General features: G+C 71.5%; 51 protein-coding genes, 1 tRNA gene and 1 pseudogene (1 of these 53 cut by a window edge). 32 read left to right on the plus strand and 21 right to left on the minus strand.

What is annotated here, in order from left to right:
* The first annotated feature begins 120 nt into the window (after window positions 1-120).
* The 3 genes from AB0B14_RS23195 (at window position 121) to AB0B14_RS23205 (ending at window position 1,551) form a co-directional block, all read left to right on the plus strand.
* The gene (locus AB0B14_RS23195) at window positions 121-657 is read left to right on the plus strand and encodes a hypothetical protein (RefSeq protein ID WP_357524123.1); all 537 of its coding nucleotides are present in this window, start codon (window positions 121-123) and stop codon (window positions 655-657) included.
* A 141-nt stretch (window positions 658-798) separates the two neighbouring features.
* Window positions 799-1,005: a GntR family transcriptional regulator gene (locus AB0B14_RS23200; protein ID WP_357069657.1), complete on the plus strand. Its 207-nt coding sequence runs from the start codon at window positions 799-801 to the stop codon at window positions 1,003-1,005.
* A gap of 282 nt (window positions 1,006-1,287) precedes the next feature.
* Window positions 1,288-1,551 carry a DUF6244 family protein gene (locus tag AB0B14_RS23205; protein WP_357069660.1) on the plus strand — a complete coding sequence of 88 codons (264 nt, stop codon included), beginning with the start codon at window positions 1,288-1,290 and terminating at the stop codon, window positions 1,549-1,551.
* Window positions 1,552-1,623: 72 nt separating this feature from the next.
* Here the strand turns inward: AB0B14_RS23205 and AB0B14_RS23210 are convergent, their stop codons facing one another.
* Both AB0B14_RS23210 and map read right to left on the minus strand, forming a co-directional pair.
* Window positions 1,624-2,082 (minus strand): nitroreductase family deazaflavin-dependent oxidoreductase, encoded by a 459-nt coding sequence (locus tag AB0B14_RS23210; protein WP_357524125.1) that lies wholly within the window; start codon window positions 2,080-2,082, stop codon window positions 1,624-1,626.
* A 196-nt stretch (window positions 2,083-2,278) separates the two neighbouring features.
* Window positions 2,279-3,097, minus strand: a complete 819-nt coding sequence (gene map, locus AB0B14_RS23215; RefSeq protein WP_357069664.1) for a type I methionyl aminopeptidase — start codon at window positions 3,095-3,097, stop codon at window positions 2,279-2,281.
* A gap of 100 nt (window positions 3,098-3,197) precedes the next feature.
* Here map and AB0B14_RS23220 point away from each other — a divergent pair, with 100 nt between their 5' ends.
* Window positions 3,198-3,464, plus strand: a complete 267-nt coding sequence (locus AB0B14_RS23220; RefSeq protein ID WP_357524127.1) for a helix-turn-helix transcriptional regulator — start codon at window positions 3,198-3,200, stop codon at window positions 3,462-3,464.
* A 59-nt stretch (window positions 3,465-3,523) separates the two neighbouring features.
* Here the strand turns inward: AB0B14_RS23220 and AB0B14_RS23225 are convergent, their stop codons facing one another.
* Together AB0B14_RS23225 and AB0B14_RS23230 are read right to left on the minus strand one after the other, a co-directional pair.
* The gene (locus AB0B14_RS23225; protein WP_357524128.1) at window positions 3,524-4,510 is read right to left on the minus strand and encodes an SEC-C domain-containing protein; all 987 of its coding nucleotides are present in this window, start codon (window positions 4,508-4,510) and stop codon (window positions 3,524-3,526) included.
* Window positions 4,511-4,616: 106 nt separating this feature from the next.
* Window positions 4,617-6,083, minus strand: a complete 1,467-nt coding sequence (locus AB0B14_RS23230; RefSeq protein WP_357069671.1) for an MFS transporter — start codon at window positions 6,081-6,083, stop codon at window positions 4,617-4,619.
* 204 nt (window positions 6,084-6,287) lie between these two features.
* Between AB0B14_RS23230 and AB0B14_RS23235 the strand changes: the two genes are divergently transcribed.
* The gene (locus AB0B14_RS23235; protein WP_357069673.1) at window positions 6,288-6,863 is read left to right on the plus strand and encodes a helix-turn-helix domain-containing protein; all 576 of its coding nucleotides are present in this window, start codon (window positions 6,288-6,290) and stop codon (window positions 6,861-6,863) included.
* Window positions 6,864-6,869: 6 nt separating this feature from the next.
* On the opposite strand, the gene AB0B14_RS23240 is transcribed toward AB0B14_RS23235, so the two are convergent.
* Window positions 6,870-8,228: a pentapeptide repeat-containing protein gene (locus AB0B14_RS23240; RefSeq protein ID WP_357069675.1), complete on the minus strand. Its 1,359-nt coding sequence runs from the start codon at window positions 8,226-8,228 to the stop codon at window positions 6,870-6,872.
* Window positions 8,229-8,542: 314 nt separating this feature from the next.
* Between AB0B14_RS23240 and AB0B14_RS23245 the strand changes: the two genes are divergently transcribed.
* Together AB0B14_RS23245 and AB0B14_RS23250 are read left to right on the plus strand one after the other, a co-directional pair.
* Entirely contained in the window at window positions 8,543-10,747 is a 2,205-nt protein-coding gene (locus tag AB0B14_RS23245) for a M48 family metalloprotease (protein WP_357524129.1), read from the plus strand.
* 12 nt (window positions 10,748-10,759) lie between these two features.
* Entirely contained in the window at window positions 10,760-11,149 is a 390-nt protein-coding gene (locus tag AB0B14_RS23250) for a hypothetical protein (protein WP_357524130.1), read from the plus strand.
* Between the two features lie 13 nt (window positions 11,150-11,162).
* On the opposite strand, the gene AB0B14_RS23255 is transcribed toward AB0B14_RS23250, so the two are convergent.
* Window positions 11,163-12,035, minus strand: coding sequence for an aldo/keto reductase (locus AB0B14_RS23255; RefSeq protein WP_357069681.1), 873 nt, complete (start codon window positions 12,033-12,035; stop codon window positions 11,163-11,165).
* Between the two features lie 172 nt (window positions 12,036-12,207).
* Between AB0B14_RS23255 and AB0B14_RS23260 the strand changes: the two genes are divergently transcribed.
* From AB0B14_RS23260 to AB0B14_RS23275, 4 genes are all read left to right on the plus strand, one after another.
* Entirely contained in the window at window positions 12,208-12,570 is a 363-nt protein-coding gene (locus AB0B14_RS23260; protein WP_357069683.1) for a YciI family protein, read from the plus strand.
* Between the two features lie 133 nt (window positions 12,571-12,703).
* Window positions 12,704-14,086 (plus strand): FAD-binding oxidoreductase, encoded by a 1,383-nt coding sequence (locus AB0B14_RS23265; protein WP_357069685.1) that lies wholly within the window; start codon window positions 12,704-12,706, stop codon window positions 14,084-14,086.
* A gap of 199 nt (window positions 14,087-14,285) precedes the next feature.
* A complete protein-coding gene (pyk, locus tag AB0B14_RS23270; RefSeq protein ID WP_357069687.1) occupies window positions 14,286-15,734 on the plus strand; it encodes a pyruvate kinase in 1,449 nt (482 codons plus the stop codon).
* A complete protein-coding gene (locus tag AB0B14_RS23275) occupies window positions 15,731-16,615 on the plus strand; it encodes an acyl-CoA thioesterase II (protein WP_357069689.1) in 885 nt (294 codons plus the stop codon). Before pyk ends, AB0B14_RS23275 begins: the two co-directional genes overlap by 4 nt.
* A 45-nt stretch (window positions 16,616-16,660) precedes the next feature.
* Here the strand turns inward: AB0B14_RS23275 and AB0B14_RS23280 are convergent, their stop codons facing one another.
* Window positions 16,661-17,329 (minus strand): YceI family protein, encoded by a 669-nt coding sequence (locus AB0B14_RS23280; RefSeq protein ID WP_357524131.1) that lies wholly within the window; start codon window positions 17,327-17,329, stop codon window positions 16,661-16,663.
* Between the two features lie 255 nt (window positions 17,330-17,584).
* Between AB0B14_RS23280 and AB0B14_RS23285 the strand changes: the two genes are divergently transcribed.
* Together AB0B14_RS23285 and AB0B14_RS23290 are read left to right on the plus strand one after the other, a co-directional pair.
* Window positions 17,585-18,049 carry an Rrf2 family transcriptional regulator gene (locus AB0B14_RS23285; protein WP_357011130.1) on the plus strand — a complete coding sequence of 155 codons (465 nt, stop codon included), beginning with the start codon at window positions 17,585-17,587 and terminating at the stop codon, window positions 18,047-18,049.
* A 324-nt stretch (window positions 18,050-18,373) separates the two neighbouring features.
* Window positions 18,374-19,354, plus strand: a complete 981-nt coding sequence (locus AB0B14_RS23290; protein WP_357069693.1) for a sulfite exporter TauE/SafE family protein — start codon at window positions 18,374-18,376, stop codon at window positions 19,352-19,354.
* Between the two features lie 557 nt (window positions 19,355-19,911).
* On the opposite strand, the gene AB0B14_RS23295 is transcribed toward AB0B14_RS23290, so the two are convergent.
* Window positions 19,912-21,351: a pyridoxal-dependent decarboxylase gene (locus AB0B14_RS23295; RefSeq protein WP_357524133.1), complete on the minus strand. Its 1,440-nt coding sequence runs from the start codon at window positions 21,349-21,351 to the stop codon at window positions 19,912-19,914.
* Window positions 21,352-21,588: 237 nt separating this feature from the next.
* On the opposite strand from AB0B14_RS23295, the gene AB0B14_RS23300 reads away from it, so the two are divergent.
* On the plus strand, window positions 21,589-23,874 hold the full coding sequence (locus AB0B14_RS23300; protein WP_357524135.1) for a cellulose binding domain-containing protein: 2,286 nt from the start codon (window positions 21,589-21,591) through the stop codon (window positions 23,872-23,874).
* A gap of 200 nt (window positions 23,875-24,074) precedes the next feature.
* On the opposite strand, the gene AB0B14_RS23305 is transcribed toward AB0B14_RS23300, so the two are convergent.
* On the minus strand, window positions 24,075-25,070 hold the full coding sequence (locus AB0B14_RS23305) for an LLM class flavin-dependent oxidoreductase (protein ID WP_357069699.1): 996 nt from the start codon (window positions 25,068-25,070) through the stop codon (window positions 24,075-24,077).
* Window positions 25,071-25,129: 59 nt separating this feature from the next.
* Window positions 25,130-25,609, minus strand: coding sequence for an Lrp/AsnC family transcriptional regulator (locus AB0B14_RS23310; RefSeq protein ID WP_357524137.1), 480 nt, complete (start codon window positions 25,607-25,609; stop codon window positions 25,130-25,132).
* Window positions 25,610-25,720: 111 nt separating this feature from the next.
* Here AB0B14_RS23310 and AB0B14_RS23315 point away from each other — a divergent pair, with 111 nt between their 5' ends.
* Window positions 25,721-26,872, plus strand: a complete 1,152-nt coding sequence (locus AB0B14_RS23315) for a PLP-dependent aspartate aminotransferase family protein (protein ID WP_357524239.1) — start codon at window positions 25,721-25,723, stop codon at window positions 26,870-26,872.
* On the opposite strand, the gene AB0B14_RS23320 is transcribed toward AB0B14_RS23315, so the two are convergent.
* The 3 genes from AB0B14_RS23320 to AB0B14_RS23330 all read right to left on the minus strand — a co-directional run bounded on the left by AB0B14_RS23320 (window position 26,873) and on the right by AB0B14_RS23330 (window position 28,476).
* Window positions 26,873-27,523, minus strand: a complete 651-nt coding sequence (locus tag AB0B14_RS23320) for an NAD-dependent epimerase/dehydratase family protein (protein ID WP_357524139.1) — start codon at window positions 27,521-27,523, stop codon at window positions 26,873-26,875.
* 92 nt (window positions 27,524-27,615) lie between these two features.
* A complete protein-coding gene (locus AB0B14_RS23325) occupies window positions 27,616-28,119 on the minus strand; it encodes a hypothetical protein (protein ID WP_357069705.1) in 504 nt (167 codons plus the stop codon).
* 279 nt (window positions 28,120-28,398) lie between these two features.
* Window positions 28,399-28,476 (minus strand) — tRNA-Leu (locus AB0B14_RS23330).
* A 97-nt stretch (window positions 28,477-28,573) separates the two neighbouring features.
* Between AB0B14_RS23330 and AB0B14_RS23335 the strand changes: the two genes are divergently transcribed.
* The 8 genes from AB0B14_RS23335 to polA all read left to right on the plus strand — a co-directional run bounded on the left by AB0B14_RS23335 (window position 28,574) and on the right by polA (window position 38,633).
* Window positions 28,574-29,197, plus strand: a complete 624-nt coding sequence (locus AB0B14_RS23335) for a response regulator (RefSeq protein WP_357069930.1) — start codon at window positions 28,574-28,576, stop codon at window positions 29,195-29,197.
* Between the two features lie 71 nt (window positions 29,198-29,268).
* A complete protein-coding gene (locus AB0B14_RS23340) occupies window positions 29,269-30,456 on the plus strand; it encodes a hypothetical protein (protein ID WP_357069707.1) in 1,188 nt (395 codons plus the stop codon).
* 353 nt (window positions 30,457-30,809) lie between these two features.
* Window positions 30,810-31,961 (plus strand): branched-chain amino acid ABC transporter substrate-binding protein, encoded by a 1,152-nt coding sequence (locus AB0B14_RS23345; protein WP_357069709.1) that lies wholly within the window; start codon window positions 30,810-30,812, stop codon window positions 31,959-31,961.
* 66 nt (window positions 31,962-32,027) lie between these two features.
* Window positions 32,028-33,011 (plus strand): branched-chain amino acid ABC transporter permease, encoded by a 984-nt coding sequence (locus tag AB0B14_RS23350; RefSeq protein ID WP_357069711.1) that lies wholly within the window; start codon window positions 32,028-32,030, stop codon window positions 33,009-33,011.
* Window positions 33,008-34,165, plus strand: coding sequence for a branched-chain amino acid ABC transporter permease (locus tag AB0B14_RS23355; protein ID WP_357069713.1), 1,158 nt, complete (start codon window positions 33,008-33,010; stop codon window positions 34,163-34,165). Before AB0B14_RS23350 ends, AB0B14_RS23355 begins: the two co-directional genes overlap by 4 nt.
* On the plus strand, window positions 34,158-35,099 hold the full coding sequence (locus tag AB0B14_RS23360) for an ABC transporter ATP-binding protein (protein WP_357524141.1): 942 nt from the start codon (window positions 34,158-34,160) through the stop codon (window positions 35,097-35,099). Before AB0B14_RS23355 ends, AB0B14_RS23360 begins: the two co-directional genes overlap by 8 nt.
* Complete coding sequence (locus AB0B14_RS23365) at window positions 35,086-35,799, plus strand: ABC transporter ATP-binding protein (protein ID WP_357069718.1); 714 nt, start codon at window positions 35,086-35,088, stop codon at window positions 35,797-35,799. Before AB0B14_RS23360 ends, AB0B14_RS23365 begins: the two co-directional genes overlap by 14 nt.
* Before the next feature lie 134 nt (window positions 35,800-35,933).
* Window positions 35,934-38,633: a DNA polymerase I gene (polA, locus tag AB0B14_RS23370; RefSeq protein ID WP_357524143.1), complete on the plus strand. Its 2,700-nt coding sequence runs from the start codon at window positions 35,934-35,936 to the stop codon at window positions 38,631-38,633.
* Between the two features lie 368 nt (window positions 38,634-39,001).
* On the opposite strand, the pseudogene AB0B14_RS23375 reads toward polA, so the two are convergent.
* The 4 genes and pseudogenes from AB0B14_RS23375 to AB0B14_RS23390 all read right to left on the minus strand — a co-directional run.
* Window positions 39,002-39,349, minus strand: a pseudogene (locus tag AB0B14_RS23375) (DUF3140 domain-containing protein); the annotation flags it as partial.
* Window positions 39,336-39,554 (minus strand): DUF2945 domain-containing protein, encoded by a 219-nt coding sequence (locus tag AB0B14_RS23380; RefSeq protein ID WP_357524144.1) that lies wholly within the window; start codon window positions 39,552-39,554, stop codon window positions 39,336-39,338. The pseudogene AB0B14_RS23375 and the gene AB0B14_RS23380, both read right to left, overlap by 14 nt.
* A gap of 52 nt (window positions 39,555-39,606) precedes the next feature.
* Window positions 39,607-40,209: a Uma2 family endonuclease gene (locus tag AB0B14_RS23385; RefSeq protein ID WP_357069724.1), complete on the minus strand. Its 603-nt coding sequence runs from the start codon at window positions 40,207-40,209 to the stop codon at window positions 39,607-39,609.
* Between the two features lie 56 nt (window positions 40,210-40,265).
* On the minus strand, window positions 40,266-41,072 hold the full coding sequence (locus tag AB0B14_RS23390; protein WP_357524146.1) for a class I SAM-dependent methyltransferase: 807 nt from the start codon (window positions 41,070-41,072) through the stop codon (window positions 40,266-40,268).
* A 479-nt stretch (window positions 41,073-41,551) separates the two neighbouring features.
* Here AB0B14_RS23390 and rpsA point away from each other — a divergent pair, with 479 nt between their 5' ends.
* Together rpsA and coaE are read left to right on the plus strand one after the other, a co-directional pair.
* On the plus strand, window positions 41,552-43,063 hold the full coding sequence (gene rpsA, locus AB0B14_RS23395) for a 30S ribosomal protein S1 (protein WP_357069728.1): 1,512 nt from the start codon (window positions 41,552-41,554) through the stop codon (window positions 43,061-43,063).
* 325 nt (window positions 43,064-43,388) lie between these two features.
* Window positions 43,389-44,570 carry a dephospho-CoA kinase gene (gene coaE / locus AB0B14_RS23400; RefSeq protein WP_357524149.1) on the plus strand — a complete coding sequence of 394 codons (1,182 nt, stop codon included), beginning with the start codon at window positions 43,389-43,391 and terminating at the stop codon, window positions 44,568-44,570.
* A gap of 10 nt (window positions 44,571-44,580) precedes the next feature.
* On the opposite strand, the gene AB0B14_RS23405 is transcribed toward coaE, so the two are convergent.
* Entirely contained in the window at window positions 44,581-46,761 is a 2,181-nt protein-coding gene (locus AB0B14_RS23405) for a hypothetical protein (RefSeq protein WP_357524151.1), read from the minus strand.
* A 299-nt stretch (window positions 46,762-47,060) separates the two neighbouring features.
* Here AB0B14_RS23405 and uvrB point away from each other — a divergent pair, with 299 nt between their 5' ends.
* The 4 genes from uvrB (at window position 47,061) to AB0B14_RS23425 (ending at window position 51,617) form a co-directional block, all read left to right on the plus strand.
* Window positions 47,061-49,169: an excinuclease ABC subunit UvrB gene (uvrB, locus tag AB0B14_RS23410; RefSeq protein WP_357524153.1), complete on the plus strand. Its 2,109-nt coding sequence runs from the start codon at window positions 47,061-47,063 to the stop codon at window positions 49,167-49,169.
* A 66-nt stretch (window positions 49,170-49,235) separates the two neighbouring features.
* Window positions 49,236-50,207 carry a helix-turn-helix domain-containing protein gene (locus tag AB0B14_RS23415; protein ID WP_357524155.1) on the plus strand — a complete coding sequence of 324 codons (972 nt, stop codon included), beginning with the start codon at window positions 49,236-49,238 and terminating at the stop codon, window positions 50,205-50,207.
* 77 nt (window positions 50,208-50,284) lie between these two features.
* Window positions 50,285-50,653 carry a VOC family protein gene (locus AB0B14_RS23420; RefSeq protein ID WP_357524157.1) on the plus strand — a complete coding sequence of 123 codons (369 nt, stop codon included), beginning with the start codon at window positions 50,285-50,287 and terminating at the stop codon, window positions 50,651-50,653.
* Between the two features lie 106 nt (window positions 50,654-50,759).
* Entirely contained in the window at window positions 50,760-51,617 is an 858-nt protein-coding gene (locus AB0B14_RS23425; RefSeq protein ID WP_357524159.1) for a helix-turn-helix transcriptional regulator, read from the plus strand.
* 173 nt (window positions 51,618-51,790) lie between these two features.
* On the opposite strand, the gene AB0B14_RS23430 is transcribed toward AB0B14_RS23425, so the two are convergent.
* Window positions 51,791-52,084 carry an antibiotic biosynthesis monooxygenase family protein gene (locus AB0B14_RS23430; protein WP_357069740.1) on the minus strand — a complete coding sequence of 98 codons (294 nt, stop codon included), beginning with the start codon at window positions 52,082-52,084 and terminating at the stop codon, window positions 51,791-51,793.
* A gap of 83 nt (window positions 52,085-52,167) precedes the next feature.
* Between AB0B14_RS23430 and pnuC the strand changes: the two genes are divergently transcribed.
* From pnuC to AB0B14_RS23445, 3 genes are all read left to right on the plus strand, one after another.
* Complete coding sequence (gene pnuC / locus AB0B14_RS23435; RefSeq protein ID WP_357524161.1) at window positions 52,168-52,824, plus strand: nicotinamide riboside transporter PnuC; 657 nt, start codon at window positions 52,168-52,170, stop codon at window positions 52,822-52,824.
* A gap of 137 nt (window positions 52,825-52,961) precedes the next feature.
* Entirely contained in the window at window positions 52,962-54,002 is a 1,041-nt protein-coding gene (locus tag AB0B14_RS23440; protein WP_357524163.1) for an AAA family ATPase, read from the plus strand.
* Window positions 54,003-54,385: 383 nt separating this feature from the next.
* Entirely contained in the window at window positions 54,386-55,384 is a 999-nt protein-coding gene (locus tag AB0B14_RS23445) for a TerC family protein (RefSeq protein WP_357069746.1), read from the plus strand.
* Between the two features lie 110 nt (window positions 55,385-55,494).
* Here AB0B14_RS23445 and AB0B14_RS23450 read toward each other — a convergent pair whose 3' ends face one another.
* Entirely contained in the window at window positions 55,495-56,475 is a 981-nt protein-coding gene (locus tag AB0B14_RS23450) for an NlpC/P60 family protein (protein ID WP_357069748.1), read from the minus strand.
* Window positions 56,475-57,064 carry the 3' portion of a dipeptide epimerase gene (locus tag AB0B14_RS23455; protein WP_357069750.1) on the minus strand. It continues 508 nt past the right edge of the window, so 590 of the gene's 1,098 nt are visible here — the last part of the coding sequence; its start codon lies beyond the right edge, outside the window — the gene reads right to left on this strand; the stop codon is at window positions 56,475-56,477. Before AB0B14_RS23455 ends, AB0B14_RS23450 begins: the two co-directional genes overlap by 1 nt.

Here is a 57,064-nt window from a genome sequence, read left to right on the forward strand (position 1 = left end):
GGTCCGGCCTCCGCTGGCGGGCCCGCCCGTTCCAGCGCGGCTGGCTCTGGCTCGGCCTCCGCTACCGGGGCTTCGACGGCACCCGGAACCGGGGACGGGGGGCCCGACGGCGCAGCCGGCGTGTCGGGGCGGGCGGGGGTCGGGGCGTACCCCGAGGTGCCGGCGGGGGAGGCGCGGCTGGCGCTGCCGACGGCGGTGAGCCCGGCGGGCGCCGGGGTGCCGGCGCAGCGGGCGGCGGCGGTCGACCCGGTGGTGGAGTTGGAGTTGGCCCGGCGGATGGCCGACGAGGCCGACCGGCACGGGCAGCAGGCGGAGTTGTTGGCCCAGCGGCCGGCACTGCTGCCGACGTGGTCGCCGCTGGCGCGGGCGGTCGCCGTCTACGCCGGCTGCGGGGCCGCGGCCGGGGTGGTCGTGCTGGCCCTGGTGCTCGCCTCCGGGGTGGGCCTGGTGGACGGGTTCACCCTCGGCGCGTGGATCTGCGCGGGGTTGCCGGCGGTGGCGTTCTTCGGGGGGTACCTGGTGCTGGGTCGGTGGGGTCGGCCCGCCATGGTCGCCGGCACCCCGCCGCGTTACCTGCCGCTCGGGTTCCTGATCTGTTTCCTGCTGGTGCCGATGGCCTACTGCGCCTACCTGCTGCTGGTCCGCGGCCTGCGCTGAGCCCCGCCGCGGTCCGCGCCCGGCTGGCCCGCGCCCGGCCTGCGCCCGGCCTCTCGCCCTGTTGCGCTCACTGCCGGTCGGACTGGGCTGGGGCGCCTACCTGTTTGCGATCCGTGCCCTGCGGCGAGTCGTCGGCGGCGTGTGCGGCGGCAACCAGGATTTCGTCGAGTTCGCGGTCAGATCAAGTCTGGCGAACTTGCGCCGGGAGACAAGCTGCCCTCGACCTCCGAGCTGTGCCGTCAGCATGACGTCTCGGCCATCGTCGTTCGTCAGGCCATCAAGCGGCTCAAGATCGAGGGCCTGGTGGAAGGTGTTGGTGGTGTTGGCGTGTTCGTCGCCGACCGCTGAACGTCCGACCGCCCCGACGCTTTCTCGGTCGCCGCGTTGCTCCAATCTTGGACAGTTTCCGTTAGCTCGTAACGGAAACTGTCCAAGATCTGGGTCGTCAACCGGACCCGATCGAGGTCCGTGGTAAAACTCCGTCAGAGCCGCTCGTTTGCGCGCATCCACTGTGCACGAGGTGACGCGGGAGGTAGCGGCCGGTCGCGCTGGGTGCGCGGATCTCGTACGCTCCCAGGTGGTCTCCGCCGGTGCGGTGGTGGAGGCGATGGTTGATACGGGGAGGTGCGCGTGAGCGCAGCACAGATCATCGCGAGGTTGGCGGCGGCGTCGCAGAAGCTGGACGAGGCGAAGGCCAAGACCGCAGCGGCAGCCCAGGACGCGTCCGAGGCGCGAGCACTCGTCGCCGGTGCGCTGGAGGGTGTGGCCGCCGGTCCGCTGGTCGGCATGATCGATTCTTACCGCCAGGCGCTCGCGCAGGCGTCCCAGGGCGGTGACCCGGCCAAGCAGCACGTGCAGGAGACGATCGCCAAGGTCCGAGCGCTGGGAAACTGACCACGGGTGGTGGCAGCAGAACCCACCAACCACCGTGGGATGGAGTGACCTTCCGGTCATCCGCTTTTCTGGCTAGAGCGCCCGACCGGGTGCGCGTTCGATGACGACGACGGGGATCTCGCGGTCGGTGCCCTTCTGGTAGCGGGCGTACGTCGGGAAGACCTTCGTCATCACCGGCCACAGCCGGACCCGCTCCTCGGCCGTCGCCGTCCGGGCCTGCCCGGTGAACCGCTCCGCGCCGACCTGCACCTCGACCGTCGGGTCGGCGCTGAGGTTCAGATACCAGGCGGGGTGCTTGCTGGCGCCCCCGTTGGAGGCCACCAGCAGGTGGTTGTCGCCGTCGCGGCCGTACATCAGGGCGGTGCGGCGCAGCTTGCCCGACCGGCGTCCGCGCGTGGTGAGCAGCAGCGACGGTACGCCGTAGAAGGTGTCGCCGTCGGCGCCGTCGGTCTGCACGTAGCGCCGGACGTGCTCGGCGACCCACCCGACCGGGCTGTCCTCGATCGTCTCGTCCTGCTCCTGTGCCGTCACGGCATCGTCTCCTCTCGGGCCTGCCCAGAGGCGGGGGACCGGTAGCGGGCCGGGTCGGCGGCCGTGGCGACCGCCGGCGGGCCGGGAACAGGGTCCGGCCCGTTCCGGACTCCGGACTGCCGGGCCCTGTTCGAAGCATTGTGCCGGACCGCCGGTCGCCTCGCCGACCGTGCGTTCGCCGCCGAAGCCGGGCCGGTCAGGACGTGGCGGTGGACTGTCCACTGCGGTCGGCCGGTCGGGTGCCCTGCCCGGGGCGGGTGGTCAGCACCTGCGGGCCGGCCTCGGTGATCGCGACGGTGTGCTCGGAGTGGGCGGTGCGTGAGCCGTCGGCGGATCGGATCGTCCACCCGTCCTTGTCAAACTTAATCTTGTCGGTGCTGCGGCAGAACCACGGCTCGATCGCGATCGTCAGGCCGGGCTTGAGCTTCATGCCTCGGCCGGACCGGCCGCTGTTGGCGACGTGCGGGGCCTCGTGCATGGTGCGGCCGATGCCGTGCCCGCCGAACTCGTTGTTGACCTGGTAGCCGTAGCGGTGGGCGACCTCGCCGATGGCGGCGGAGACGTCGCCGAGCTGGTTGCCCGGCTGCGCGGCGTCGATTGCGGCGGTCAGCGCGACCTCGGTGGCCTCGATCAGCTTCAGGTCTTCCGGGGCGGGGGTGCCGACGATGACCGACAGCGCGGAGTCGGCGACCCAGCCGTCGATCCCGACCGCCATGTCGATGCTCAGCAGGTCGCCGTCGCGCAGGACGTAGTCGTGCGGCAGGCCGTGCAGCACGGCGTCGTTGACCGAGAGGCACAGGACGTTGCGGAACGGGCCGCGGCCGAACGACGGCGCGTAGTCCCAGTAGCACGACTCGGCGCCACGCTCCTTGATCCGACCGCGGGCGTGGTGTTCGAGGTCCATCAGGTTGACCCCGACGGCGGCGACCTCCCGCAGCTCCGCCAGCAGCTCGCCGACGAACTGGCCGGTCACGGCCATCCGTTGGATTTCCTCGGGGGACTTAAGCTCGATCACGACCAACCCTCCCTGTCCGTAGCGGTATATTTATACCACGCCTCGGCGCGTCCGCCCGGATGGCGTTGCTGCTCCGCCGAGGCAGATCTATCCTGCTCACATGGTTCGCCCACCGCTCACACCCGCGCAGATCGCCGCGGGTCAACGTCTCGGTGCGGCGCTTCGGGTCGCGCGAGGTGGCCGCCCCCTCGTCGAGGTGGCCCTGGCGGCCGGCATCTCGCCGGAGACCCTCCGCAAGATCGAGGTGGGCCGGCTCCCGGCACCCGCGTTCGGCACGGTGGTCTGCCTCAGTGAGGTCCTCGGCGTCGCGCTCAGCGACCTGGCCGAGGTGTGGCTGGCCGACCTGCGCGTCCGCGAAGCGTCCTGAGGACCAACCGCGCGAGCGGCGAAGCACACCGGCCAGCCGCGCGAGCGGCGAGCACACCGTCAGCCGCGCGAGCGCGGCAGGCAGCATTTCTTGTACTTCGTACCCGATTCGCACCAGCAGGCGTCGTTGCGGCCGGGCGGCCAGGCCCGCAGGTCGGGCCCAGTGAGGGAGTCGGCGTAGTCGTCCTGGGTCTCCTCGTCGGTGGGGTCGCTGCCCTCGCGTTCGGCGAAGGCCGCCAGCCCGGCGACGGAGCCGACGACCACGCCCAGGTCGGCGCCGCCCAGCCCGGACGCCTCGACGAGGGCTCGTTCGATCTGGGCGCGGTGTTCGTCCCAGGTCGCGGGGTAGCTGTCGGCGAGTGCGGGCCAGCGCAGCAGCAGCGCGGTGAACTCCGCCTGCGGCCAGAACAGCAGCGTCGCCGGGCCGTCGTCGAGGGCGTCGAGCGCGTGGTCGCTCGCGGCGCGCAGCCGGTCGGCGAGGTTGTCGTACTCGTCGTGGGGTAGGCCCATCTCCTCGCGCAGGTTGTGCCGCCGCTGGGTCAGGCCGTAGATCATGGCCGCGGCCTCGTCCTGGGCGTCCTCGGAGTCGTGCTGCTGGGTGCGGGTGCGTTCCAGGATCGCGTCCAGCGCGGTGGTGAGCCATTCCAGCGCCAGGTCGGTGTGGCCCGCGTCGGCCAGCTCGTCGACCACGTACGTGGCGTTGGGGTTGGTCTCCAGCAGTGGGCGCAGGGCGGTCAGCTCGGCGATGCCCTCGTCGGAGCGGCCGAGGCGCAGCAGCAGGCCGGCGCGCACCGACCGGGCGTACACGTCCTCGTCGGGTTGCTCGGCGATGGCGCGGGTGGCCAGCGCGAGTGCGTCGGCCAGGTCGCCCGCCTGTTCCAGGATGTCCGCGGCCACCAGCAGGGCGTAGCCGGTGTCGTCGGGGTCGGCGACCCGCCCCTCGTCGACGGCGCTCACCAGCTCGGCGACGAGCGCGGCCGGGTCCGGGCTCTTGGGGCCCAGTGCGCCGATCTCTTCAATGCGGTCGGCGGTCAGCAACTCGGACATGGGCGCATCCTGAAAAGACGACGAGCGGTGGGTGGGGGAGCGGCCAGCGTACTCCCGGACCTGGCGCAGCCCGGGCGGCGAACCGCCCGGGCTGCGCGACCTTCCCTCAGCGGGTCGCGGGCATGGTGGCGAACTCGCCGGCTAGCTCCGACTCGACGATCGTCGCGGTGGACGGCCGGCGACCGGTCGCCTTCCGCCGGGCGGACGGGACGGCGAGGGCCGCGAGCGCGGCGGCCAGGGCGATCGCCGTGAGGACGAGAAACCCGGTCGTGAAGCCGGCCTCCCGAGGCAGGCCGTTGGCCTGCGGGTGGGCGGTGATCACGCCGCTGACCACGGCGGCGCCGATCGCGCCTCCGATGGTGCGGATGTTGGCGTTCATGCCGGTCGCCACGCCGGTCTGGCTGGCCGGCACGCTGGCGACGATCAGGTTGGCCATCGCCGCGAAGGCCAGGCCGATGCCGAGGCCGACCAGGCCGCCGGCGATGCCGACCTCCCAGCGGGTGTCGTGGGCGGCGGTGAGCATCGCGGAGGCGGCCACGTTGAACGCGGCGCCGGTGGCGAGCTGCGCCTTGGCGCTGAAGACGGCCTGGAGTCGGCCGGCGACGAGACCGGCGACGAACATCGCGACGAGCATCGGCAGCATGAGCAGACCGGCCTGGCTGATGCTCGCCCCGAAGCCGTAACCGGCGGCGGTCGGGGTCTGCACGAACTGCGGGAGGAACGCGTACACGGAGAACATCGACGCGCCGTAGAGCAGGGCGACCAGGTTGGTGGTCCAGACGCCGGGCAGGCGCATCATCCGCATGTCGATGAGTGGGTTGCTGGAGCGCAGCTCGGCGACCAGCCAGCCGACCAGCAGCACCACGGCGAGCGCCAGCAGAGCGAGCACCCGGGTGGAGGTCCAGCCCCAGGCCGCGCCCTGGCTGATCGGCAGCAGCAGCGCCACCAGCCAGCCGGAGAGCAGCAGGGTGGCGCGCCAGTCGATGCGCCCGGGGGTACGGACCGGCGACTCGGGCACGAACAGGTGGGCGGCCACGGCGGTCAGCCCGACCACGACCATCGGGATCCAGAACAGCCAGCGGTAGTCCAGCGTGGTGACGATCGGGCCGGCCAGCACGATGCCCAGGCCGCCGCCGACGGCGACGATCGCCGAGATGGCGGCCACGGCGGTGGAGACCCGCGCGGCCGGGAACTCGTCGCGGATGATGCCGAACGACAGGGGGAAGACCGCCCCGCCGATGCCCTGCACGACCCGGGCGAGGATGAGGACGCCGATGTTCGGCGCGATGGCGGCCAGCAGGCAGCCGAGCGCGAGCGCGGCGAGCGAGACGACGAGCATCCGTTCCTTGCCGACCATGTCGCCGACCCGGCCGAGGATCGGCGTGAAGATCGACGCGGAGAGCAGGTAGGCGGTCAGGACCCAGGTCACGGTGTTCTGGGAGGTGTGCAGATCCTGCTGGATGGTCGGTAGCACGGGGGTGATCAGCGACTGGAGCATCGCGAAGAACCCGGCACCGGCCGCGAGCACGGTGAAGGTGAGCCGGCGCGAGCTGCGTCGGGAGGTTACTGCCACGAGAGAAGGCTCCCCTGATTACGTACTGAGCCCGTCTGCGACGGGCAGGGCTGTCGGGTCCGGGCGATCGGGTGGCCAGGCGGCGATCGGGCGGGTACCGAGGTAAGCTAACCGGAGGCAGGCCTCCGGGATTCCGGAGGGGTGCCTCCACTAAGCTAGCGGAGGGTTGCCTCCGGATGCAACCAGGGTGAGGTGACGCACGTCATGACCAGCGCGGGGCAGGTGCCCGAGGTCTTCGCCCAGCGGCCCAGGCGGGCCGACGCACGGCGTAACTACGACGCCCTGATCGTGGCGGCGCGCGAGGCGTTCGCCGAGAACGGCGCCGCCGCCTCGCTGGAGGACGTGGCTCGGCGGGCCGGGGTGGGCATCGGCACCCTCTACCGCAACTTCCCCAGTCGGCGGCACCTGTTCGAGGCCGTCTACGTCGAGGAGGTCCGGGCACTGAGCCGCTCCGCCGAGGACCTGGCCGAGCTGCCCCCGTGGGACGCGCTCGTCGCCTGGCTGCACCGGTTCGTCGCGTACGTCGCCACCAAGCGGGCGCTCGCCGAGCAACTGCTGCACGACTCGGAGATCTTCACGAGCTGCCGGACGGAGATCTACGCCGCCGGCGAGCCGCTGATGCGCCGCGCCCAGGGTGCCGGCGCGGTCCGTGCCGACGTCAGCTTCGACGACGTGATCCGCCTGATCAGCGGCCTCACCATGGCCCAGTTTCCGTCACCGGAGCAACGTGACCGGGTGCTCGGCGTGGCCCTGGACGGCCTGCGCGCTCCCACCCGCTGACCCGCGTCAGCGGTCGACAAGCAGCAGCCACTCGTCGTCGAACCGTTCCACCACCGTGCCCGCCGGCCAGCGGTGACCGAGATCGACCATCGCCCGGGCCTGGTCGACCTGCGGCGGCCGGCTGAACTGTGCGTCGCGGAAACTGGCCATGCTGTGGAACCGGGCCCGGCCGAAGTTCGCGGCGTCGGTGAAGCGGGCCCGGTCGAACAACGCCTCCGCGCCGAACAGCGTCCAGCGGAACAGCGCCATGTGCCGGAAACGGACGGAGTGGAAGTTGACCGAGCCACCGAACTCGGTGTGCTCCATGGACAGGGCGGCGTCGAAGACGGCCTCCCGGAACGTGGCGGCGTCCTCGAAGCGGGTCGCGTCGAAGCTGCTCGGCTCACCGAAGGTCGCTCGGCGAAACGAGGTCAGGCCGGCGAAGCTGGATCGCCGGCAGGACAGTTCACCGGCGAACGTGGCCCCGTCGAAGCTGGCCAGACCGCCGACGCGCACGCCGTCCAGCAGGACCGCACCGTCGGCCCCGAGACCCTCGAAGCTCACGTCGCCGAAGGTGGCCGCCCCGAGCAGGAGTCGCCCCCGGGTCGTCGCACCCGCGAAGGTGGTCGAGCCGGTGAACGTCGCCCCGGTGAAGGTCGCGTCGACGAGCGTGCAGCCCGCGGCGTCGAAGTCGACGAGCGCCGCACCGGTCAGGTCGAGCGTCAGCTCCGGCCAGTGGGTCGCGTCGTCCGCGCGCAGGTGCCGGGTGAGCACGCGCTGCGCGGTGCGCCGGACCTCCGTCTCGCGCGGCTCGCCGTCTGGCGCCGGCATCCGCAGGTACGCGCAGAGCACCGCCGCGATCGTCGCGCGCTGCCGCGGATTGTCCTGACCGAGGCGCTCCAGCGCGTGCAGGCCGCCGAGGCGTACCGCCGCGCTGTCGTTGCCGAGCAGCTCGACCGCCCGGGTGTACAGCTCGGTCAGCCGGCGCTCCGCCGCGTCGTGCTCGGCGGCTCCGGACTGCCGGTCCTGGTGGCGCTGGGCGGCCTCGGCCACCGCCTCGGCGTGCGCCTGCACCCGGTCCCGGTGCGCCTGGTCCCGGGCGGCGACGCTCTCCTGATGCCGCTGGGCGCGCTCGGTGATCCACTGACGGCGGGCGGCCAGCAGCAGGGCCAGCCCTCCGCCGGTGCCGGCGACCACGGTCAGGCCGGTGCGGATCGCGTCGATGCGCAGTGTGGCGCGGGTGTCCGGCTGGCCGGCCCGGTCGGCCTCGGCGAGCAGCAGGCCCAGCACCAGCCAGCCCAGCGCGGCGGCGACCACCAGGCCGACCAGCACCAGCCACCAGGGCATCACCCGCAACTGGCGCTCGGGAGGTTCGTCGGCGGCCACGGCCACAGCATGCCATTCGCGGTCACCGCCCGGGGGTACGCACCGGGCCGCGGGTCTGGTGTGGAGCGGGGCCGAATTGCCGGCTTCGTACACCATCGTGCGCGGTGCCGTGGTGGGCGGCCCGGTGCGACCCGACCGCCTCGCGCGCTGCGTCCGCGGGCGGTCCCGGACGGGCCGTCCGCACGGATGCGCGACGGCGAAATGTCGGGTGGACGACGTTCCCGGGAAAGGGGGTGTGCGCCATCGGATGCGCTCGATAGCCTGCAGCCGCTGTCCAATCGCGACAGACGTGACGTCTCAGAGGAGCAGCGCGCATGACCGAGCCGCACACCGTGCCGCCGGAGGGCACCCCGCCGACCGTGCCGCAGCTCGACGTCCGGGCGGCCGAGCCACCGACCGCCGAAGCCCCGCCACCCACCGGCGGGTTCGCCGACCGGCCACCCGGCTATCCGAGTGCGCTGGTCTGGCTGCGCGCCGGGATCCTGCGGGACTGGCGCGGCGTGCTCGGCGCGTTCGTCGCCACCTGGTTCTACCTGCCGATCGCGCTGCTCCTGGCGGTCTCGGGCGGTCTCATCCTCGCCATCACCGGGCTCTTCGCCGGCGCGTTGGGCGCCGATGACCAGGTGCCCCAGGCGCTGCGCGACGCCCCGCTGATCGGCTCCCTGCTGGAGGCGTTCCTGACCCGCTCCGGCGGGGTGCTCGGCGGCGTGACCGGCTTCGTCGTCGGTTCCCTGATCGGCTTCCTCGCCGTGCTGGTGGTGCCCTGGCTGGGCACCACCGACGGTCCCATCCCGCTGGTCACCGGCCTGGTCGGCACCGTGGCCGCGGCGGCGCTGATCGGGGTGCTCTACACCCTCTACCGAGTGCTGCTGGAACCACGCCTGCTGGTGGTCTCCGGTGCCCGCCAGCCCAGCCGCCGGGAGTCCGCGCGGCTGCGCCCCGTGCTGGACGAGTGCGCCCGGCGGCTCGGCCTGGACAGCGTGCCCCGGCTGCTGATGGAGGACGACCCGGTCCTGAGCAACGCCCGCACGTACGCCCGGCACGTGGTGGTCACCACCGCCCTGCTGACCGAGCCGGACGACGAGGTCGCCGCGCTGCTCAGCCACGAGCTGGTGCACTGGCGCACCGGAGACGAGATCACCAGTGCCTTCGTCCGCGGTGTGGGCCTGCCGCTGACCCTCGCGCACGCGCTGCCGACCTGGCTGATGCGGACGTTCCCGCACCCGGGCACCAACTTCGTGGTCTTCCTGTTCTTCTGGCCGGTGCTGCTCACCATGCGCTACGTGGTGCTGCCGCTGCACGCCCGCGACGTGCGGGCGGCCGAGTACCGGGCCGACCTCGGCGCCGTGCTCACCGGGCACGTCGACGGGATGCGACGCGTCCTGGAGCGGCGGCTGTCCTTCGAGACCGGCCGCAGCGGCTGGGACGAGGCGGTCTGCGCCACCCACCCGCCGCACGAGCTGCGGCTCGACGCGCTGGAGCGGGCGTCGGTCGCCGGTGTGCCCGCCGAGACGGACGAGCCCGTCACCGCCGAGCGGCTGTTCGGCCACTCCGGCCCGGTCGGCACCCGCCGCACCTGGCTGCTGGTCGGCGCCCTCATTTTCGCGGCCTGCGTCGGCACCGGCGGGCTCGGCGTGGTGCAGTGGGCGTTCTTCCGACCGCAGGCGACTGTCGACGGATACTTCTCCGCGCTCGCCGACCGGGACAGCGACGCGGCGCTCGACTTCCTGAGCGACCAGAGCGGCGTCACCGACCGCAAGCTGCTCGCCCAGCTGCTGCGCGGCAAGGGCTACCGGCCGCCGACCGACGTCGAGATCACCAAACTGGACCGTGACGGCGACAGCGCCACCGCCACCGTGGCGTACCGGTTGGCCGGCGAGCGGCGTACCGCGCAGGTTGCCCTGCGCCGCGACGACAAGGCCACCGCCGGGCTCTTCCACGGCTGGCGGTTGAGCGGCGGGCTGACCCCGCTCGACACCCCGATCGCCGGCCCCGGCGTGCAGCTCAACGAGGTGGCGCTGCCGGGCGCCGCCGAGGGTCCCGCACTGGTGCTGCTGCCCGGTGAGTACACGGCGACCGGCCCGTCCAGCGTGCTCAGCGAGACGCCGAGCGAGATCGTGGCGGTCGGCCCGGGGCAGAGCACCGCCACCCTGCTACTGGCCCCGGTGCTCAAGCCGGCGGCCGGCGAGGCCGTCGAGGCCCGCGTCCGCGCCTGGTTGGACGAGTGCGCCAAGCAGACGGTCGCCGCACCGCCGGGCTGCCCGTTCCGCTACTACGGCGGCTCCGCGCAGAAGGTCACCTGGAAGATCCTGGAATACCCGAAGATCGCCGTCGAACTGACCGGCCCGTCCAGCGCGCAGGTCACCACGCCGTCCGAGACCCGGGGCAGGGTGCAGGTCAGTGGCACCAGCACGTACTTCGGCACCAACTCGCCGTTCACCGACGAGGACACGTTGACCGTGGCGGGCGTCGCCACCGCCGACGGGGACACCGTCGACTTCCGCCCCGCCGCCAACTGACCGGGAGCAACCGTGACCGACAGTGACACCGCCGCGCGACTGCCCGTCCGGCTGACCATCAGTCCGCGGCACCGGCAGGCGCCACCTGTCGCCCTGCTCGACTGGATCCACCGCAACCCGCAGTACCGGCCGGTGGTCCGCCAGGCCGGCGGCGGGGGACGGGCGGGCTTCAGCGACGCGGTGATCATCGCGGTGCTGGCCCAGGGGCTGCTCCCCGGGCTGTTAAACCTGTTGCAGTCCTGGGTCGACCAGCAGCGCACCGAGGCCAGCATCCGGATCCAGGCCGGGGACACCGAGGTGGAGTTACAGGTGAGCGGCCGCACCGATTCGGCTCGCCTGCTGGCCCAGGCGACCGAGGCGCTGCGGGCCGCCCGGGAGCCCGGCCCGGACGCCGCCGACTGAGACCGGCGGCGTCCTAGCTCGCCTTGGCCAGCGACTCGAACTCGTCGTCGGTCAGCCGCACGTCGGCCGCGTCCACGTTCTCCTCCAGGTGCGCCACCGAGGACGTGCCGGGGATCGGCAGCATCACCGGCGAGCGGCGCAGCAGCCAGGCCAGCGCGAGCTGCGCGGGCGACGCGCCGTGCGCCGTGGAGATCGCGTCCAACGGCCCGCCCGGGCGGGCCAGCTCGCCGGTGGCGATCGGGAACCACGGGATGAACGCGAGGTCGTTGCGCTCGCAGTACTCCAGCACGTCCTCGGCGCTGCGGTTGGCGAGGTTGTACAGGTTCTGTACGGAGGCGATCGTGGTGATCGCGCGGGACTCCTCGATCTGCGCGACGCTCACCTCGGACAGCCCGATGTGCCGGATCTTGCCCTCCTGCCGCAGCAGCGCCAGCTCGCCCAACTGGTCGGCGAGCGGCACCTTCGGGTCGATCCGGTGCAGCTGGTACAGCGGGATGCTGTCCAGGCCGAGGTGCCGCAGGCTCAGCTCACACTGCTGGCGCAGATACTCCGGGCGGCCCACCGCACGCCAGTCGCCCGGGCCGGAGCGGGTCAGCCCGGCCTTGGTCGCGATGACCAGGTCGTCGGCGTACGGGTGCAGGGCCTCGCGGATCAGCAGCTCCGAGACGAACGGCCCGTACGAGTCGGCGGTGTCGATGAACGTCACGCCCAGCTCCACGGCCCGGCGCAGCACCCGGACCGCCTCCGCCGGGTCCTTCGGGTCGCCCCAGACCCCGGGGCCGGTGATCTGCATCGCCCCGTAACCGAGTCGGTTGACGGTGACGTCCCCGCCGATCCGGTACGTGCCGGACGCCTTCGCGGGCTGCTCACTGATGTTTGTCGCCATGGGTAGATCATCCCCCGGAAGCCGACAGGCATGCCGCTCGTCGGCCGACTGTGTGCGTGGAAACGCCCTGTGCGGTTCGAGGCGATTGCCGGGAAGCGCCCGGTACGACCGGCGTGTCCGTGCGACGCTGGCGGTGCCCGTGCCGTCCGGCGCGACGGCGGAGGGAGCACCCATGGGAGTGCCGCAGGTCAACTTCGCGCTCGACACGTACGAGTGCATTGTGATCTATCCCGGCGCGGCCGGTCGGGCCCTGCCCGCCGAGACCGTGCAGCGGTTGCAGTCGGAGCACGCCGAGCACATGCAGGCGTTGCAGCGCGGCGGCATCATCCTGGTCGCCGGCTCGGTCGACGGGCCGGCCCGCGAGCCGGAGCCGCCGATCGGCTTCGGCCTGGCCCGCACCGGCAGCGTCGACGACGTCCGCAGCGTGCTGGAGGCCGACCCGGCGGTGCAGGCCGGGCTCTACCGGGTGGACGTGCTGACCTTCCTCTGCCCGGCCGGGTCCCTGGAGTTCCCACTGGTCAAGACCGAGAGCTGAGCTGTCGGTCAGTCGAGGCGCTGTCGTGATGGCGACGGCGCTCGGCGCAGTGCCGGTGCTACGGTCGCGCCCAGTGCGGGCTGCCGCCGGGGCACACCCGGAAGCGTGGGGTCGGCCCGGTCGAGGAGTCGCCATGCTCTCCGCCGCCACCCCCGATGTCGCGACGGCCACCGCCCGGCTGCGGGCCCTGCTCGGTGACCGGCTGCACGAGCCGGGCGATCCCGGTTTCGTCACCACCACAAGGCTCTGGAACGGCGCCGTGGACCGCGCGCCCATCCTGGTCGCCAGCTGCCGGGACACCGACGAGGTGGCCGGCGCGGTACGCATCGCCGCCCGGTGCCACCTGCCGCTGTCGGTCCGCTCCGGCGGGCACGACTGGGCCGGCCGGGCACTGCGCGACGGCGGCCTGGTGCTCGACCTGACCGGTCTGCGTGCCGTCCGGGTCGACCCGGACGCGTGCGCGGTGACCGTCGGCGGTGGCGCCACGACGGCCGAGTTGCTCGCCGCCACCCGGCCGTACGACCTGGTGGTGCCCACCGGCGTGGTCGGTGACGTGGGCGTGGCCGGGCTCACCCTCGCCGGCGGGTACGGCCCGCTGTGCGGCCGGTTCGGTCTGACCCTGGACAACCTGCTCGGTGCGGAGGTGGTCCTCGCCGACGGCCGTCGGGTCACCGCCGATCCCCACCACGACGCCGAGCTGTACTGGGCGCTGCGCGGCGGCGGGGGCAACCTCGGCGTGGTCACCGAGCTGCGCCTGCGCGCGCACCGGCTGCCCGGCGTGCTGGCCGGCATGATCATGTTCGCGTTGGCCGAGGCGCCCGCCGTGCTGCGCGGCTACGGCGCGCTCATCGCCGAGGCCCCGGACGAGCTGACCGTGATGACCGGCTTCCTGCCCGGCCCGGCCGGCGAGCCGATGGTCTTCGTCTGCCCGTTCTACAGCGGGCCGGACCTGGACGCCGGGCTGCCGTGGATGGACCGACTGCGCGCGCTGGGCACCCCGCTCGTCGACCAGATCGCCCCGATGCCGTACGCGGACGCGCTGCGGATGTTCGACGGCGGGATGGTCGACGGCAACCACTACCTGCTGCGTACCCGCTGGCTGCCCGCGCTCACCGACGGCGTGGCGGACGCGCTCGTCGACGCGGCCCGGCAGGTCAGCTCGCCGTTCTCGGCGCTGGCCGTGCACCACTTCCACGGTGCGGCCACCCGGGTCCGGCTCGCCGACACGGCCTTCGGTCTGCGCCGCGACCACCTGCTGACCGAGATCATCGCGGTCTGGGCGCCCGGCGAGCAGGCCGGGCCGCACCGGGCGTGGGCCGAGCGCACCTCGACGGCGCTCGCCGGGCACGCCCTGCCCGGCGGCTACCCCAATTTGCTCGCCCCGGAGGAGACCGACCGGGTCCGGCTCGCCTACGGCGCGAACTGGGCGCGACTGCGCCGGGCCAAGCGCCGCTACGACCCCCGTGACCTGCTGACCGCGGTGCCCACCCTGCCCCCGTCGGCGCACCCACGGTGAGCCTTCCTCGGGAGCACCCCGACAGCGCACACCGACGGAGGCGTACGATTCCCGGCGCGCGGTCGCCGTTGCCCGTCGCCACAACGTTCCCGGTGCGGTTCCGCCCGCCGGCCCGACGCGCACCGCGCGTCGTTCGACACATGTTCCGCTGCCTGCAATGGGTCGGCCCCGAGTCCGACCTGAAGGAGAGACTAGCCTGATGGGCGTGACACGCCGCGTGAAGATCGTCTGCACCCTTGGTCCCGCCACCTCGTCCCCGGAGCGCATCCGGGGTCTCGTCGAGGCCGGCATGAACGTGGCGAGGCTCAACTTCAGCCACGGCAGCCACGCCGACCACGAGTCGGTCTATCGACTCGTCCGGGAGGCGTCCGAGGCGGCAGGTAAGCCGGTGGCGGTCCTCGCCGACCTGCAGGGCCCCAAGATCCGGCTCGGTAAGTTCGCCGACGGCCCGCACGAGTGGCGCACCGGCGACTCGGTCGTGATCACCGGCGACGACATCCTGGGCACCAAGGAGCGGGTCTCCTGCACCTACACCAAGCTGCCGCACGAGGTGAAGCCCGGTGACCGCCTGCTGATCGACGACGGTCGGGTCGCGGTCGAGGTCACCGACGTCACCGGCAACGACATCCGCTGCCTGGTCACCGAGGGTGGCCCGGTCTCCAACAACAAGGGCGTCTCGCTGCCCAACGTGGCGGTCAGCGTGCCCGCCATGTCCGAGAAGGACGCCGAGGACCTGCGCTTCTCGCTGGGTCTCGGCGTCGACCTGGTCGCGCTGTCCTTCGTGCGCTCGGCCGAGGACATCAAGCTCGTCCACAACATCATGGCCGAGGAGGGCGTCTTCCGCCCGGTGCTGGCCAAGGTCGAGAAGCCGGAGGCGGTGGAGCACCTCGAGGCCATCGTGCTGGCCTTCGACGGCGTCATGGTCGCCCGCGGTGACCTCGGCGTCGAGATGCCACTGGACCAGGTCCCGCTGGTGCAGAAGCGCGCCGTGCAGCTCTGCCGGGAGAACGCCAAGCCGGTCATCGTCGCCACCCAGATGCTCGACTCCATGATCGAAAACTCCCGCCCCACCCGGGCGGAGGCCTCCGACGTCGCCAACGCGGTGCTCGACGGCGCGGACGCGGTGATGCTCTCCGGCGAGACCAGCGTCGGCAAGTACCCGGTGCTGACCGTCAGCACCATGGCCAAGATCGTGACGACCACCGAGGCCGGCTCGATCGGGGTGCCGCGGTTGCAGCACGACCCGCGTACCCACGGTGGCGCGCTCACCGTCGCCGCCTCGTCGATCGCCCGGGCCATCAACGCCAAGGCCCTGGTCGCCTTCTCGCAGACCGGTGACACCGTCCGACGGCTGTCCCGCCTGCACTGCGACCTGCCGCTGCTGGCCTTCACGCCGGTCCCCGAGGTGCGCGACCAGCTCGCCCTCACCTGGGGCGTGGAGACCTTCCTGATGCCGTTCGTGCAGCACACCGACGACATGTTCCGCCAGGTCGACCAGGCGCTGCTCGGCCTCGACCGGGCCAACCCCGGCGACTACGTGGTGATCGTGGCGGGCAGCCCGCCCGGCACCCCCGGCTCGACCAACACGCTGCGCGTACACCAGCTCGGCTCGCTGGTCGACGCGGCGTCGGCGCGGGCGCTGCAGTGAGCGACGGTCGGGTCGCGGTCGGCCAGGCGGCTGTTGACCAGCTGCTGGAAGTGCTGGACCTCGACCCGACCGGGGAGATGGCCTTCCGGGGGATGAGCCCCCCGGTCGGCCCACAACGGGTGTACGGCGGCCAGGTCGCCGGTCAGGCGCTGGTCGCCGCCGGCCGCACCGTCGACCCGGAGCGGTTCGTGCACTCGCTGCACGGTTACTTCGTCCGCCCCGGCGACCCGGTCGAGCCGATCGCCTTCCAGGTGGAGAACATCCGCGACGGCCGGTCCTTCTCGGTCCGCCGCGCGGTCGCGCTCCAGCACGACAAGCCGATCTTCTTCATGTCGGCGTCGTTCCAACGGGCCGAGGAGGGTCTGGACCACCAGGCCCCGACTCCGCTGGACGTGCCGCCGCCGCAGGACGTCCCGACGATGAGCGACAGGCTCTCCCGGTACCCGGAGCGGCTCGGCATGTGGGGGCAGATCCCGCGGCCGATCGACGTGCGCTACGTCGGCGAGCCCGGCTGGGTCCGTCCCGGCGACCGGCCGGCCGACCCGCACCAGCGCGTCTGGATGCGCATCGACGGCAAACTGCCCGACGATCCGCTGCTGCACGCCTGCGCGCTCACCTACGCCTCGGACCTCACTCTGCTGGACTCGGTGCTCTCCGTGCACGGCGAGGTGTGGGGGCCGGGCGGGCTGGTCGGCGCGAGCCTGGACCACGCGCTGTGGTTCCACCGGCCGTTCCGCGCCGACGAGTGGTTCCTCTACGACTGTCTGAGCCCGTCGGCGTCCGGCGCGCGTGGGCTGGCAACCGGCCGGATGTTCACCACGGACGGCCAGCAGATCGCCAGCGCCGTCCAGGAGGGCCTCCTGCGCCGCGTCGGCGCCTGACGCTCTCGACACATCCCCGCCAGGACCTGGCGGGGATGGCCTCGGTCAGGCCTGGTGGATCGCCTCGCCCGCGATCTCGATCTGCACCGTCCTGCCGACCAGGACCCCGCCGCTCTCCAGCATGACATTCCAGAGCAGGCCATAATCCTCGCGGTTGATCTCGGCCGTCGCGCTGAACCCGAAGATGTTCTGCCCGTACGGATCACGACGGGCGCCGCCGAAATTCACCTCCAGGTCGACAGCCCGGGTGATTCCTTTCACGGTCAACTCACCGGTCAGCACGAATCGCCCCGGTGCGCCGTCGGACTGCGGTGGAACAATCGGACTCCGGCCCCGTCCGCCGAGCCGATGGCTGCGCAGCCGGGCCCATTGGAAGATGGGGTCCTCGTTGCCCTGCCAGTTGATGCCGGTGCTTCGATATTCGAGCGTCGGATAGCGTTCCACGTCGAGGAAGTCGGCACTCTTCAGATGCGTGTCCCGGTCGCTGCTGCCGGTGGTGATGCTGGCCGACGCGATGGTCGCCGTCACCGAGGAGAGCAGCGGGTCCTCCGCCACGAAGATCTGCGCGGTCGCCTCGGCGAACTCACCGCGCACCGGGCTCACCATCATGTGCCGGGACAGGAAACCGATCCGCTTGTGCGCCTGATCGAGAAGATAGGTGCCGGCGACCGGGATGGTCATGCCATCCCAGGTGCGTGTGGCGATATCGGTCATCGTGTTGCCTTCCCCCGATGTTTATCAATCTGCGGACCGGCACCGCCGCAACGGTCCGACGGTCGTACCCCCGCCCAGCATAAGGACGCTCCATACCGGCATTTCGGCCCCCACCTCACGGTGGATCATGGCGTGCTTTGACCGGTCCTCGACGAAACCCGGAACGGGCGCGAATGACGCGAATTCCATCGATGCGTGTCCGATCGGCCGAGGGTCGCCCGCCCGGCCGGTTGACCGGGGGCTAACCTTGCCGACATGCGCCTCTCCGCCCGGGTCGACTACGCCCTCCGCGCGGCCGCCGAGCTTGCCGCGACGGCCAGTGGTCCTGGGCGCGGCCGGCCCGTCACGGCCGACCAGATCGCCCGTGCCCAGGAAATCCCGCCGAAGTTCCTGGAGAGCATCCTGCTGCAACTGCGCCGGGGCGGCATCGTGCACGCCCAGCGCGGCCCGGAGGGTGGCTACTGGCTGGCCCGCCCCGCCGAGGAGATCTCGCTCGCCGAGGTGATCCGGGTGATCGACGGGCCGCTGGCCCACGTCCGCGGGCAACGCCCCGAGCAACTCGGCTACCACGGCCCGGCCCGTGCGCTCCAGGAGGTCTGGATCGCGCTGCGGGCAAGCGAACGCGAGATCCTGGAGCTGGTCAGCGTCGCCGACGTGGCCGCGGGCACCCTGCCCCCGCGTATCACCGAGCTGGTCGCCGACCCGCGCGCCTGGATCTGAGCGCCGGCCCGGTCCCGGGCCCCGCGCTACCCGTCCCGCGCCGGTCGCCCCGCGCTACCCGTCCCGCGCCGGTCGCCCCGCGCTACCCGTCCCGCGCCGGTCGCCCCGCGCTACCCGTCCCGCGCCGGTCGCCCCGCGCCACCCGTCCCGCGCCGGTCGCGCCCGCCACGCCGATCCTCCGCCCGCGCTGGTTGCCGGGCGGCATCGACCGCGGTGCGTCGCACGGTGGGCGTCCCATCCACCGATCAGAGGCTTGACCCCGGCCGCCCCGTGCCGCATTGTCGACCAAGTCGATAGGAGATACCGAAAAGTCAGGGGGCGCTCGTGCGCAAGCTGCTGGTACTCGCTCTGGTCGGGCTCGTCGCGCAGCTGATCGACGGCTCGCTCGGCATGGCGTACGGGCTGACCTCGTCCACTCTGCTGCTGGTCGCCGGGGTCGCCCCGGCCGCCGCCTCGGCCTCGGTGCACTTGGCCGAGATCGGCACCACCCTCGCCGCCGGGGTCGCGCACTGGCGCTTCGGCAACGTCGACTGGCGGGTGGTCACCCGCATCGCCCTGCCCGGCGCCATCGGTGCCTTCGCCGGTGCCACCCTGCTCAGCTCGATCTCCACCGAGGCGGCCGCGCCGTGGATGGCCGGCATCCTCTTCACCCTCGGCGCGTACCTGCTCATCCGCTTCGCCCGACCGCTGCGCACCGATCGGGTCGGCGGGCGACTACGTGGACGTTTCCTCGGCCCCCTGGGCCTGGTCGCCGGCTTCGTCGACGCCACCGGTGGCGGCGGGTGGGGTCCGGTGGCCACCCCGGCGCTGCTGGTCTCCGGCCGCCTGGAGCCCCGCAAGGTGATCGGCTCGGTGGACACCGCCGAGTTCGTCGTGGCCGGTGCGGCGAGTGTCGGCTTCCTGATCGGGCTGGGCTCCGAAGGGTTCCTGCTCCCCACCGTCGCCGCGCTGCTGATCGGCGGGCTCATCGCCGCCCCGCTGGCCGCCTGGCTGGTGCGCATCGTGCCCGCCCAACTGCTCGGCGCGACGATCGGCGGCGTGATCGTGCTGACCAACGCCCGCACGCTGATCCGCTCCGCCGAACTCGACGGCCCGATCCGCCCGGTCATGTACGCCCTGTTGGCCGCCGGCTGGCTGACCGCCCTGGTGCTGGCCGTGCGGGCACTTCGCCGCACCCGACGCGCCCGCGCCGAAGCCGCGAGCGCTCCCGCCGCCGCGAACGTTCCCGCCAAGCTGCCCGAGCTTGCTGCCGCCGGTGCGGTCGAAGCGGATCTGGCCTCCACAGCCACGCCCACGCCACGCTGAACCCCGCCTGCCCTCCGCCTCGTCCCGCCCTCGGCCTCGCCCGATTCCGGGCGCGCGCCCCGACCCGCTGCCAACCTGCCCGCTCGCCCGACGGCACGCACCGCGTTCACGGCCGGCGGTTCGGGGAGCGGGTAGGGCCCGGCTTGGCGATCATGGAGTTGTGGTGCCGACTTTGGGGGTTTACGGGCGTTCTGTTACCCACCACAACTCCATGATCGGCGAGGCGGCGCTGGTCGACGAACAGCCGTTCCACCTAACGCAACGGCGTTGTCCAGGATGTAGTGGTTTCCCGGCGCTTCGTGGCCACCACATCCTTGTTCGAGCATGACCTTGGCGGCGTGGGCGCCCCAAACTCCGCTCCGGGTCTGTCGGGGGCGGTATTCGTCGTCAAGATCCGCGCAACGTCGGGGATGTTGCTATCTCACGCGTGCCTGAGGCAGCGACATCCCCGATGTTGTGACGATCTTGGCGCAGGGCGCAGGGCGCAGGGCGCAGGGCGCAGGGCGCAGGGTGCGGGGGTGCGGGAGGCCGGGGGCGGGAGGTGGAGGCGGCGGCAGTTAGGGAGAGAGCAGGTTGTCGGCCGTCTCGGCGAGCAGTGTCCAGGCCTCGTCGACGTGCGCTTCGGTGCTCTGGGGCGAGCCGACGGCCAGCCGTAGCGTGTAGCGGCCGGCGACGCGGGTGTGCGTCAGGTGCACCCGTCCGGTGGCGTTGACCGCGGCCAGCAGTGCCGCGTTGGCGTCGTCGTCGGCGCGCAGCCGGAAGCAGACGAGCGAGAAGGGGTGCGCCGCCGTCACCTCGAACCGGTCGTCGGCGCGGACCCGCTGGGCGAACCGGTCGGCCAGCGCCACGCCGGAGCGGATGTGTGCCCGCAGCCCTTCGGCGCCGTACCAGCGGATGACGAACCACAGTTTCAGGGCCCGGAACCGCCGGCCCAGCGGCACCTGCCAGTCCCGGTAGTCGATCACCGCGCCGGACTCGGAGGCCGCGTTGCGCAGGAACTCCGGCAGTACGGTCAGCGCGTCGATCAGTTCGGCGCGGTCGGCGACCCAGAACGCGTCGCAGTCGAACCCGGTGAGCAGCCACTTGTGCGGGTCGAAGCAGTACGAGTCGGCGTACTCCAGGCCGGCGTGCGACCACCGCAGTTCGGGGCAGACGGCGGCGGCGCCCGCGTACGCGGCGTCCACGTGCAGCCAGATCCCGTACTCGGCGCAGATGGCACCGATCTCCGGCAGCGGGTCGATCGCGGTGGTGGAGGTGGTGCCGATTGTCGCCACCACGATGACGGGTACGTCCCCGGCGGCCAGGTCGGCCTCGATCGCCGCGCGGAGCGCGCCCGGCAGCAGCGCCTGGCTGTCCGGGTCGACGTCGATCGGCCGGATGCCGTCGGTGCCCAGTCCGGCGATCCGGGCGGCCTTCTCGATGGAGGAGTGCCCGTGCACGGAGGTGTACGCGCGGTAGCGCCGGTCGATGCCGGTGTCGCGCCAGCGGCCTCCGCTGGCCCGGTGCAGCGCGGTCAGGGTGGCCACCAGCGTCGCCGAGGACGCCGAGTCCTGGATGACCCCACCGCCGGCGCCGGTGGAGCGGAACCGGTGCGGCAGGTCCATCAGCTGGGCCAGCCAGTCCATCAGCACCGTCTCCACCTCGGTGCAGGCGGGGCTGGTGGCCCAGAGCATGCCCTGGACGCCGAGCCCGGAGCTGACCAGGTCACCGAGCACGCTCGGACCCGAGGTGTTGGCGGGGAAGTAGCCGAAGAAGCCCGGGTGCTGCCAGTGGGTCAGCCCCGGCAGGACGATCGAGTCCAGGTCGGCGAGGACGGCCTCGACCGGTTCGCCGCCGGCGGTGGGCGGTGCGGTGGGGAGGGCGGCGGCCACCGTGCCGGGCGGGTCGGCCGAGGTGACCGGTCGTTGCGCCAGCGTCGTCCAGTAGTCGGCGATCCAGTCGACGACCGCGTGGCCGGCGCGACGGAACTCGGCGGGGTCCATGTGGGGGGTGCTCATCCGTACGAGTTGATCAGCCAGCGATGGTGGAGGCAAGGCAGCCAGCAACGGTCATCGATGTTGCGTGGCGGAAAGCGCTTGCCCTACGATGCGCGGTGAGTCGGATCCGCGAGTTCCAGGGCGTTCACCCCCGATCAGATCGCCGTCCGCCGCCGTGGCGGCGCGACGGGTCCACCGCGCGTCCCGGGCCGGGCGGGTGGGCCGCCGCGATCATCCGCGGATCCTCGGAGGCAGTCCATGCACCCGTCCAGACATCGGCTGATCCTGCTCGCCGGCACGACGGCGGCCGCCGTCGTGGCCGGCACCCTCGGCACGGTGGTCGCCTCGGCCGCCGCCGTCGGCTGCCGGGTCGACTATCAAGTAACCAACCAGTGGCAGGGCGGCTTCGGCGCCAACGTCACAGTCACCAACCTCGGCGACCCGGTCAACGGGTGGGCCCTCACCTGGTCGTACGCGGCCGGGCAACAGGTCACCCAGGCGTGGAACGCCGTCGTCACCCAGTCCGGTGCCCAGGTCACCGCCCGCAACGTCGACCACAACGCCGGCATCGCCACCAACGGCACCGCCGCGTTCGGCTTCAACGGTTCGTGGACCGGCAGCAATCCGGTGCCGACCAGCTTCGCGCTCAACGGCACCACCTGCACCGGCACCCCGGCCACCGACGGGCCGACCACCCCACCGCCGACCACGCCACCACCCACGACCCCACCGCCGACCACCCCACCACCCACGACGCCGCCCCCGACGACCCCGCCACCCACCACTCCGCCGGCCGGGGCGAAACAGCTGGAGAACCTGGACCGGGGGTTGATCAGCGTCCGCTCCGGCAGCGGCAACCTGGTGTCCTGGCGACTGCTCGGCACCGAGACCTCCGGGGTGGCGTTCAACCTGTACCGGGGGTCGACCAGGGTCAACGCCAGCCCGATCACCGGCGCCACCACCTACCTGGACAGCGGCGCGGCGGCCGGCTCGGCGTACACCGTGCGGGCCGTGGTCGGCGGCGCCGAGCAGGCGGCGTCGGCACCGGCGCTGCAGTTCGCCAACGGCTACCTGGACGTGCCGTTGCAGGTCCCGGCCGGTGGCACCACCCCCAGCGGGGAGAACTACACCTACAGCGCCAACGACGCCTCGGTCGGGGACCTCAACGGCGACGGCACCTACGAGATCGTGCTCAAGTGGGACCCGTCGAACGCCAAGGACAACTCCCAGTCCGGCTACACCGGCAACGTCTACGTCGACGCGTACACCCTGACCGGCGCCCGGCTGTGGCGGATCGACCTGGGCCGCAACATCCGGGCCGGCGCCCACTACACCCAGTTCCAGGTGTACGACTACGACGGTGACGGCCGCGCGGAGGTGGCCATGAAGACCGCCGACGGCACCCGTTCCGGCACCGGCCAGCTCATCGGCTCGTCGTCGGCGGACCACCGCAACTCCAGCGGCTACGTGCTGGCCGGTCCGGAGTACCTGACCATGTTCAACGGCCAGACCGGCGCACTCCTCTCCACCGTCAGCTACGACCCGCCGCGCGGCACCGTGTCGTCCTGGGGCGACTCGTACGGCAACCGGGTGGACCGGTTCCTCGCCGGCACCGCGTACCTGGACGGGCAGCGCCCCTCGCTGATCATGGCCCGGGGCTACTACACCCGCGCGGTCGTCGCCGCCTGGGACTTCCGCAACGGCACGCTGACCAAGCGCTGGACGTTCGACTCGAACTCCGCCGGCAACGGCGCCGCCGCCGGTCAGGGCAACCACCAACTCTCCGTCGCCGACGTCGACGCCGACGGCCGTCAGGAGATCGTCTACGGTGCCGCCACCATCGACGACAACGGCCGGCTGCTCTACTCGACCGGCAACGGGCACGGCGACGCCATGCACGTCGGCGACCTCGACCCGGGCCGCACCGGCCTGGAGGTCTTCAAGGTCGACGAGGACGCCAGCAAGCCCAGCTCCTGGTTCGCCGACGCGCGTACCGGTCAGATCCTCTGGTCCACGCCGGCCTCCGGCGACAACGGCCGGGGCGTCTCCGCGGACATCTGGGCCGGCAGCCCCGGCGCGGAGTCGTGGTCGTCGGCCGTCGGCGGGCTGGCCAACACCAGGGGGCAGAACATCGGCCGCAAGCCGTCGTCGACGAACTTCCTCGCCTGGTGGGACGGCGATCCGGTACGCGAACTGCTCGACGGCACGAAGATCGACAAGTACGGCACCGGTGGCGAGACCCGACTGCTCGATGGCAGCGGGGTGGCGTCGAACAACGGCACCAAGTCCACCCCGGCGCTCTCCGGTGACATCCTCGGTGACTGGCGGGAGGAGGTGATCTGGCGAACCACCGACAGCCGGGCCCTGCGCATCTACAGCACGCCCACGCCGACCAGCACCCGGATCCACACCCTGATGCACGACCCGCAGTATCGGGTGGCGATCGCGTGGCAGAACACCGCCTACAACCAGCCGCCACACCCGGGGTTCTTCATCGGCGACCAGATGGCCAGCCCACCCACCCCGAACATCTACCTACGTTGATCTGACCCCTAGCGGTCCCGAACGGGGTCGCCTAGGGTGGCAGGCACCGGGCCGCAGCCGCGGAATCCGCTCAGCTCCGGCCCGGTGCGCCACACCGCGGCATTCCCGACCCGTCCCGACCGGGGATGCCGTACCACCACCGGAACCAACATTAGGCAGCGTCGGGGTCGGCGGGGTGACGCTGACGTGAAGATCGTGTTTCATGCGTCCCGGTGCAGACCGCCCGCCACCTGCTCGGCGATCAACTCGTAGGACCGCACCCGGTCGGCGACGTCGTACACCAGAGTGGTCAGCATCAGCTCGTCCGCGCCGGTGCGTTCCACCAGCTCGGCGAGCTGCCGGCGCACCGTCTCCGGCGAACCCATCGCCTGACCGTCGCGGCGCTGCAGGATGAACTCCCGCTCGATCTCGGAGTACGGGTACGCGGCCGCCTCGTCCGGCGTCGACAACGGCTCCGGCCGGCCGGAGCGCAACTTCAGAAACGACAGCGCGCTCGGCCCCGCCAGCCACTCGGCCCGCTCGTCGGTCTCCGCGCACACCGCGTTGACCGCCACCATCGCGTACGGCTTGTCCAACCACTGCGACGGCCGGAAGTTCTGCCGGTACAGGGCCAGCGCCGGCAGGGTGTTCGCCGAGCTGAAGTGGTGCGCGAAGGAGAACGGCAGACCCAGCAGGCCGGCGAGTTGGGCGCTGAAACCGCTGGAGCCCAGCAGCCACACGGCCGGCTGCTCACCGCGACCCGGCGTGGCGATGATCTGCCCCGGCTTCTCGCCGCTGAAGTAGTTCATCAGGTCGGCCAACTCGCGCGGGAAACCCTCCGCGGACAGGCCCTCCATGGTGCGCCGCAACGCCAGTGCGGTCACCTGGTCGGTGCCCGGCGCCCGGCCGATGCCCAGGTCGATCCGACCGGGGTGCAGCGCCTCCAGGGTGCCGAACTGCTCGGCCACCACCAGCGGCGCGTGGTTGGGCAGCATCACTCCGCCCGACCCGAGGCGGATCGTCGACGTGTTCGCCGCCAGGTGCGCCAGCAACACCGCGGGGGCGGAGCTGGCGATCGCCGGCATGTTGTGGTGCTCGGCCACCCAGAACCGGTGGTAGCCCAACTCCTCGGTGCGGCGGGCCAGCTCGGTGGTGGCCTCCAGGGCCGCGCCGGCGGTGGTGCCCTTGGCGACCGGGGCAAGATCAAGAACAGACATCGGTACGGTGATCACACGCAGTGCCAACTCCCCGGCCCGCCCGTTCATTCCACCGCCGCTCACCCCATCCCACGTGCCTGTTCGAAGATCAGACTGGTCTGGGTGTGCTGCACCACCGGGTCCACCGCCAGGTGGTCCAGCACGAAGTCGCGCAACGCGTCACCGGACGCCGCCCGCACGTGCAGCACGTAATCCTCCGCACCCGCCACGTGGAACACCGACACCACCCCCGGCAACCGCACCGACCGGGCCCGGAAGGCGTCCACCGCCGCCCGCTCGTGCGCGGTCAACCGCACCGACACCAACGCCTGCAACGGCAGACCGAGCGCGGCCGGGTCCACCTCGGCGTGGAAACCGCGGATCGCGCCCCGGTCCCGCAGCGCCCGCGTCCGGGTCAGGCACGTCGACGGCGCCACCCCCACCCGCTCGGCGAGCGCATTGTTGGGCAGACGCCCGTCCGCGGCCAACTCGGTCAGAATCGCGCGGTCCACCTCGTCCAGGGCCGGAAACGGCCGCACATCGTTCGGCGCAGAAGACATCCAGCCATCCTCGCCCGAATCCACGAACGAAACCAGTGGGCTCACCAGAATCATCTGCCGACCCATTGCCTCCGGGCAGGTGGATGTTCGACGCTACCCGGCATGACAACGATGGACACCCGGGCCGTACACGCCGGTCGCGACGACCTGCGCACCCTCGGCGTGCACGTACCGCCCATCGACCTGTCCACCACCAACCCACTGCCCTCGGTCGACGACGGCGGCGCCGCCTACGAACAACTCGCCACCGGCGGCACCCTCCCCACCGACGGCGGCGCCGTCTACCAACGGCTCTGGAACCCCACAGTCGCCCGCTTCGAAACCGCCCTCGCCGAGCTGGAAGGCACCGCCCAGGCCGTCGCCTTCGCCAGCGGCATGGCCGCCCTCACCGCCACCCTGCTCGCCGCCGCCCGCGACGACCGCCGGCACGTCGTCGCCGTCCGACCCCTCTACGGCGGAACCGACCACGTCCTCGCCACCGGCCTGCTCGGCACCACCGTCACCTGGGCCCGCCCCGACGAGGTCGCCGCCGCCATCCGCCCCGACACCGCACTCGTCATCGCCGAGACGCCCGCCAACCCCACCCTCGACCTGGTCGACATCGCCGCCCTCGCCACCGCCGCCGGCGACATCCCGCTGCTCGTCGACAACACCGTCGCCACCCCCGTCCTGCAACAACCCGCCCGACACGGCGCCACCCTCGTCCTGCACAGCGCCACCAAGAGCATCGGTGGGCACGGCGACGTACTCGCCGGCGTCGTCGCCTGCGACGACAACTGGGCCGTGCGACTACGCCAGGTCCGCGCCGTCACCGGCGCGATCCTGCACCCGCTGGGCGGCTACCTGCTGCACCGCGGCCTGCAAACCCTGCCGCTGCGCGTGCGCGCCCAGCAGGCCACCGCCGAGAAACTCGCCGGCTGGCTCGCCGGCCACTCCGCCGTACACCGGGTGCACCACCCCTCGGCGCACGACCCGGCGGCGCTGGTCGGCCGCCAGATGTCCGGACCCGGCAGCCTGCTCGCCTTCGAGGTACGCGGCGGCGCACCCGCCGCGGCCGCCGTCGCCGGCGCCTGCCAGCTCATCACCCACGCGGTGTCCCTCGGCGGCGTCGACACCCTGATCCAGCACCCCGCCTCACTCACCCACCGCCCCGTCGAGGGCGACGCGAAACCCGCAGCCGGCCTGCTGCGCCTCTCGGTCGGCCTGGAAGACCCCGAAGACCTGCGCGCCGACCTCGCCGCCGCTCTCGACACGATCGCCTGATCAGCGCAGCTCGCGGTTGCCCAACACCCGGGTCGGCGAGCCCTCCCGGGCCACCCGCAGCATCGCCCGACCGATCCCGTCGGTGGTGGTGACCTGGTTCGGGAACAGCCGACGCAGCACCGGAAACAGCGGACGCGTGACCGAATACCCCAGCCGGTACCACCGGGTCTTCGACACCGCCCCGTACGTTGGCTGGATGAAACCCGGTCGTGCCGCGTAGCCGTTGGGCAGCAGCTCGATGATCGCGTTCTCGGCGCGACCCTTGACCCGCGCCCACATCACCCGGCCCCGACCCGACGAGTCGGTCCCCTGACCCGACACGTAAACGAACGTGACCTGCGGGCTGACCTCCGCCAACAGGCGCGCCGCCGCGAGCGGATAGTCGTAGCTGACCCGCGTGTACGCCGCCTCGTCCAGACCCAACGAGGACACCCCCAGGCAGTAGAAACAGGCGTCCACACCGGTCAGGTCGGCCCGCACCGGGTCCAACTCGCCCACGTCCGCGACGGTCAACTCCCGCAGCTTCGGATCCTGCCGCCCGGTCGGCCGGCGACCCACCGTCACCACCTCCCGCACGTCGTCGGCGAGCAGACACTCCCGCAACACGCCCTGGCCGACCATGCCCGTCGCGCCGAAAACAACAACCCGCATCGGTTTGCACCCCTGTCGTCGACCCGGCAACCGGCCATCCTCCCGCGCGTCGGTCAGGCTCCCACGATCGACGTGATCCCCGCGACAGACGGTCAGGATTTCGGGCCGACGTGCCGGTCCAGGGTGGCGACAGCGGCCCGCCGCGCCACCGAGAGCGAGTTGCGCCGGTTCATCCGCCAGGCGACGCCGAGCAGGTCGAGACTCCACTGGCACAGCGCCATGATGTCGGTCGACTCGTTGACGAACATGTAGCGCGGGTAGACGTACGCCCTGCCGCGCACGGTGACCCGGTTGGCGACGCGGCAGCCGTCGGAGTGGAACAGCCCACGCAGGAAGTCGCCGGGGTGTCGTTCGAGGATCGGTCGCTGCCAGTCGGCCAGCACGATCGGTCGCTCGTGCTTCTTGCCGGGGCCGTGCTGGGGGAGCAGGCATGGCCAGTGGACGCCGTAGCTCTGCACCCCCACGCAACCCTGTTTCTGGACGCGTTGCACCTTCGACGCGAGCACGGCACGCATGGCGATGTCGCACGCCTCGATCAGGTCGGGCCATGCGTCGGAGCAGTAGATGCGCAACACCGGCACGCGTGCGGTCGTCACCAGGTGGCCATCGCCGAGGTAGAGGCCGAGCAGGTAGGCGTAGGCCTTCGGGTCTGTCGGACTGTCGACACCCTCACGACAGCGAAAACATCGGTGCTGCGTGCCCTGAAACTTCGTCTCTGGACGGTCGTTGCACCAGTGCCAGACAGTCCGATAAGGCAGGCCGACCGCACGAGCGGTGTCGGCGACCGTGCCGCCAGCGAGGAAGAGCTGTCGCGCACGGGCACGTATCTCGGGTGGATGCACGAGAAGATTCTCGAACACCCGTACGACAAATTTTGGTGCCCTCGGTGGGATTCGAACCCACACTGTATGGAGTTTGAGACCATTGCCTGCTGCCAGTTGGGCTACGAGGGCGCTTCCCTGATTCAGCACTGACAGGATACCCACTACGCTGAGGGCGGTGACACCCGGCTGGGCGGGTGTCACGTTCGAACTGGTGGGGGTAGGGCTGGTGGCTGAGACGCCGACGGATGCCGAGCGTAGGCGCGTACTGATCGCCGAGGATGAGGCGCTGATCCGGCTGGACCTCGCCGAGATGCTTGTCGAAGAGGGCTACGAGGTGGTGGGGGAGGCCGGTGACGGTGAGACAGCCGTCCGCCTCGCCGAGGAGTTGAAGCCCGACCTGGTCATCCTCGACATCAAGATGCCGATCATGGATGGGCTGGCCGCCGCCGAGCGGATCGCCGGTGCCCGGATCGCCCCGGTGATCATCCTGACCGCGTTCAGCCAGCGTGACCTGGTGGAGCGGGCGCGGGCGGCGGGCGCGATGGCGTACCTCGTGAAGCCTTTCCAGAAGAGCGACCTGGTCCCGGCGGTGGAGATCGCGCTGTCGCGCTACTCGGAGGTCGCGGCCCTGGAGGCGGAGGTCGCGAGCCTGACCGACCGCCTGGAGATCCGCAAGGCGGTGGAGCGCGCCAAGGGTGCGCTGATGACGACGTACGGGATGACCGAGCCGCAGGCGTTCAAGTGGATCCAGCGCACGGCGATGGACCACCGGATGACCATGAAGGAGGTTGCCGAGCGGATCCTCGCGGAGACCGCCGGCGGCGAGGTGTCCCAGCAACCGACTGTCTGAGTCCCCGATCCCGTGCGATCCGGGCCGCGCTGGGGCCACCGCGCGCGAGCGCCGGTGGTTAGCATCGACGGGTGTCCGTCCGACGGGTGATCGCGGTGTTCGGCCTCTTCGCGCTGCTGCTAGCCGGCTGCGACGGGCCGAGGGCGCCGGGCCGCGCCGGGTCGACGCCGGCCGTCGCGCCGGCGCTGCGGCCGGGTTGGCAACCCCTGGCGCTGCCGGCGCCGCCGGGTGGTGCGGGCCGTCTTCTGCTTCGCGACGCGACGTCGTGCGCGGGTCGGTGGTTCCTGGTCGGTGGCGTGCTCGACGCACAGGGCGGCACCCGTCCGGCGGCCTGGACCAGCGTGGACGGTGCGACGTGGACGGTCCAACCGGTGCGGGCGGATTCCTTCTACGGCCGGCAGAACGTGTTCCTGTCGGTGGCCTGCCGCGAGGGTAGGGCGGCGTTGATCGGCGCCAAGGTCGGCGGCGCGCACGGCTATCCGCGGGTGAGTACGTGGCGGCAGGTGGCCGATGGTGCGCTGGTCGAGGTGCAGGCGAAGTTCGAGACGTACGGCGGGCCGACGGCGGTGAACGTGTCCCGGCTGACGGCGGGTGCGCCGGGCTGGTTGATCGTGGGTAACCGTTCGGCGGGTGCGGCCTCCTGGGTGTCGGCACCGGACGCGGCGGAGTTCGCGCTCGTCGAGGGTGCACCGGAGTTGGCCAGTGACCCGGTGGGGGTGACCTGGGCGTTCGACGCGGTGGCGACGCCGCCAGGTTGGCTGGCGGTGGGTGGTTTGCTGCCGGCTGGCCGGATCGATCGTGACCCGGCGGTGTGGTCGTCGCCGGACGGGCGCTCATGGCGGCGCACGGTGTTGCCGGGCGGTTCGGAGTACGAGGAGTTGCAGCGGGTGACGCTTGTCGGCGGGGTGCCGGTGGCGGTCGGGCTGCGCGGGGCGACGTTCGGCGCGTGGCGGCAGGAGGCCGGGGGCTGGGTGGCCGGTGGGACGTTCGGGCGGTGGGCCGGGGCCGGGGTGCAGGCGGTGGCGTCGCTGGTGTCGTCCGGGGATCGCCTGTTCGCCGCGGTGACCGACGGCGCACGGCACTCGGTGTGGGTGTCGACGGATCTGGGTGGGTCGTGGCGGGAGGTCGCGATGCCGCTCGATGTGTCGGCGGGCGTTGATCGGGACGTGACGCTGGTGGCGGTGGGCGACCGGTGGTGGTTGGCGGCGGACGACGGCTCGCGGGCCGGGCTGTGGTGGGCGTCCGGTCCGGGAGTCTGAAAGTCGACGCTCCGCCCCCCGCTGTGCTTCGTCTGGCTGTTTTCGCTGTTCAAGGTGGGTTCTGTCGGGTTGTGGTGGCCCTCGTGAGCGTGACCGGAGGCTGCCCCGCCCCGGGCTTAAGGACCAACTGGCGGATTCGCCTGTTACGGGCATCGACATGATTGCCCACGTCTTCGTAACGGTTTCGCAGACCCCGCCTTCAGGCCTTCCGGGACGGTATGTCGTGTCGGTACGCTCCGCCATCACGAGCCGTAACGCAGGGGGAGTCCCTGCGGGGTGGGTGGAATTGCGGTCTGCTGCTGTCGCCGTCGCAACGGGTCAGTCGCGTCCGCATCTGGAGGAGGTCAGTAGCCGTGAGGCGAAGCTATGTACGGGCGCTGGGTACCGTTGCGCTCGCCGCGACCCTGGTGGTCGCGGCTGGTTGCCAGGATTCCGGTGGTGGCGACGATAAGGCCGCGTCCGGTAGTTGCGGTGGCAAGATCGCGATCTTCGGCGCGTTCACGGGTGACAACGCGGGTCTGGTGATTCCGTCGCTCAACGGCGCGGAGCTCGCCCTGGAGCAGTTCAACGCGGCGAACCCGAACTGCAAGGTCACCATGCAGCGGTTCGACACCCAGGGTGACCCTGCGGTGGCGACCCCGTTCGCGAACCAGATCGCGTCGGACAACTCGTTCCTCGGTGTCATCGGTGGTCACTTCTCCGGTGAGTCGGACGCGACGATGCCGATCTACCAGGCCGCTGGCCTGGCGATGGTCAGCCCGTCGGCGACCCGGACGGACCTGACCCAGAAGGGCAACAAGTCCTTCTACCGGGTGGTCGGCAACGACGGCACGCAGGCCGGCGCGGTGGCGAGCTACCTGAAGACGCAGAGCGCGCAGAAGGTCTTCCTCGTCGATGACGCCAGCGCGTACGGCGCGGGCATCACCGAGGAGCTGGGCAAGCAGCTCGGCCCGCTGGTCGTGAACAAGGACAAGATCCAGGAGCGGCAGGCGCAGTTCGACGCCACCATCTCCAAGATCAAGGCCGCGCAGGCGGACTTCGTCTTCTACGGCGGTTACACCCGTGAGGCCGCTCCGCTGGTGAAGCAGATGCGTGCCGCCGGTGTCCAGGCCAAGTTCGTCGGCCCGGACGGTCTGTACGACCCGGCGTTCCCGGCGGGTGCCTCCGGCGGTGCCGAGGGCGCGATCATCACCTGCCCGTGCCTCCCGGCTGACAAGGCCGGCGGCACCTTCTCGGCCGACTACCAGAAGAAGTACGGCATCCCGCCGGGCTCCTACGGTGCCGAGGGCTTCGACGGCGCGACGATCTACCTGGACGCCTTCAAGGCTGGCAAGAAGACCCGGGCCGAGATCCTGGAGTTCGTCAAGTCGTACGACAAGCAGGGTGTGTCGAAGTACATCAAGTTCGACGCCAACGGTGACGTGGACAAGTCGAAGGTCGTCATCTGGGCCTACCAGATCAAGGGCACTGCCATCGAGGCGCTGCAGGAGCTCAAGCTCAGCTGACGCCCACGCAATGGAGTGCGGCCGGGGTGTCTCACCCCGGCCGCACTCGATTCAAGGAGACCCCCGGTGCATTTCGATGAACTGATCGGCCATCTCGGCCAGCACACGGTCGACGGCCTGTCCAAGGGCGCCATCTACGCCCTGATCGCCCTTGGCTACACCCTCGTCTATGGCGTCCTTCGTCTGATCAACTTTGCGCACTCCGAGGTGTTCATGGTCGGTACCTTCGCGGTGCTGATCCTGTGGACCCAGCTCGGGGTGCAAAATAACCCGCCTGTCGGCCAGGCGATCCTGTTCCTGGTGCTCGGTCTGATCGTCGCGGCGGTCGCCTCGGGTGGCACCGCTCTCGCGCTCGAGCGGATCGCGTACCGGCCGTTGCGGCGCAAGAACGCGCCGCCGCTGATCTTCCTGATCACCGCGATCGGTCTGTCGCTGGTCTTCGTGGAACTCTTCGGGCAGGTGCTGCCGAAGCTGCTCGGCGGCGTGTTGCCGGAAGCGTTCGGTCGGCCCCGGCAGATCGTCGGTATGCCGACGATCATCCAGCAGGAGACCCTGTTCACCATCGGCAACACGGCGATCACGAACATCCAGCTGATCGTCTTCGTCGCGGCGGTGGCGATGATGGCCGTGCTGGACTGGTTCATCAACCGCACCCGCTACGGCCGGGGTGTGCGGGCGGTGGCCCAGAACCCGGAGACCGCCGCGCTGATGGGCGTCAACCAGGAACGCGTGATCATGCTGATCTTCGTGCTGGGCGGCATCATGGCCGGCGCGGCCGCGCTGTTGTGGAGCATGCGGTTCGGCTTCACGCAGAACAGCATCGGCTTCGTGCTGGGTCTGAAGGCGTTCACCGCCGCGGTGCTCGGCGGCATCGGCAACCTGCGCGGCGCGCTGCTGGGTGGCCTCTTCCTCGGCATCGTCGAGGTGTACGGCGCCACGCTCTTCGCGTCCAACTGGGAGGACGTCATCGCCTTCGTGGTGCTGATCGTGGTGCTGATGTTCCGGCCCACCGGCCTGTTGGGTGAGTCGCTCGGGAGGGCCCGCGCATGATCGACAAGATTCGCTCCGCAGACCGTCGCCGGGTCGGCGTACTGACCTCGGTCGGCGACCGCTGGCGGGCGCTGCCGAAGTGGCAGCAGGCCATCGGCCTGGCCGCCTTCGTGGCGATCCTCTACTATCTGCCGCTGCTCGGCATCCCGGGTCTGACCTGGTTGCGTACCGACTCGATCGAGGGCGGCAACAACTGGGCCGGCGTGCTCTTCATCTGTGCCATCTACGTGCTTGTCGCGATCGGGCTGAACGTGGTGGTCGGCCTCGCCGGCCTGCTCGACCTGGGCTACATCGGCTTCTTCGCCATCGGGGCGTACAGCGTGGCGCTGTTCGGTTCGGTGAACTCGCCGGTGGTCAAGTGGATCCAGCAGGAGTTCAACCTGCCGCCGACCTGGGCGGTGACCTGGGCGATCTGCCTGTTCATCGCGATCGTGCTGACGATGATCTCCGGGGTGCTGCTGGGCTGGCCGACGCTGCGGTTGCGCGGTGACTACCTGGCCATCGTGACGCTGGGCTTCGGCGAGATCATCCGGATCGTCGCCCGCAACGCCACCGGGCTGACCAACGGCCCGGTCGGTATCTCGGCCATCCCCGGCCCGGAGGGTGCGCCGTCGGCGGACAACAAGGTCTTCGGTCTGATCGACGCGAAGCCCTGGTACTGGTTGGCGATCACCTTCGTGCTGGTCATGGTGTTCCTGGTTCGTCGACTGGAGCACAGCAGGGTCGGCCGGGCGTGGTTGGCCGTCCGCGAGGACGAGGACGCCGCCGCGGTGATGGGTGTGTACCCGTTCAAGTTCAAGCTGTGGGCGTTCGCCATCGGTGCGGCGCTCGGCGGCCTGTCTGGCTTCCTGTTCGGCAGCCGGAACGCGTTCATCGACCCGACCCAGTTCAACGCGAACCTGTCCATCCTGTTCGTCGCCATGGTCGTGGTCGGTGGTTCCGGCAACATGATCGGCGTCTCGCTCGGCGCGGTGCTGCTGGCGTACCTGCCGGAGCGGTTCCGCGACTTCGCCGACTACCGGTGGCTGGTCTTCGGTCTGGCCATGGTCCTGGTGATGATCCTGCGTCCGCAGGGCCTGGTCCCGAGTCGGCGGCGTGCCCGCGAGTTGAAAGACCGCGCGGCGGATGCAGAGGAGGTGCCCGCTCGTGTCTGATCCGACCACCAGCACCGCGACGCCGAAGATCCCGACTCAGGCGGGGCCTCGGTCGGTGTTGCTCGAAGTCGACGACGTCACGCTCCGCTTCGGCGGCGTGGTCGCCCTCGACAAGATCAATTTCCAGATCTACGAGGGCGAGATCCTCGGCCTCATCGGGCCGAACGGCGCCGGCAAGACCACCAGCTTCAACGTGATGACCGGGGTCTACAAGCCGACCTCGGGGTCGGTCCGGTTCCGCGGTCAGCGCGTGACCGGCCGCAAGCCGCACCAGATCAGCCAGTTGGGCATCTCCCGGACGTTCCAGAACATCCGGCTCTTCCCGGAGATGACCGCACTCGAGAACGTGATGGTCGGCACCGATTCCCGGCACAAGACGAGCGTGCCCGGGGCGCTGTTCCGGCTCTACCGGGTGCGACCGAAGCCGGAGGAGTTGCCGCAGGTCACCGCCGCGTCCGGGATCGCCCGGACCTGGCAGCAGGTGCGCCTGTCGGCCGCGAAGATCTTCGGTCTGTCCCGGCACATCCTGGAGGAGCGGGCGGCCGAGGCCAAGGCGCTCGAGTTGTTGCGCTTCGTCGGGATCGCCGACCGGGCCAACGACGAGGCGCGCAACCTGCCGTACGGCTACCAGCGCCGACTGGAGATCGCCCGCGCGTTGGCCACCGAGCCGAAGCTGATCTGCCTGGACGAGCCGGCCGCCGGCTTCAACCCGGCGGAGAAGGAGGAGCTCCTCACCCTGATTCGCCAGATCCGTGACAAGGGCCTGACCGTCCTGCTCATCGAGCACGACATGCGGCTGGTCATGGGTGTCACCGACCGGATCGTGGTGCTGGAGTTCGGCCGCAAGATCGCCGAGGGTGCGCCCGCGGAGGTCAGCCGCGATCCGAAGGTGATCGCCGCGTACCTGGGGGAGCCCGCCGATGACGCTGCTTGAGCTGGAGAACGTCGCCGTCGCGTACGGACGGATCGAGGCGCTGCACGGGATCAACCTCACCGTCAACGAGGGTGAGGTGGTGGCTCTGATCGGCGCGAACGGCGCCGGAAAGACCACCACCATGCGGGCCATCTCCGGGACCAGGTCACTGGCCGACGGGAAGATCACGTTCAACGGCGAGGACATCAGCAAGCTCCGGGCCGACCTGCGGGTGGTCCGGGGGCTGTGTCAGTCGCCCGAGGGACGGCAGATCTTCCCGGGTATGACGGTCATGGAGAACCTGGACATGGGGGCGTACACCCGGCGGGACTCCGCCGGCATCGCCTCCGACCTGGACCGGGTGTTGACCCTCTTCCCGCGGCTGGCCGAGCGGCGCAAGCAGGCCGGTGGCACCCTCTCCGGCGGCGAGCAGCAGATGCTCGCGGTCGGGCGGGCGCTGATGAGCCGGCCGAAGCTGCTGCTGCTCGATGAGCCGTCGATGGGTCTGGCCCCGTTGGTGATCCGGCAGATCTTCGACATCATCACGGAGATCAACCAGCAGGGCATGACGATCCTGCTGGTGGAACAGAACGCCCAGCAGGCGTTGTCGCGGGCACACCGCGGCTACGTGCTGGAGACCGGTCAGATCGTGAAGGAGGGGTCCGGTCAGGACCTGCTGCACGATCCGTCGGTCAAGGAGGCGTACCTCGGCGTGGCCTGAGCCATCCGAGCGGCGGCCGGCCATCCCCCGCGGGGGCGGCCGGCCGCCGGCGTTCGGGCCGGCGGCCGTTTTCGCGTCGGGTCACCCGGTGCCGCCGGCCAGGGATGTCGGTGCGACGGACTAGAGTCGCTGCCGTGACAGCTACGACGCCGCGCCTGCTCCTCGTCGACGGACATTCCCTGGCATACCGGGCTTTCTTTGCCCTGCCTGTGGAAAACTTCTCCACCACGACGGGTCAGCCGACCAACGCGGTGTACGGCTTCACCTCAATGCTGATCAACGTGCTGCGCGACGAGCAGCCCACCCACATCGTCGTGGCCTTCGACGTCTCCCGCCGCTCCTTCCGCACCGAGAAGTACGCGGAGTACAAGGCCGGCCGCAGCGAGACCCCGACCGACTTCAAGGGCCAGGTCAGCCTGGTCAAGGAGGTCCTGGCCGCGCTCCAGATCCCGGTGGTGGAGATGGAGGGCTACGAGGCCGACGACGTCATCGCCACGCTCGCCTGCCAGGCCCGCGACCAGGGCATGTCGGTGCTCATCAGCAGCGGTGACCGCGACGCGTTCCAGCTGGTCGACGACCAGATCACCGTTCTCTACCCGCGCAAGGGCGTCTCCGACCTGGCCCGGATGGACCCGGCGGCGATCGAGGCGAAGTACGGCGTCGGGCCCCAGCAGTACCGGGACCTCGCCGCGCTGGTCGGCGAGACCAGCGACAACCTGCCCGGCATCCCCGGCGTCGGCCCGAAGACCGCGGCCAAATGGATCACCACGTACGGCGGGGTGGAGGGCGTGATCGCCCGCGCCGACGAGATCAAGGGCAAGGCCGGCGACAGTCTGCGGGAGCGGCTCGCCGACGTGATCCGCAACTACGAGATCAACCGGCTCGTCTCCGACCTGGAGCTGCCGCTGCGCCCGGAGGACACCCGCTGGGCCGGTTGGGACCGGGAGGCGGTGCACCAGGTCTTCGACACCCTGGAGTTCCGCATCCTGCGCGACCGTCTCTACCAATACCTGGAGGCGGTCGAGCCGGAGGCCGAGTCGGGCTTCGACCTCGCCGGCGAGGTGCTCACCGAGCCGGGCGCGCTCGCGGAGTGGCTGACCACGCACGCCCCGACCGGCACCCCGGTCGGGTTGGCGGCCAAGCTCGACACCGGTCCCAACCGCCGGCACACCGCCTCCATCCTCGGGCTGGCGCTGGCCACCGCCGGCGGTGCGGCGGCCTGGGTCGACCCCACGCGGCTCGACGCCACCGACGAGGGCGCCCTGGCCGGCTGGTTGGCCGACGCGCAGCGGCCCAAGGTGCTGCACGACAGCAAACCGGCCGTGCTGGCCTGCGCCGCGCACGGCTGGCAGCTCGCCGGCATCGTCCGCGACACCCAGATCGCCGCGTACCTGGCCCGCCCCGACCAGCGGTCCTACGACCTGACCGACCTGGCGCTGCGCTACCTGCACCGGGAGCTGCGGGTGGACGTCCCGGAGTCCGGTCAGCTGACCCTCGACGGGCTCGGCGACGAGGGCGTCATCGAGCAGAACCTGATGCTCCAGGCCCGGGCCACCCTGGACCTGGCCGACGCGATCGACGCCGAGCTGTCCCGCGACGGCGAGCAGTCCGCCCGGCTGATGGCCGGCGTGGAGCTGCCGCTGATGCGGGTGCTGGCCGCCATGGAGAGCACCGGCATCGCCGCCGACACGCACTACCTGTCCGAGTTGGAGGCGCACTTCGCCGCCGAGGTGAAGGCCGCCGCGCAGGGTGCGTACGAGGCGGTGGGTCGGGAGTTCAACCTCGGCTCGCCCAAGCAGTTGCAGGAGATCCTCTTCACCGAGCTGGGCCTGCCCAAGACCAAGAAGATCAAGACGGGTTACACCACCGACGCCGACGCCCTGCAGTGGCTCTACGCGCAGCAGCCGCACCCGGTGCTGGCCCACCTGCTGCGCCACCGGGACGTGGCCAAGCTCAAGTCGACAGTCGACGGGCTGCTCAAGTCGGTCTCCGACGACGGCCGCATCCACACCACCTTCAACCAGACCGTGGCGGCCACCGGTCGGCTCTCCTCCACCGAGCCCAACCTGCAGAACATCCCGATCCGCACCGAGGAGGGCCGGCGGATCCGGCGGGCCTTCGTGGTGGGTGAGGGGTACGAGTGCCTGCTCACCGCCGACTACAGCCAGATCGAGATGCGCATCATGGCGCACCTGTCCTCGGACGACGCGCTGATCGAGGCGTTCAACTCCGGCGCCGACTTCCACGCCGCCACCGCCTCGTCGGTCTTCGGGGTGCCACTGGACGAGGTCAGCGCCGACCAGCGCCGCAAGATCAAGGCGATGAACTACGGCCTGGCGTACGGGCTGAGCGCGTTCGGCCTGTCCCAGCAGCTCACCATCAGCACCGAAGAGGCGCGCGGGCTGATGGAAAACTACTTCGCCGGCTTCGGCGGGGTGCGCGACTACCTGCACCAGGTCGTCGCCAAGGCCCGCCAGGACGGCTACACCTCCACCATCCTCGGTCGCCGTCGCTACCTGCCCGACCTGGTCAGCGACAACCGGCAACGCCGCGACATCGCCGAACGGATGGCCCTCAACGCCCCGATCCAGGGCTCCGCTGCCGACATCATCAAGGTGGCGATGCTGCACGTCGACACCGCGCTGGGCGAGGCCGGGCTGCGGTCGCGGATGCTGTTGCAGGTGCACGACGAGCTGGTCTTCGAGGTCGCCCCCGGTGAGCGGGAGGCGTTGGAGGCACTGGTCCGGCGGGAGATGGGCGAGGCGTACCCGCTGTCGGTGCCGTTGTCGGTGTCGGTCGGCGACGGGCGCGACTGGAACAGCGCGGATCACTGATCCTCGTTTGGGTCGTGGCTTTGGTGGTTGCGGTGTGGGGGTTTCGGGGCAGCCCGACCCACTCCGGGCGGTCAGGCTTGATCCCTGCGTGGGTCGGGCTGCCCCGAAACCCCTCATCGGGTCGTCCTGATCGCGGTCGCCGGTGTGCCGGGAGGACCCTGACCAGGTTGCTCTGGTGACGGCCGTTGGCCTGGCGGGCGTCGGCCAGGTCGAGCGCGCTGGTGCGGCCCCGCCGCCCCCGCCGCCCCCGTCCCGCCCGGCGGGCACCGTTTCAAGATCTGCGCAACTTCGGGGATGGTGCTGGGTCGTGTCGTTGGGAGGCACCAACTGCACCGAAGTTGCGCGGATCTTGCGCGAAGCACCGGCTACTTCGTCGGGTCGTGGCCCCAGTTCATGAGGGACCAGCGCCACTTGGTGTCGCGGACGTTGCCGGAGGGGCGCTGCGCCATGTGCCGTCGTACGTACCCGACGACCTTGCGCATGTGCTTGTAGTCGCCCTCGGACAGGTCGCCACGTTTGCGCCGGAGCAGGTTGATGATCTTCCGGCCGGATTCGTGTCCGACGGACTCGCCGCCACCGGAGCGGCCGCCCTTGTGCCAGCCAACCTGCTTCGACTCGTCGGTCTCCAGCCAGGTGGACAGCTCGCCGGGCTTCATGTTCACCGCCTCGGTGAAGTCCCGGTAGGTGTCCCGGCCCTGGTCGTCAGCCTTGCTCATGACGCAGCGCCTCGGGTCGGTGGGCCACGTCGCGGCCCGTTCCGTCACTGCGAACCCGGTACTGCGGGTCGTCGGGGGCCGCGTTCACGGCCCGTCCGCGGATCCGCGTCCGCTTGGTGATCGTCTCCTGCACCACGCCGTACGCGCGGCTGCCGTGGGCCGACCAGGAAACCTGGTCGCCCGCGCGGAATCGCTGTTCGGCCATGCTCCTCGGCTACCCGACACCGGCGCGGTGAAACGGCAGGTCCGGGGACGCGCTACGGGGTGATCTCGGCGACCGGCAGCTTGATGTCGAACGGCTCGGCCAGCTCGATCACGTCGGCGCCGTCGGCGACCAGCTCGTACTGCCGCTCACCGCCGGGGCCCACCCGGTCGCCGATCCGGTACGCGTAGACGTGCACCGGGTCCTGCTCGATGCGCCAGTAGAACGGGATGCCGGCGGCGGCGTACTCGCCGGGCTTCGCGAACCTGTCGATCCGGCGCGTCCCGGGCGAGACGATCTCCACGGCGAGGACCACGTCCGCCGGACGCAGCGAGGATCGGGAGGAAGCCACGCCGGCCCGCCGCAGGAGAACGTCCGGCTGTCGGCTGGTGTTGGGACTCAGCCCGACTCCGACGGCCTGAACGACCCGGAGGTCAGCCGGCACGTGTTGCAGCAGCCAGTGCGCAAGCAGTAACGAGATGTCTTGATGGCCCAGGGTGGGGGAGGGTGTCACCTGGATAACTCCGTCGACGAGTTCGACGCGGGGGGCGTCGTCCGGCAGGGTGAGCAGGTCCTCCAGCGTGTAGTCGGCACGCTGCTGCCGCATCGGGTCCGGACACCAGGGGCCAGGTGATGTCGGGATGGGCTCGGCGCTCATGGGACGAGCCTACCGGCGCTCGATGCGACGCAGGGCGGACTGCGGGTGCGACGCGCTCACTCCGTGGGCCTCTCGGTGACGAAGATGGCGGTGCCGGGGAAGAGCCGGCCGCGCAACGGGCTCCACTGCCCCCAGATGCCCTCGTGCCCCTGCGGCCACTCCGGCTCCACCAGGTCCAGCAGCCGGAAGCCGGCACCGACCAGCTCCCGGATCCGGTCGCCGAGGGTGCGGTGCTGCTCGACGTACGTGGCGACGCCGGCCTCGTCCTGCTCGACGTAGGGGGAGCGGTCGAAGTACGAGTGCACGGCGGTCAGCCCACCCTCGCCGGGGTCGTCGAGGAAGATCCACCGCATCGGGTGGGTCACCGAGAACACCCACCGCCCGCCGGGGCGCAGCACCCGGTGCACCTCGGCGAGCAGCGCCGCCGAGTCGTCCACGAACGGAATCGCGCCGAAGGCGGTGCAGGCGAGGTCGAACGACCGGTCGGCGAACGGCAGGGCGAGCGCGTCGGCCTGCACCAGCGGTACGCGTACCCCGGTGCGGTCGGCGGCCTTGGCGGCGTGCCGCAACATGCCGGCGGACAGGTCGAAGGCGACCGGCCGGGCACCCTGGGTGGCCAGCCAGCGGGCGGCGGAGGCCGCGCCGCAGCCGACCTCCAGCACCCGGCGACCGGGCAGGTCGCCGAGCAGTCGGGCATCGGCCTCGCGCAGGCCCTCCGGGCACCAGACGAAGTCCACGTCGCCGAGGAACGCGCCGTGCTCAGCCTGGTAGTCGTCGGCGTCGGTGTCCCACCAGCCGCGGTTGGCCCGCCGGGCCTCGGCGTCACCCACCCGGCGCCGGGTGACCCGGCTGTCGTCATCCACGCGCTCACGCTAGGCCCCATCCGCCAGGTTGGGTGCGGCGGCGCGTCCACGAGCTGCGCGGCTTCGCGTGTGCCGCCGCCTGATCGACTCGGTTTCGGTGACGTCACGGTGTCCGGCCGGGTGGGACGCGCCGATTTCCAGGAAACCGAGCCGATCAGGCGGGGCGGAGGGCGACGATTGGGGCTGCTGTGACGCACGAGACAGCAGTGGTGTTTTCCGGGCGATTGTTCGTCTTTCGCAGGTCATCACACACAGAGAAGCCGGGAGGGCTTGCACGCTGTGGTAATGCGCACGGTAGGCTAGACGATGCGCTCGCGGATCGCGTTGCCTCGGCAGGGAGCAGGTGCGCGGTCGACGGAGCCACATCATGATCTCACTAGGCGATCGTTCGGTGTGCCCGGCGACGGATCCGCTGGCGCGAACAGGTCACTGCGACACCAGCCTGCTGTGACAACCCACCGACCGGAGCAACCGCCCACATGACGAGCAGCATCGAGGCCCCCTCGAGCGCCACCCGGGTCACCCACGACGATCTCGGTTCCGAGGAGGCATTCCTCGCCGCGATCGACGAGACCATCAAGTACTTCAACGACGGCGACATTGTCGAAGGCACCGTCGTCAAGGTCGATCGGGACGAGGTCCTGCTCGACATCGGCTACAAGACCGAGGGCGTCATCCCCTCTCGTGAGTTGTCGATCAAGCACGACGTGGACCCCGCCGAGGTTGTGACGGTTGGCGACCACATCGAGGCCCTGGTCCTCCAGAAGGAGGACAAGGAGGGTCGTCTGATCCTCTCCAAGAAGCGGGCACAGTACGAGCGGGCCTGGGGCACGATCGAGAAGATCAAGGACGAGGACGGCGTCGTCCGCGGTTCGGTCATCGAGGTGGTCAAGGGCGGCCTCATCCTCGACATCGGGCTGCGTGGCTTCCTGCCCGCGTCCCTGGTCGAGATGCGTCGTGTGCGCGACCTGCAGCCGTACGTCGGGCGGGAGCTCGAGGCCAAGATCATCGAGCTGGACAAGAACCGCAACAACGTGGTTCTGTCCCGCCGGGCCTGGCTGGAGCAGACGCAGTCCGAGGTGCGCACCGAGTTCCTCAACAAGCTGCAGAAGGGCCAGGTCCGCAAGGGCGTCGTGTCCTCGATCGTCAACTTCGGCGCGTTCGTGGACCTCGGCGGCGTCGACGGTCTGGTGCACGTCTCCGAGCTGTCCTGGAAGCACATCGACCACCCGTCCGAGGTCGTCGAGGTGGGCCAGGAGGTCGAGGTCGAGGTCCTGGACGTCGACCTGGACCGCGAGCGGGTCTCGCTGTCGCTGAAGGCGACCCAGGAGGACCCGTGGCGGCAGTTCGCCCGCACCCACGCGATCCAGCAGATCGTGCCGGGTAAGGTCACCAAGCTGGTGCCGTTCGGTGCGTTCGTCCGCGTGGACGACGGCATCGAGGGCCTGGTCCACATCTCCGAGCTGGCCGAGCGCCACGTGGAGATCCCGGAGCAGGTCGTCCAGGTCGGCTCCGAGGTCATGGTCAAGGTCATCGACATCGACCTGGAGCGCCGCCGGATCTCGCTGTCGCTCAAGCAGGCCAACGAGGGCTTCGTCGAGGGCGAGGAGCACTTCGACCCGACCCTCTACGGCATGGCCGCGACGTACGACACCGAGGGCAACTACATCTACCCGGAGGGCTTCGACCCGGAGACGGGCGAGTGGCTCGAGGGGTACGACAAGCAGCGCGAGACCTGGGAGAACCAGTACGCGGAGGCTCGTCAGCGTTGGGAGGCCCACACCAAGCAGGTGCAGACCTCTCGGGCTGCCGACGCCGAGGCTGCCGCCAACCCGACTCCGGTCGTCCCGGCCGCTGGCGGCACCGGTGGCGGCGGCACCACCTCTTCGTCCAGCCCGGCCCCGAGCCGGCAGGCCGAGGAGCCGGCTGGCACGCTGGCCACCGACGAGGCGCTCGCCGCTCTGCGGGAGAAGCTCGCCGGCGGCAAGTGACCCGCTGAACGACTGAACGACGACGGGCCCCGCCCCCGCGATCTCCGGATCGTGGGGGGCGGGGCCTTCGCCGTACCCCCCTCGCGACCGCCGGACTCGCAAGATCGTGCTCGACCTTGGATATAGGGGCCTCGGACGACCAGGACACCACGACAACCTGGATCGAGCACGATCTTGCCGGGCGCCGGGCGCCGGGCGCCGGGCGCCGGGCGCTGGAGATCGCGTCGGTCGGGGGCGGGTCTCTCCGATCGGTGGGTCGGCGGGCCGGGGGCGCGCGATCGTGGCGGGTTTGGCGGCAGGGCTCGTGATCCGGTTGACTGGTCGGGTGCTGAGAGTGGGGTTGACCGGCGGGATCGGGTCGGGCAAGAGCGCGGTGGCGGCACGGCTCGTCGAGCGGGGCGCGGTGCTCATCGACGCCGACCAGGTGGCCCGCGAGGTCGTCGCCCCGGGGAGCGCTGGGCTGGCCGAGATCGTTGCCGCCTTCTCCGACACGGTGCTGGATGCCGATGGCGCCCTGGACCGTGCCGCGCTGGGCGCGGTGGTGTTCGCCGACGAGACCGCCCGCCGTCGGCTGGAGTCGATCACTCACCCCCGGGTTCGGGCCCGCACCGCGGAGTTGGCCGCCGCGGCACCACCCGACGCGATAGTCGTCAACGACGTACCGCTGCTGGTGGAGGTGGGTCTCGCGCCCACGTACCACCTGGTGATCGTGGTGCAGACGGCCGTGACGACCCGACTGGAACGGCTGGTGCGCCGCCGGGGAATGGGTCGCGCGGAGGCCGAGCGGCGGATCGCCGCCCAGACCGACGACGCGCGCCGCCGGGCGGCTGCCGACGTGGTGCTCGGCAATGACGGGAGCCTGGCGGCGTTGCACGACGCCGTCGACGCGCTCTGGTCGCAGCGGCTGCTGCCCTACGAGGACAACCTGCGTCAGCGGCGGGTGGTCCCGCCGGGTGACGGCGACCCGGTGGGGTCCGACGCGACATGGCCCGAGCAGTACGCGCGGCTGGCCGCCCGGATCCGGCACACGCTGGCCTCGGACGCCCTACGCATCGACCACATCGGCTCGACCGCGGTGCCCGGCCTCACCGCCCAGGACGTCATCGACGTGCAGGTGGCCGTGCCCAGCCTCGCCGACGCCGACGGGGCGCTGGCCGACCGGCTGGCGAACGCCGGGTTCCCGCGGGTGCCGGGGCAGTGGTGGGACGATCCGCGCCCGGCCGGCCGTGGTCGGTGGGAGAAGCGGCTGCACGGCAGCGCCGACCCGGCTCGTCCGCTGCGCCTGCACGTGCGGTTGGAGGGGTCGCCGGGCTGGCGGTACGCGTTGCTGATGCGCGACCACCTGCGTGCCGACCCGGATCACCGAGCCGCGTACCTGCAGCTCAAGCGAGATCTGGTCGATGCGGCTCCGGCCGCCGGCAACTCCGGCACGGCCCGGGACCCGTGGTTCGACGAGGAGTACCTGCGGGCCGAGCAGTGGGCCACGCAGACCGGCTGGCGGCCCTGAGGGACAGGGGTCAGCGGGGTCGAGGGGCCGGGGGGCGAGGCTTGGCAGCCGGTCGGGGCACCGGGGCCAGTCGCGGCACCACGGCGCGGTGGAGATCCAGTTGGGCCCACGCGTTGCCGTGGGTGCGCAGCTCCAGCCGCCGCAGCGACCCGTCGCGGTCGATCCAGTAGCGCAGCCGTGCGGCCGCCGGGCCCACCTCGACGACGTCCACGGTCCGTCCGGCGGTGACGTCCTCGCGTACCCGCACGGCCGCGCCGCGTGGCCCGACCGACCCGGCCGCCACCGCGGCGTCGACGAGCAGGCTCACGTCGTCCCCGACGGATCGGGAGACCCGCCACGCTCCGGCCGGGGGCGGCAGGGGTGGCCGGCCCGGCGCCTCCGCCGTGCCGCCGCCAGCGGCAGCGGCCGGCAGGTCCGCCCGGGCCTGACCAGCTATGTCGCGGCGCAGCAGGGTCCGCCGATCCGGAACGGCCAGGTCGGCAACCGTGAGGTACGCGGTACGCGCGGTCCAGCTCAACCAGCCGGCGCCCCGCAGGTTGGTGTCCGTACCCGTCGGCGCGGTCAGCGTGACCGCCGCGCCGCCCTGGGCGCGTAGCCGGGCCGGCAGCCGATCCAGTCGACGCTGCTCGGCGTCGGTCAGTGCGCGGGGCAGACCGGGCCGGCCACCGAGGGCGTCCACCGGCCGGAGTGTCGGACGGTCCGCCCGGTGCAGGGTCACCGTGACCGGCCCGACACCGGGCAGCCGGGTGACGAGCTTGTGCAGTCGAGCGTCCTGGTCGAGCCAGTACCGGGTCTGCCCGTCCGGCCCGGCGTCCGTCGGCTCGACCTGCGGCGTGGGTGCCGCGGTGCTGCCCGCGGGTGGTGTCCGGGCGAGCAGCGGTGCCTGGAGGACGTCCACCGGGCCGCCCGCCACGGTGTCCCGGGCGATCCAGCGCGTGGCGTCGCCCGGCACCGTCGGGGTCGCGTCCGGGCGGTCGGCGGCCAGGCCGAGGAGCAGGTCGAGCACCGCTGCCAGGCTCGCCCCGGACGGCAGGCGGTGCAGCCGCCAACGGTCTGCCGGAGGCACCAGCGGAGGTGCGGCGGGGGTGGGCACCGCCGCCGCGTCGGGCCGGATCACCAGCACCGGGCCGGCCCGCTGCACCAGCCCGCGCTCAGCACCCGCGCCGGGCCCGCCCACGTCGAGGTAGAGCAGCGACCGCGACCAGTCCACCCAGCCGACCAGCTCGATCCGCGCCGCGTCGACGCCGGCGGTGACGCGGACCCCGGCGCGCAGGTCCCGCAGGTTGGTGACCCGCACGGCGGCCAGCCGCTCACCCTCCGCGGAAGTCAGTGGCCGGGCGGGCTCGGGCGGGTCCGGCGCCCAGCTCAACAGCCCGAACACCAACGCCGTCGCGGACGCCACAGCGGTCAGACCGAGCACGAACAGCACGGTACGTCTGCGGCGGCTGGCCGAGACCGGACCGGCGGTGTCGGCGGTGTCGTCGGCGCGGCTGGTCGCCGGGGTCCTGCCGGCGCCCCGGCCGGTGGCCGTCCGGCGGGTGCCGGCGGGCTGGGCGGTGGTGGGCTCGGTAGCGGCGGACCGGGTGGTGGTGGGTTTGGTGGTGGTGGCCTTGGTGGCCTTGGTGGCGGCTTGGCCGGTGGTGGGCTTGGTGGCGGCTTGGCCGGTGGTGGCCTTGGTGGCGGCGGACCGGGTGGTGGGCTTGGAGTCGGCGGACCGGGTGGTGGCTCGGGTGGTGGGTTTGGTGGCGCCGCGCTGGGGCGCGGCGGATCGGCCGGTGGTGGGCTGGGATGTGGCGGCAGGTGGGTCGGTGGCGGGCCGGTCGTTGCCGGTCGGTCCGGCGGCGGTGGTGGTGGGCTGGTCGGTGTCGCTGGTTTGTCCGGTGTGGGTTGGTCCGCCGGTGTCCTTGGGACCTCCGGTGCCTTTGGGCCGACCGGTGTCTTTCGGCTGTCTGGTCTCGGTGGGCCGTTCGGTGTCGGTCCGGCTGGCGGTGGACCCGCTCCGGCTCCCGGTGGGCCGGTTGGCCGCGTTGGCGTCGGCCGAGCCGGTGCGGTGCCGGCCGGCGCGGCGCCGTCCGGCGGCCGGGGTGCCGGGCTTACCCGCCGCGGAAGCGCTCCGCCGGTGGGTGCTGGCCGGCGGGGGCGTGCCCGTGGGGGTGGTGGTGTCGGGCGGCGGGGTCGCAGAGGTGTCCACGGGAGGTGAAACGGGCGGGAGGCGCCGGGGTGACGAGCAGGGGCGCTCGCGGCGGCCGGTCTGCGCCTCGAGCGCGACCACACGGGTGCGCACGCCGGACGAGCCGGGTGCTGCGACCGCAGTGCCGGGGGTGGCCGGCCGTGATGTTGGCCTGGCCACCGGCCCGGTCGGCCGCCGCGAGCGGCCTACATGGAGAGGGTAGTCCGGGTGACATCGGCCACACAATGGGAATATTGAAGCCGATCACGTACCTGGCGTGACGGCCTTTCCTGTCGGACCTCCGGCGTACCGTTGATGGCATGGCGCTCGACATTCCCCGGCTGGACAGCCGCTTCCAGGTCGTCAGTGACTTCCAGCCGGCCGGCGACCAACCGGCAGCCATCGACGATCTTGCGCGCCGGGTTCGGCGTGGCGACCGCAACACGGTGCTGCTCGGCGCGACCGGCACCGGCAAGAGCGCCACCACGGCGTGGCTGATCGAGCGGTTGCAGCGCCCGACCCTGGTGCTCGCCCCGAACAAGACACTCTGCGCCCAGCTGGCCAAGGAGTTCAGCGAGCTGCTGCCGCACAACGCGGTCGAATACTTCGTCTCGTACTACGACTACTACCAGCCCGAGGCGTACATTCCGCAGACCGACACCTACATCGAGAAGGACTCCTCGATCAACGAGGAGGTGGAGCGGCTGCGGCACTCGGCGACGATGTCGCTGCTCACCCGCCGCGACGTGATCGTGGTGGCGACCGTCTCGGCGATCTACGGCCTGGGCACCCCGGAGGAATACCTCAACCGGGCGGTGAAGGTGCAGGTCGGGCATGAGCTCGACCGCGACCAGTTGCTGCGCCGGCTTGTCGACATCCAGTACACCCGCAACGACATGGCCTTCCAGCGCGGCACGTTCCGGGTCCGCGGCGACACGCTGGAGATCATTCCGGCGTACGAGGAGTTGGCGGTCCGGATCGAGCTGTTCGGCGACGAGGTGGAGAAGCTCTACTACCTCAACCCGTTGACCGGTGACGTGGTCCGCGAGGTCGACCAGTTGGTGATCTTCCCGGCGACGCACTACGCGGCCGGTCCGGAGCGGATGGAGCGGGCGATCCGCGACATCGAGGTGGAGCTGGCCGAGCGCCTCGCCGAGCTGGAGCGGCAGGGCAAGCTGCTGGAGGCGCAGCGGCTGCGCATGCGCACCACCTACGACATCGAGATGATGCGGCAGGTGGGCTTCTGCTCCGGCATCGAGAACTACTCGATGCACATGGACGGGCGGCTGCCCGGCAGCCCGCCGCACGCCCTGCTCGACTACTTCCCCGACGACTTCCTCACCGTGGTCGACGAGTCGCACGTGACCATCCCGCAGATCGGCGGCATGTACGAGGGTGACGCGTCCCGCAAGCGGATGCTCATCGACCACGGTTTCCGGCTGCCCAGCGCGGCCGACAACCGGCCGCTGCGCTTCGACGAGTTCCTGGAACGGGTCGGCCAGATGGTCTACCTGTCCGCCACCCCCGGCACGTGGGAGATGGAGCAGGCGCAGGGCGAGTTCGTCGAGCAGGTCATCCGGCCCACCGGCCTGGTCGACCCGCAGGTCGTGATCAAGCCGACCAAGGGTCAGATCGACGACCTGATGCACGAGATCAAGCTGCGGACCGACCGGGACGAGCGGGTGTTGGTCACCACGCTGACCAAGAAGATGGCCGAGGACCTGTCCGACTACCTCCTGGAAAACGGCATCCGGGTGCGTTACCTGCACTCGGAGGTCGACACGTTGCGCCGGGTGGAGCTCCTGCGCGAGCTGCGCAAGGGCGACTACGACGTGTTGGTCGGCATCAACCTGCTCCGCGAAGGTCTGGACCTGCCCGAGGTGTCGCTGGTCGCGATCCTCGACGCCGACAAGGAGGGCTTCCTGCGCAGTGGCCGGTCGCTGATCCAGACCATCGGGCGGGCCGCCCGTAACGTCTCCGGTCAGGTGCACATGTACGCCGACAAGATCACTCCGTCGATGGCGGCGGCGATCGACGAGACCGATCGGCGTCGGGCCAAGCAGATCGCGCACAACGAGGCGCACGGGATCAGCCCGGAGCCGTTGCGTAAGAAGATCCACGACATCCTGGACGACATCTACCGCGAGGCGGAGGACACCGAAAACTCCCGGGTCGGCGGCGCGGTGCGCCAGCTCTCCCGAGGCAAGGCACCGGTCAAGGAGACCCGCAGCCGAAGCCGGGGCGCCGCCACCACCACCTCGCGGGAGGGGATGGCCCGCGCCGACCTCGCCCAGCTCATCCAGGAGCTCAACGACCAGATGCTGGCCGCGGCCCGCGAGTTGCAGTTCGAGCTGGCGGCCCGGATCCGCGACGAGGTCTCCGACCTGAAGAAGGAACTGCGCGGCATGGACGCCGCCGGCGTGAAGTGACGACCAGCCGCCGGGCGTGACCAGCGAGCCGCTGGGTCGCCGTCGGCGTACGGAGGGCGGGCGCGGGTGACGACGGTGGCACCGGTGGGGGAGATGGTCCTCGGGCTGCCCGAGGTCAGCCTGCGTCCGTTCGTCGACCGGTACGTCGGCTACCGGGAACGGGCGGACCTGCCGCTGGTCCGCCGCGAGTCGGCAGGCGTCTTCGTGGTGCTGATCCTGGGCTGGGGCGCTCCGCTGGACGTGACCGACCCGCGCAGCGCGGAGCGCGGGGCCAGCGGTGTCGACTCCTTCGTGGCCGGCACCTTCGACGGCTGGTGCACCACACGTACGACGGGTGTGGGGGAGGGCGTCGAGCTGCTGCTCACCCCACTGACCGCCCGTCGGCTCCTCGGCCTGCCGCTGAACGAGCTCACCAACCGGGCCGTCGGCGTCGGGCAACTGCCGGGCCGGTGGCTGGATCGGCTGCGCGGCCGGCTCGCCGAGGCGCCCGGTTGGCCGCAGCGGTTCGCCCTTCTCGACAGTGCGCTCGCCGGCCGGCTGGCGGCGTCGCCACCCGTCGACGCCCGGCTCGACTGGGCGTGGCGGTGGCTGGTCGCCAGCGGCGGGCGGGAGGGCGTCGGCGTGCTCGCCGACGAGTTGGGCTGGAGCCGGCGGCACCTCGCGGCCCGGTTCCGCCAGGAGATCGGGCTGCCACCCAAGATGGTCGCCCGGCTTCTGCGCTTCCAGCAGGCGTGCACGGCGCTGACCAACGTGGGGCCAAACGCCCTGGTCGGGCCGGATGCCAGGCCGCCAACCGCCGCCGGCCAGCCCTCGCCCGATGTGGGACCGACTGGCCAGCCCTCGTCTGGCCTGGGCCCGCCTGGCCTGGGCTCGTCCGGCAGTCTGGGCCCGTCCGGTGCGGGGCGGGTCGTCGACTGGGCCGCGGTCGCGGCGTGCTGTGGCTACTACGACCAGTCCCACCTGATCCGGGACTTTCACCAGTTCGTGGGGGCGACTCCGGCCGCGCTGCTCGCCGCCCGGTCGACACCGGCCGGCTAGGCGCCCAGGCGGGCGGCGACCCGCGGAGGTCACATTCGTCCAATCCGGAGCGGAGCCGCCGGCCGCAGAATTGGGTCATGCGAACCATCTATCCCGTCTTCCGTTACCCCGATCCCCGCGCCGCCATCGACTGGCTCTGCTCCGCGTTCGGTTTCCAGGTGCACGCCGTGCACGAGGCACCTGACGGTACTGTCGCGCACGCCGAACTCGTCCTCGACGGCGGCATGATCATGCTGGGCGGTCGGGCCGACGCGACGTCCAGGCCGGCCGACGACGACTGGTCGGTGTACGTGGCCGTACCGGACGTCGACGCCCACTGCGCCCAGGCCCGCGCGGCCGGGGCCGAGATCACCAGAGAACCGTTCGACACCGACTACGGGTCCCGCGACTACGCCGCCCGGGACCTGGCGGGCACGGTCTGGGCGTTCGGCACCTACCGACCCTGAGACGGTCCGGCGGGCCGGCCGCGCCGAATGACCTGATTGCGGTGAGCGAGCGAGCTATTGCACTGGGTGATCGTCCTGCGTACGCTCCCTCGATGGGGAGGCCGGGATGCCGCTGCCAACGAGTCCTGTCATTCGACGTGCACGTCTGGGCGCAGAGCTGCGCCAGCTGCGTCGGCGCGAGGCGCTGACCCTGGAGCAGGTCTGCGACCGGCTGGGTTGGGCCTCGACGTCGAAGTTGTCCCGCATCGAGCTGGGCCAGAGCCGCCCGGACCTCGCCGACGTGCTCGACCTGCTGGACATCTACAAGGTGCCCACTCCAACCCGGGACGCGCTGATCGTGATCGCCCGGGACGCGGCGACCAGCCGAGGCTGGTGGAAGACGCTTGGCGAGATGAGCGAACGGCAGCGCACCTACGCCGAGTTGGAGGCGGGCGCGGCCGACATCGTCGAGTACCAGCCGACTGTCGTGCCGGGGCTGCTCCAGACACCCGCGTACACCCGGGTGTTGGTGGAGGCCGGCGCCCAGCTCACGCCGGAGATCGACGTGGAGGCCGAGGTGCGCGCCCGCGCCCTGCGGCAGGAGGTGTTGCGGCGGGCCTATCCGCCGCGTTACACGGCGGTGCTCGCCGCGGCCGTCTGCGATCCGGGTGACCTGCCGGTGGCGGTCTGGCGTGAGCAGCTGCGGCACCTGGTCACCGTGACCGGGTTGTCCCATGTCACGGTGCGGCTGCTGCCCCGTGGGGCGGCCGGTGGCGGGCTGCACCCGCTCACGCCGTACTCCTGCTATGCCTTTCCCGACCCGGCGGACCCGCGGACGGTGATGATCGAGGCGTTGACCACCGACGTCCGGTTGGCCACCGTGCTCGACGTCGGCCGCTACGAGCGGATGACCGAGGCGTTGCTGGAGGCCGCGCTGTCGCCGGAGGAGACGGTCACCGCGCTGGCCCGGCGCGCCGGGGAGTAGGGCACGCCGCGCGGCCACCGGGCCCGGCGCCCCCGAGCCCGTCGGGACCGGCGGCCGGCGCGTGCGCAGGCACGGTAATCGCCGGGTACGACAGTGTCGCGCGGGCTGGTGCGTCGAATCAGGCCGGTACGTCTAGATCAGGCCGGTACGTCGCAACAGGCGGGTGCGTCTCGTCAGGCCGGTACGTCGAGGAAGTGCTCGACCACGGGCGGCCCGGCGAAGTGTGGCCCGATCAACGCCCGCCACCTGTCGAACCGCTCGGTGGCCCGGAAGTTCTCCTCGTGCGCCTCGACCGAGTCCCATTCGACGAGCAGCACGAAGCGCGTCGGCGACTCGATTCCCCGGGTCATCCGCACGGACCGGCAGCCGGTTGCCCCGGCGAGCACGGGGTGACCCTCGGCGTACGCGGCGGCGAACGCGTCCTCGTGTCCGGGCAGTACGTCGATCAGCGCGACCTCAAGCACCATGTCGGGAAGTTTCCCACGGCGGGCGGAACCGGCGGCGTCGCGGGGTCTGTTCCGGGTGTCGACACGGACCCTATGGTGGCAGCGTGATCATTGACTGGCTCACCGGCACCGCGTTCTCGGTGGCCGGCACGGCCACGACCTGGGCGGAACTGCTGGGGTTCGCGACAGGTGTGCTCAACGTGTGGTTGGTGGCCCGGCAGAAGATCGCGAACTGGCCGATCGGCATCGCCAACGTGCTGCTGCTCATGCTGGTGTTCTGGATCGCGGGGCTGTACGCCGACGCGGGGCTCCAGGTCGTCTACGTCGCGCTCGGCTGCTACGGCTGGTGGCAGTGGATGTTCGGTGGCGAGCGGCGGAGCCGACTCACGGTGAGCCGGACCGGGCGGCGGGAGTGGCTCACGCTGGCGGTCGTCGGGGTGCTGCTCACCGGCGGGCTGTGGGTGCTGCTGGACCGGGCCACCGACTCGACGGTGCCGCTGCCGGACGCGTTGACCACGGCGCTGTCCCTGCTGGCCACGTACGGGCAGACCCGCAAGCGGGTGGAGAGCTGGTGGCTCTGGATCGCCGCCGACCTGATCTACATCCCGTTGTACGCGTACAAGGGGCTGCACCTGACCGCCGTCCTCTACCTGGTCTTCCTCGCCCTGTGCGTGCTCGGGCTGCGTGCCTGGCGGGCGGACCTGCGTCGGGTCGACCGGCCGACCACGATCTCGCCCGGCCCGGCGCCGGTCACCCCGTGAGCGCCGACCCGCCGGCCCCGGTTCGTCCGCCAGCGGCGGATGGCACCCCGACACCACCCCGTCGCGTGCCGACACCGCGCCCTGCCCCGACAGCCGTCCGGCCGGTGCGCGCCCCGGAGTTCGGGCACGGATTGGTGGTGGGCAAGTTCTACCCACCGCACGCCGGGCACCACGCGTTGATCGCGGCCGCCGCGGCCCGCTGTGCCGAGGTCACCGTCGTCGTGGCACCGTCGCGTCGGGAGTCGATCCCGCTCACGCTGCGGCTCGACTGGTTGCGTGAGGTGCACGCGGACACCCCGTGGGTCCGCTTCGTCGGCCGCTACGACGACCACCCGGTCGACTACGACGACCCGACCGTCTGGGACGCGCACTGCGCGGTGTTCCGCGACGCGGTCGGTCCGCGGAAGGTGGACGTGGTCGTCTCGTCCGAGGCGTACGGCGCGGAGTTGGCTCGCCGCTTCGACGCTGTGCCCGTGTCGGTGGATCCGGACCGGCGGGCCGTGCCGGTGTCCGGCACGGCCGTCCGCGCGGATCCGGTCGGTCACTGGCGGTGGTTGAGCCCGCCGGTGCGCGCCTGGTTCGTCCGGCGGGTGGTGGTGGTCGGCGCGGAGTCGACAGGCACCACCACGATGGCCGCGGCGCTCGCGGCGCACTACGGCACGACCTGGGTGCCGGAGTACGGCCGGGAGTTGACCGCCCGCAAGCTGGCCCGGTTGCGCGAGCGCGTCGCGGAGGCGAGCGTCTTCGACGTCACGTGGGACCGGAGCGACTTCCGCACGGTGGTGCGCGAGCAGCAGTCGGCCGAGGACGCGGCGGCCCGGACGAGCGGACCGCTGCTCGTCTGCGACACCGACGCGCGGGCCACGGCGGTGTGGGAGGAGCGTTATCTGGGCAGCACGTCGCCGGAGGTACGGGCGGCGGCCCGCCGGCCGGCCCTGTACCTGTTGACGGATCACCGGGACGTGCCCTTCACCGACGACGGCCTTCGCGACGGCGAGCACCTGCGGGCCTGGATGACCGAGCGGTTTCGGAGTGAGCTGACCGGGTGCGGGGTGCCGGTGGTGGAGTTGACCGGTACGCACACCGAGCGGCTGGCCCACGCGGTGCGCGCCTGCGACGACCTGTTGGCCGCCGGCTGGTCGCTCACCGACCCGCTGGCCGCACCAGACCTACACTAGCCTCCTAGGAAGCGCCGCAGGGTGTGCCGCCGTGCTGCCGTTGACCCCCGTTCCGGGCGTGCCGCCGTTCCCGGTGGGACCCCGTGCCGATCACCGCACCCGAGGGCCCGTTCGGCGCCACCGGCTGCCCGGGGTGTGATCACGGGGCGTGGTGGGCAACAATGGTCTCCGAGGAGGGGAGTATTCCCCCGCGACGGAGTCGTCAGCACGGTCGATCGCCGGAACCACGGCGACGCGACCCGGCCCCGTGGGTCGTCGCCCTGTTCGCAGGGCGGCGGCGGAAGAGACCTCCGACAGTCACCAGAGTGAGCGACAGCGGCACGCCGGCCCCCGCGGGGGCGTACGGTGTGCCCGACGCCGCGTGTCTGCCGGAGGAATGAACGTTGGACGTGTCCGGATTGGTGTGGGCGGGGACGCTTGTCGCACTGACTGCGGTCCTGCTCGTCGACCTGTTGATCATTGGTCGGCGCCCGCATGAGCCGAGTGTGCGGGAGTCGAGCCTCTGGGTCGCCTTCTACGTCGGGCTTGCCCTGCTCTTCGGGGCGGGGGTCTGGTTGAGCGCGGGCGCCAGCGCGGCGGGGCAGTTCTACACCGGCTGGCTCACCGAGTACAGCCTCTCGGTGGACAACCTCTTCGTCTTCGTGATCATCATGGCCCGCTTCGGGGTGCCCCGGCAGTACCAGCAGAAGGTGCTGCTCGTCGGCATCGTGCTGGCCCTGGTGATGCGCGGCGGGTTCATCGCCGCCGGTGCGGCGCTGATCTCGCAGTTCTCCTGGGTCTTCTACATCTTCGGCGCGTTCCTGATCTACACCGCCGTCAACCTGGCCCGACAGGGTGAGCCGGACGAGGACGAGTTCTCCGAGAACGTGCTGATCCGGTGGAGCCGCAAGGCGCTGCCGATCTCCAAGGACTACGACGGCGCGAAGCTCACCACCCACGCCACCGGCAAGCGGCTGTTCACCCCGATGCTGATCGTGATGATCGCGATCGGCACCACCGACCTGATCTTCGCTCTGGACTCGATCCCGGCGATCTTCGGCATCACCCAGGAGCCGTACCTGGTCTTCACCGCGAACGTCTTCGCGCTGATGGGCCTGCGTCAGCTCTACTTCCTGCTCGGTGGCCTGCTCGACCGGCTGATCTACCTGAGCTACGGCCTGGCCGTCGTGCTCGGCTTCATCGGGGTCAAGTTGGTGTTGGAGGCGTTGGCCGACAACAACCTGCCGTTCATCAACGGTGGTGAGCACGTCGGCTGGGCGCCGCACATCCCGATCTGGCTGTCGCTGTTGGTGATCATCGGCACCCTGGGCATCGCCACCGCCGCCAGCCTGATCAAGTCCTCCCGGGACCGGCGCCGCGAGTTGGCCGACGCCCGCCGCTGACCGCACACCGGCCGGGCGCCCCAACGCGCCCGGTCGGTCTGGGGTCCGACGCATCCGGCCGGCTCAGGCCCGAGGCGCCCGGCCGGCTGAGGCTCGACGCGCCCGGCCGGTCAGACCCGGTGCGCGCCGACCAGGGTGGCGGTCCGCTCGGCTGGCAGCGGCTCCTCGATGACCCGCCGCCGCCGGTAGCAGGCGTGCAGCATCCGCCGCTCGCCGTCGTCCCCGGGTGCGGCGGTGACGATGCCGATGTGGTGGATGCCGCGGCCGGGTCGGGCGAAGAAGTAGAGATCGCCGGGGCGTTCCGTGCCCAGCGGCAGCGGGGTGGTGGCCGCGGCCTGGTCGTCGGCGTCGCGGGGGAGTAGCACCCCGAACCGCCGCCAGGCCAGGTGCACCAGCCCCGAGCAGTCGATGCCGTGCGCGGAGAGCCCACCCCAGATGTAGAGCACGTCCAGCAGCCGCTGCGCCACCGCGAGCGGCTGCTCGGCGTGCGGTGACGCGGCCGGTGCCGGGACCAGGTGGCTGTCGGGTAGCCAGAGCGGCGTGGCCTGCCCGGGGACGCACACCGGCCGCCAGTCGTCGCGTGCGGGGCCGGCCGGGACCAGGCGGGTGCCGACGACGACGCCGGGCAACACCATCGCGCCGCCCGGGGCGGCGCGCAGCCCGGTGACCGTGGCGTCCACCACCAGCGGGTGGTCGGTGCCGGTGGCCGGGTCGACAGTGGTCAGTTGGTCGGCGGGGAGCCAGCCGGGGTAGCCGCGCGGGTCCAGCTTGGCGGCTGGCTGCTCGACGGCGACGACCCGGGCCCAGCCGTCCGGGCGCAGCTCGCTGACGAGGACCCGCTCGCCGAGCAGGAGCTGGCTCAGCACGCAGTCGCCGACCTGCTGGTCGGTGGTGAGACCGGAGACCCAGGCGGGGATGTCGGCTCCGGCGCTCAGTGCCGGTCGGTCGGCCGGCCGGACCGCCTCGGGTGAGGTCCACAGTGTTGCCACCGCGACCCGGACGACGGCCTCGCGGCCCGGTTGCAGCTCCACGTCAACCCCCAGATCGAGTTGGTTGTCCAGGGCAACCCTATGAAAGAAACCAACGGTCATCAAGCACGAGCCTGCACCTTTGCTTCAGTCAGGCCGGAGATGCCCAGGCCAGGGGCGTTCGGCAGCACCACGGAAGCCCCGTCGTAGCGTATTCCGCCCTGCACCGGCGACCAGGCCAGCCACCAGGCGGCGTCCAGGTCGGCGACCGCGGTGGTGCCGTACGCGGCGACCAGGCTCGCCGCCGCACCGACGCCGACCTGGCTCTCCATCATCGAGCCGACCACCGTGCCGAGCCCGTGGGCGGTGGCCAGCTCGAGGAGGGTACGGGCCGGGTGCAGGCCGCCGCACTTGGCCAGCTTGACGTTGACCAGGTCGGCGGCCCGACGGCGGATCACCTCCACCAGGTCACGGACCCCGAAGACCGCCTCGTCGGCGAGGATCGGCACGGACACCCGGTCGCTGACCCAGGCCAGCCCGTCCAGGTCCCAGCGGGCCACCGGCTGCTCGACCAGCTCCACGTCGAGCCCGGCGTCCTCGATGCCACGAATCACCCGGACCGCCTCCCGGGGCGTCCAGCCCTGGTTGGCGTCGAGCCGGATCCGCACCCCGGGGCCGACGGCCGCGCGCACGGCCCGCACCCGGTCCAGGT

The sequence above is a fragment of the Micromonospora sp. NPDC049171 genome (genome assembly GCF_040648275.1).
GTDB lineage: Bacteria > Actinomycetota > Actinomycetes > Mycobacteriales > Micromonosporaceae > Micromonospora.

Excerpts from the sequence above, each read along its gene's own strand:
- AB0B14_RS23220 (WP_357524127.1), top strand. The coding sequence starts at position 3,198 with ATGGTTCGCCCACCGCTCACACCCGCGCAGATCGCCGCGGGTCAACGT.
- AB0B14_RS23225 (WP_357524128.1), bottom strand. The coding sequence starts at position 4,510 with ATGTCCGAGTTGCTGACCGCCGACCGCATTGAAGAGATCGGCGCACTG.
- AB0B14_RS23235 (WP_357069673.1), top strand. The coding sequence starts at position 6,288 with ATGACCAGCGCGGGGCAGGTGCCCGAGGTCTTCGCCCAGCGGCCCAGG.
- AB0B14_RS23245 (WP_357524129.1), top strand. The coding sequence starts at position 8,543 with ATGACCGAGCCGCACACCGTGCCGCCGGAGGGCACCCCGCCGACCGTG.
- AB0B14_RS23255 (WP_357069681.1), bottom strand. The coding sequence starts at position 12,035 with ATGGCGACAAACATCAGTGAGCAGCCCGCGAAGGCGTCCGGCACGTAC.
- AB0B14_RS23260 (WP_357069683.1), top strand. The coding sequence starts at position 12,208 with ATGGGAGTGCCGCAGGTCAACTTCGCGCTCGACACGTACGAGTGCATT.
- AB0B14_RS23265 (WP_357069685.1), top strand. The coding sequence starts at position 12,704 with ATGCTCTCCGCCGCCACCCCCGATGTCGCGACGGCCACCGCCCGGCTG.
- pyk (WP_357069687.1), top strand. The coding sequence starts at position 14,286 with ATGGGCGTGACACGCCGCGTGAAGATCGTCTGCACCCTTGGTCCCGCC.
- AB0B14_RS23280 (WP_357524131.1), bottom strand. The coding sequence starts at position 17,329 with ATGACCGATATCGCCACACGCACCTGGGATGGCATGACCATCCCGGTC.
- AB0B14_RS23285 (WP_357011130.1), top strand. The coding sequence starts at position 17,585 with ATGCGCCTCTCCGCCCGGGTCGACTACGCCCTCCGCGCGGCCGCCGAG.
- AB0B14_RS23295 (WP_357524133.1), bottom strand. The coding sequence starts at position 21,351 with ATGAGCACCCCCCACATGGACCCCGCCGAGTTCCGTCGCGCCGGCCAC.
- AB0B14_RS23300 (WP_357524135.1), top strand. The coding sequence starts at position 21,589 with ATGCACCCGTCCAGACATCGGCTGATCCTGCTCGCCGGCACGACGGCG.
- AB0B14_RS23305 (WP_357069699.1), bottom strand. The coding sequence starts at position 25,070 with ATGTCTGTTCTTGATCTTGCCCCGGTCGCCAAGGGCACCACCGCCGGC.
- AB0B14_RS23310 (WP_357524137.1), bottom strand. The coding sequence starts at position 25,609 with ATGTCTTCTGCGCCGAACGATGTGCGGCCGTTTCCGGCCCTGGACGAG.
- AB0B14_RS23315 (WP_357524239.1), top strand. The coding sequence starts at position 25,721 with ATGGACACCCGGGCCGTACACGCCGGTCGCGACGACCTGCGCACCCTC.
- AB0B14_RS23320 (WP_357524139.1), bottom strand. The coding sequence starts at position 27,523 with ATGCGGGTTGTTGTTTTCGGCGCGACGGGCATGGTCGGCCAGGGCGTG.
- AB0B14_RS23355 (WP_357069713.1), top strand. The coding sequence starts at position 33,008 with ATGATCGACAAGATTCGCTCCGCAGACCGTCGCCGGGTCGGCGTACTG.
- AB0B14_RS23365 (WP_357069718.1), top strand. The coding sequence starts at position 35,086 with ATGACGCTGCTTGAGCTGGAGAACGTCGCCGTCGCGTACGGACGGATC.
- AB0B14_RS23380 (WP_357524144.1), bottom strand. The coding sequence starts at position 39,554 with ATGGCCGAACAGCGATTCCGCGCGGGCGACCAGGTTTCCTGGTCGGCC.
- AB0B14_RS23385 (WP_357069724.1), bottom strand. The coding sequence starts at position 40,209 with ATGAGCGCCGAGCCCATCCCGACATCACCTGGCCCCTGGTGTCCGGAC.
- rpsA (WP_357069728.1), top strand. The coding sequence starts at position 41,552 with ATGACGAGCAGCATCGAGGCCCCCTCGAGCGCCACCCGGGTCACCCAC.
- uvrB (WP_357524153.1), top strand. The coding sequence starts at position 47,061 with ATGGCGCTCGACATTCCCCGGCTGGACAGCCGCTTCCAGGTCGTCAGT.
- AB0B14_RS23420 (WP_357524157.1), top strand. The coding sequence starts at position 50,285 with ATGCGAACCATCTATCCCGTCTTCCGTTACCCCGATCCCCGCGCCGCC.
- AB0B14_RS23425 (WP_357524159.1), top strand. The coding sequence starts at position 50,760 with ATGCCGCTGCCAACGAGTCCTGTCATTCGACGTGCACGTCTGGGCGCA.
- AB0B14_RS23430 (WP_357069740.1), bottom strand. The coding sequence starts at position 52,084 with ATGGTGCTTGAGGTCGCGCTGATCGACGTACTGCCCGGACACGAGGAC.
- AB0B14_RS23450 (WP_357069748.1), bottom strand. The coding sequence starts at position 56,475 with ATGACCGTTGGTTTCTTTCATAGGGTTGCCCTGGACAACCAACTCGAT.